Here is a 57,270-nt window from a genome sequence, read left to right as displayed (position 1 = left end):
CGGCCTCCTTCTGGTCCTTCTTCGAGTCCTTGTTGGAGCTGGTGCCCTTGTTCTCGGAGCACCCGGTGAGCGCGAGGGAGCCGGCCGCGAGGGCGACGACTATGGCACGCGCTCTGCGCGAGGTGAGCGACTTCATAGCGGTGAATGCACCTACCTGTCGGTTGTTATCCATGAGTACTGCCTGACGCGGCTGGTAGGCCGTCGCGGGGGCGGCAGTCACCCCCCACCAATGGACGATTAGCGCCCGGACTTGGGGTCGAAGGCATCCCGTACCGAGTCTCCGAGGAGGTTGAAGCACAGGATGAAGATCACCAACGCCACTCCGGGGAAGAACATGAACGCCGGGTCCTGCTCGGCGTACTTGGCGCCGGCGGCGAACAGTCGTCCCCAGTCCGGGGTCGGCTCGACGAAGCCGACACCGGCGAAGGAGAGGAAGGCGATGGTGAGGATGGTGCTCGGGAGCTGGTACGTGAACTGGATCAGGATCGGGGAGACGACGTTCGGCAGGATCTCCTTGCGGACGATCCGCCACGGGGACGCGCCCGCGACCTTGGCCGCCTCCACGAACTCCCTCTCACGCAGCGACAGCACCGTCGAGCGGACGATACGCGCCATGCTCATCCAGCCGAGCAGCCACAGCACGATCAGGATCGCCAGCGCCCGGAAGTACGTGGGGGTCTCCTCCCGGGGGTCCACGAAGAACGCGGTCACGACCGGCATGAAGGCGATGAAGAACAGCTGCTGCGGGAACGAGAGGAAGAAGTCGGTGACCCGGCCCAGCCAGTAGTCGGTGCGGCCACCGAAGTAGCCGCCCACCAGGCCGATGATGATGCCGGTCACCATCAGCAGCGTGGTCACGCCCAGCGCCATGAACAGCGAGGTGCGCATGCCGTACATCAGCATGGCGAACAGGTCACGCCCGTACTGCGGCTCCACACCGAACCAGTGGTCCGCCGAGACACCGCCGAACCAGCCGAGCGGCAGACCGAAGTCGTCCAGCACGGGCCGGTCCGCGAAGGTGGGGTCCTGGCCGTACAGCGTGTACGGATCGGTGCCGCTGATCGACGTCAGCAGCGGGGCCGCGAGCGCGGCGACGAAGTAGAAAATCACTACGCCGGCGCAGATCATCCCTGTACGGTCACGCTTGAAGCGCTGCCACATCAACTGCCCGGGGGAACGACCCTCAAGCTTCTTCGTTCCCTTGGCGACCTCGGAGGTCGCGTCGAGCTCTGGGTCCAAGGCGACCGTGGACCCGGAGCCCTCGGCCTTGGTTGGACTGGTCATGTTGTTCTTCCCCCGGGGGGTTGGAGAGTTGAGCGCAGCACAGATACCGGCAGGTTCTGTGGTTTGGGGGAACTTTCGCCAAGTGCATCAACGCGCGTCAAGGGCGCAAGACACAGGGATCTCCCTCGCGTCCATTTTTTGAGCAAAAATTGCAAAGATTGACACCTGCGCGCGCTTGACAGGTGAGACGGGAAGTCGACGTTTCGGACATAACGGGAGGGATTTTTGTTTACATGTCCGAAACTTGATCGCCAGGGCACCGATATCCGAACAGGGCTTCAAGATTCGCCCACAGCCTCCTGAAAACGCCCAACACGAGGACCCGGCTCCCTCCCTTCACGGAGGGGGCCGGGTCCTGTCAGAGGGCCCTTGAGGGCCCGTCAGCCGTGCTTGGCGCGGCTCGCGGCGCGGGCACGCTCACGCGCGTCCAGGTTGACCTTGCGAATGCGCACGGCCTCCGGGGTCACCTCGACGCACTCGTCGTCGCGGCAGAACTCCAGGGACTGCTCCAGCGACAGCTTGCGCGGCGGGACGATCGACTCGGTCACATCGGCCGTGGAGGACCGCATGTTGGTGAGCTTCTTCTCCTTGGTGATGTTGACGTCCATGTCGTCGGCACGGGAGTTCTCACCGACGATCATGCCCTCGTACACCTCGGTGCCGGGCTCCACGAAGAGCACGCCGCGCTCCTGGAGATTCGTCATCGCGAACGCGGTGACGGCACCCGAGCGGTCGGCGACCAGCGAGCCGTTGTTCCGGGTCTGCAGGGTGCCGAACCACGGCTCGAAGCCCTCGTGGATGGAGTGCCCGATGCCCGTGCCACGGGTCTGCGTGAGGAACTCCGTCCGGAAACCGATCAGACCCCGGGACGGCACGACGAACTCCATGCGGACCCAGCCCGAGCCGTGGTTGGACATGTTGTCCATGCGGCCCTTGCGGACGCCCATGAGCTGCGTGACGGCGCCCATGTGCTCCTCGGGCACGTCGATGGTCATGCGCTCGACCGGCTCGTGCACCTTGCCGTCCACGTCCTTCGTGACGACCTGGGGCTTGCCGATGGTCAGCTCGAAGCCCTCGCGGCGCATCGTCTCGACCAGGATGGCCAGCGCCAGCTCACCACGGCCCTGCACCTCCCAGGCGTCCGGCCGCTCGGTGTCCAGCACCCGGAGGCTGACGTTACCGATCAGCTCGCGGTCGAGACGGTCCTTGACCTGGCGGGCGGTGACCTTGCGGTCCTTGACGGCCGCCTTGTTGTCGGCGCCCTTGCCGGTGGCGCCGCGGCCGACCAGCGGGGAGGTGTTGGTGCCGATGACCATCGAGATCGCGGGCTCGTCGACCGTGATCAGCGGCAGCGCCACCGGGTTCTCCGGGTCGGCCAGGGTCTCGCCGATCATGATGTCCGGGATACCGGCGACGGCGCAGATGTCACCGGGGCCGGCCACCTCCGCCGGCTTGCGGGTGAGCGCCTCGGTCATCATCAGCTCGGAGATGCGCACGTTGCCGACCGACCCGTCGCGCTTCATCCACGCGACCGTCTGCCCCTTGCGCAGCTCGCCCTGCTCGACACGGAGCAGCGCGATACGGCCGAGGAAGTTGTCGGCGTCCAGGTTGGTGACGTGGGCCTGGAGCGGGGCGGCCTCGTCGTACGTCGGCGCCGGGATGTGCTCCAGGATCGCGGAGAAGAACGGCTGGAGGCTGGTGGAGTCGGCCGGGACCGTGCCGTTGTCCGGCTTGGTCAGCGAGGCGATGCCGTCACGGCCGCACGCGTAGACGATCGGGAACTCGATCTGCTCCTCGTCCGCGTCCAGGTCGAGGAAGAGGTCGTAGGTCTCGTTGACGACCTCGTCGATACGGGCGTCGGGCCGGTCCGTCTTGTTGATGCACAGGATGACGGGGAGCCGGGCCTGGAGCGCCTTGCGCAGCACGAAGCGGGTCTGGGGCAGCGGGCCCTCGGAGGCGTCGACCAGCAGCACGACACCGTCGACCATGGACAGGCCGCGCTCGACCTCGCCGCCGAAGTCGGCGTGGCCGGGGGTGTCGATGATGTTGATCGTGATCGGGTCCCCGCCGTCCTTCGGGTGATACTTCACCGCGGTGTTCTTGGCGAGGATCGTGATGCCCTTCTCACGCTCCAGGTCGTTCGAGTCCATCATGCGGTCGTCGACGGAGTCGAGCTGGTGCGCGGCGAAGGCACCGGCCTGCTTGAGCATGGCGTCGACGATGGTCGTCTTGCCGTGGTCGACGTGGGCGACGATGGCGACGTTACGGATGTCGTGGCGCGTGGCCATATTGCGGCGTTCTCCCGGGATGGTGAGGACGGCTACGCGTAGGACTGTGTTACGCGCGCCCTGCCGGGCTTGACACGCCACGGCCTCACCCCATGGTACGGGGCTACCGCGGGTGAGGCTTGCGGGGATACGTCGGCGCAGGTGGGGGGCCGACCGGGAGGGCGGACCACGACGGCTCGGCCCGGCGCCGCGGGGTGTCGCGACGCCGGGCCGAGCAAGGGGGGAGCGATCAGTCAGTTCCCGGTCTTCGCCTTCGCGGGCTGCTTCGGCTTCAGGAAGCCCATGTCCTGATAGACCGGGGTCTCGAAGCCGAAGGAGCCGGTGTTGGCGAGCGTCTTACGGGCGACGGTCAGCTGGGGGCGCTGGTAGAGGGGGATGGAGCCCGCCGCCGCCCAGATGCGGGAGTCCGCCTTGCGGACGAGGTCGCGGGACTCCTCCTCGTCCAGCGTGCCGACGGCCTGGTCGAAGAGCTGGTCGACCTGGTCGGTGCCGACCCGCGTGTAGTTCTGCTCGATGCTCAGGGAGCCGTCGGCGGCCGGTACCGGCTTGGCGTAGATCGGCCGGGCGTCGGTCGCGGGGAACGCGGAGGCCGGCCAGGAGTACAGCGCGAGGTCGTACTCGCCGCTCGCGACGTGGTCCTTGAAGTAGCTCTCGTCGGGGACCTTCGAGGTCTCCGTGGTGATCCCCACCCGCTTCAGCATCCGCGTGATCCGGTCCGCGACCCGGTGCAGCGTGTCGGACCCCGGCCCGGACGGCAGGACGAAGCGCAGCGTGAGCGGCTTGCCGTCCTTGGCGAGCGGCCCGGCGGCCGGCCCGGGAGCCGCGGTGCCCTGGGGCGCGTAGGCGCCCTGCGCCCCGCCCCCCTGCTGGACGTGCTGCTTGCCGTCCTGGGCGAGGTTGCGGGGGTACTCCTGGTGGTCACGCCACTCGGTGTCCTCCCCGGCCTTCCCGTCCTGGTCGGTCTTCCCGTCCCGGTCGGCCTTCCCGTCCTCGCCGACGATGTAGGTGCCGTCGTCCTCCCCGGCCGGCTCCCCGGACTCCGGTGACGCCGACGTGCCCTTCGGCCCCGCCGCCTTCTCCTTCTTCCGCTCCTTCAGCGGCCCGCCGCGCACCCAGCCGGCGTCGGCGAGCAGCGCCTGTGCCTCCTTGGTGTCCTCGCCCCCGAGCGCGCCGCTGTTGTCGGCGTAGGCCTCCTGCCCGGCCAGCGCGAGGTGGCTGCCGACCGGGTCGGTCGGCAGGCCCAGCGGCTTGAGGACGACCTCCGCCAGTTCCCGGCGGTCCAGGGCGCGGGCCACGGCCCGGCGCACCCGTTCGTCGGCGAGCGGCCCCGCGGCGCCGTTGAGGGCGAGCTGCGTGTAGGCCGGTTCCAGCGACTTGCGGACCTCGTAGCGGGCCAGCGCCTGGGTGTCCGCGGGTACGGCCGCCGTGCCGCCCTGGGCCGGCGAGGCGGACCCCTTGGGCTGCCCGGCGACGTCGACGCGCTGCGCGGTCGCCACGTCGACGTCGGCGAGGTCCAGGGTCCCGGCGGCCAGCGCCTCGGCGCGCTTCTCGCGCGGCACGGCACTCAGCACGATCTTGGAGAGCTTGGCCGGCTCGCCCCACCAGCGGGGACTGCGGACGAGGGTGACCTGGTCCTTCTTCTTGTCGACGGTCTGCACCGTGAAGGGCCCGGCGGTGACCTTGAGCTTGGTGCGGGCGCCGTCGTTGAAGGAGTCGGGGGTGCCCATGACCTCCTTCGGGTACAGCGGCGAGAACAGCGACCGCCAGTCGGCGTAGGCCCGGCTGAAGGTGACCTTGACCTCCAGGTTGCTGCCGCCCCGCTCGATCCGCTCGATCCGCTCGTACCCGGCGTTGCGCGCGGTCCAGTAGGCGCTGTCCTTCCCGGACAGGGCCCGCCACTGGGCGGCGAAGTCGGCCGCGCCGAGCTCGCGCCCGTCGCTCCAGACGGCCTGCTGGTTGAGCTTGTAGAGGACCACCTGCCGGGGCTCGGTCTTCACGACCTTCGCCGATTCCAGGTAGTCGGAGTTGATCTCCGGCCGGCCGTTCTCGGTCAGCCGGAACATCGACGGCAGCACGGCCTGGGCGATCTTCGTGGTGGTCGCGTCGGCGTCGGCCTGGAAGGTGTTCAGCGTGTCGGGCACGGCGTCCACGGCCCAGCGCAGGGTCCCGCCGTCGGCGACCTGCGCGCGGGCGGCGGGCGCGATGTCCTGTCCGGCCAGCGGCTTGCCGGCATCGTCGTCCGAGCCGCACCCGGCCAGGGCGGGCACCGCGAGCACTCCCGCGGTGAGGAAGGCGACCGAGCGCATCACCGCGCGCAGTGTGACGCCGTGGTGGGACATCTCTGCTTACCTCCGGGAGCCGCGGGGGTTACGATCACTTTTGGTGGTATATGGAGCTGATCAGATGTTTTCAGCTTTATGCGGCCACTGAAGAGGAAAGGGTTCGGCAACACCGGGCGACACGGCGACGACGGCCGGGAAGCCCACCCGTGCGGCGCAACACACCACGGGACGCACCGGAACGCCTCGGCCAATCGGTGCACGTCCCTTCCCAGCGACAGGTGTGACGCGCAACACTCGCAGGCGCATGACCGTTGCCACCCACGGCCACCGTGCCGACGGAAGTGAGGTCACGTCATGTCCGTGCACGACGAACTGACAACGGTGCAGCGCTGCCTGGACGACCTGTCCCGGTCGCTGGGCCGCCTGGAGCAGCAGCTCGGTACCGGCGGGCTCGACATACGCCGCGTCCGCACCGACTGCGAACACCTGCGCGAAAGTCTCGCGCTGCTCCGCGAGGCGGCCAGCTCTCCGGCCGCGCAGCGGCGCCCGGAGCTCGTCACCATTCCGGACACCCCGTACGACAACAGCCTGTGGGTCGACACGGACGACGAGGGACTCGGCGCCCGCGACCGACGCGCACCCTGACCGGCCCGAGTCCCGACCGACCGGAGTCACACCTTGGCCACTGGTACGGAACCCACAACCACAGATCCCCATCCCTCCGGCGGCGGCGTCCGGTCGGCCTCCCGCGCCGCGATCGCGGCCCCGCATCTGCGGACCGATCGCTGGTGGCTGGCACCGGCCGCCACCGCCGCCGGGCTGTTCGCCTTCATCGTGTACTCGACGTGGCGGGCCTTCGCGAACACCGACTACTACGCGGCCCCCTACGTCTCGCCCTTCTACTCCCCCTGTCTGGCGGAGAACTGCGAGCCGATGAAGGGGGGACCCAACTGGGAGCTCTTCGGCAGTTGGTGGGGCATCTCCCCCGCGATCATCATCCTGATCTTCCCGCTCGGCTTCCGGCTCACCTGCTACTACTACCGCAAGGCCTACTACCGGGGTTTCTGGGCGTCCCCGCCGGCCTGCGCGGTGGCCGAGCCGCACAAGAAGTACTCCGGTGAGACCCGCTTCCCGCTGATCCTGCAGAACGTCCACCGGTACTTCTTCTACGCGGCGATCCTGGTCGCCGGCATCCTGACGTACGACACCGTGCTCGCCTTCCGCGACGAGAACTACGCGTGGGGCCACATGGGCCTCGGCACCCTGGTGTTCCTCGTCAACATCGTGCTGATCTGGGCGTACACGATCTCCTGTCACTCCTGCCGGCACATCGTCGGCGGCAAGCTCAAGCACTTCTCCAAGCACCCGGTGCGCTACCGGATGTGGCAGTGGGTCGGCAAGCTGAATGCCCGTCACATGCTGCTCGCCTGGGCGTCGTTGGTGAGCGTGGCGCTCGCCGACTTCTACGTCTATCTCGTCGCGTCCGGGGTCTTCGACGATCCGCGCTTCTTCTAGATGAGTGGGGCCTTTTGATGTCCGTGGTCGAGCGACAGGAGTGGGACGTCGTCGTGGTCGGCGCGGGCGGCGCGGGACTGCGCGCCGCCATCGAGGCGCGTGAGCGGGGCGCGCGCACGGCCGTGATCTGCAAGTCGCTGTTCGGCAAGGCGCACACGGTGATGGCCGAGGGCGGGATCGCCGCCGCGATGGCCAACGCCAACCCGCACGACAACTGGCAGGTGCACTTCCGTGACACCCTGCGCGGCGGCAAGTTCCTCAACCAGTGGCGGATGGCCGAGCTGCACGCCCAGGAGGCCCCGGAGCGGGTCTGGGAGCTGGAGACCTGGGGCGCGCTGTTCGACCGTACGAAGGACGGCCGGATCTCCCAGCGCAACTTCGGCGGCCACGAGTACCCGCGTCTCGCCCACGTCGGCGACCGCACCGGCCTGGAGCTGATCCGCACCCTCCAGCAGAAGATCGTCTCCCTCCAGCAGGAGGACCACCGCGAGACCGGCGACTACGAGTCCCGTCTCAAGGTCTTCCAGGAATGCACGGTCACCCGCGTCCTCAAGGACGGCTCCCGGGTGAGCGGTGTCTTCGCCTACGAGCGGGAGTCGGGCCGCTTCTTCGTCCTGCAGGCCCCCGCGGTCGTCATCGCGACCGGCGGCATCGGCAAGTCCTTCAAGGTCACGTCGAACTCGTGGGAGTACACGGGCGACGGTCACGCGCTGGCGCTGCTGGCCGGGGCGCCGCTGCTGAACATGGAGTTCGTGCAGTTCCACCCGACCGGCATGGTCTGGCCGCCCTCGGTGAAGGGCATTCTGGTCACGGAGTCCGTCCGCGGCGACGGCGGCGTGCTGCGCAACTCCGACGGCAAGCGGTTCATGTTCGACTACGTCCCCGACGTCTTCAAGGAGAAGTACGCCGAGACCGAGGACGAGGCCGACCGCTGGTACGAGGACCCGGAACGCAACCGGCGTCCCCCCGAGCTGCTCCCCCGCGACGAGGTCGCCCGGGCCATCAACTCCGAGGTCAAGGAGGGCCGCGGCTCCCCGCACGGCGGTGTCTTCCTGGACGTTTCGACGCGGATGCCCGCCGAGGTGATCAAGCGCCGGCTGCCGTCGATGTACCACCAGTTCAAGGAGCTGGCCGACGTCGACATCACCGCCGAGGCGATGGAGGTCGGCCCCACCTGCCACTACGTCATGGGCGGCATCGCCGTCGACTCCGACTCGGCGGCGGCGCGCGGGGTGCCGGGGCTGTACGCGGCCGGTGAGGTGGCCGGCGGGATGCACGGATCCAACCGGCTCGGCGGCAACTCGCTGTCCGACCTGCTGGTGTTCGGCCGCCGGGCGGGACTGCACGCCGCCGAGTACGCGGCGGGCGTGGCGGCGACCCGCCCCCGGGTGGACGACGACCAGGTGGCCTCGGCCGCGGCGGAGGCGCTGCGCCCGTTCTCGGCCGAGGCGGAGACCGAGGAGCCGGCCGGTGGCCCGCCGGAGAACCCCTACAGCCTGCACCAGGAGCTCCAGCAGACGATGAACGACCTGGTCGGCATCATCCGCCGGGAGTCGGAGATGGCACAGGCCCTGAAGAAGCTGGCCGAGCTGCGGGCCCGGGCCCGGCGCGCCGGCGTCGAGGGCCACCGCCAGTTCAACCCGGGCTGGCACCTCGCGCTGGACCTGCGGAACATGCTGCTGGTCAGCGAGTGCGTGGCCAGGGCCGCGCTGGAGCGCAGCGAGTCGCGCGGCGGCCACACCCGCGAGGACCACCCCGCGATGGAGCGCGCGTGGCGCCGCGTCAACCTGCTCTGCCAACTCATCGATCCCACGGACGGGTTGGGGGCGACCGACCCGGTCCGGGGTCAGATCGCCCTCGCCCGTGAGGACACCGAACCCATCCGTTCCGACCTGCTCGCCCTCTTCGACAAAGAGGAGCTGGTCAAGTACCTCGCCGAAGAGGAGCTGTACGAGTGAGCAGCTATGAGGCCCGCTTCAAGGTGTGGCGCGGGGACACGGACGGCGGCGGCCTGGAGGACTTCGAGGTCGAGGTCAACGACGGCGAGGTGGTGCTGGACATCATCCACCGGCTCCAGGCCACCCAGGCCCCCGACCTGGCGGTGCGCTGGAACTGCAAGGCCGGCAAGTGCGGTTCGTGCTCGGCCGAGATCAACGGGCGGCCCCGGCTGCTGTGCATGACCCGGATGTCGGTCTTCGACCGCGCGGAGACGATCACCGTCACCCCGCTGCGCGCCTTCCCGGTCGTACGGGACCTCGTCACGGACGTCGGCTTCAACTACGACAAGGCGCGCGAGGTCCCGGCGTTCGTGCCGCCGGCCGGACTCGGCCCGGGCGAGTACCGCATGATGCAGGAGGACGTCGACCGGTCGCAGGAGTTCCGCAAGTGCATCGAATGCTTCCTGTGCCAGGACACCTGCCATGTGGTCCGTGACCACGAGGAGAACAAGCCCGCCTTCGCGGGCCCCCGCTTCCTGATGCGGATCGCGGAACTGGACATGCACCCGCTGGACGCGGCGGACGAGTCCGGCCTGGACCGCAGGCGCACGGCCCAGGACGAACACGGCCTCGGCTACTGCAACATCACCAAGTGCTGCACGGAGGTCTGCCCCGAAGGCATCAAGATCACCGACAACGCCCTGATCCCGCTGAAGGAACGGGCCGTCGACCGCAAGTACGACCCGCTGGTCTGGCTGGGCGACAAGATCCGCCGACGGCCCGCGTCGTCGTCAGGAGGCTGAGGCGCGCAGATAGCCGGAGTGCGCGACCTGCCCGAGGAAGGTGAACCGGGTGTCGGATGCCATGTGCTTCTCGAAGGCCTCCTTGATGCCCGGCCACTTCGGGTGCCCGAAGTCGTCGAGGACGACGATCCCGCCGGGGGCGACGATCTGCTCGGCCCACTCCAGGTCCTTGGCCACGCCCTCGGCGGAGTGGTCGCCGTCGACGATCACCACGCCGTAGGAGCGGTCGGAGACGGCGGCGCGCACCTCGGGGTCCTCCGAGAAGCCCTGCTGGATCCGGGTCGCGGCACCGGCCGCACCCACCAGCGCCAGATTGCTGCGCACGGCGGCCTCCCGCACCGGCGTGCCCGTCACGTCGCCGCTCATGCTGGTGCCCGGCTGGAGCTGCTGACCGGCCAGCGGGTCGACGATCGTGAGCCGGGGGTCCCGCCCCTCCCGCTCCATCATCCGGATCACGGCCGCGCCGAACATGCCGTAGAGCGTGCCGATCTCCAGGATCTCGTCGTTCGGCGGGTCGAGCAGCGGAACGGCGGCGAGCTTGCCGCAGATGTTCATCGTGCCGCCGGCGATGCGGCCGACGCCCAGCGCCTCCATCGCGATGAGCAGCCGGAACGCCTGCGCGACCGCCCGCTCGGCGCCCTCCCCGTTCCCCGTGACATGGGTCAGCTCGGCGATCGTCCGGTTCAGATGAGGGGTCGAGGGCAGCCGGGACGCACCGCGCCCGGTGCCGTCGAAGAACAGCTCCAGGGGCCGCTGACGGCTGCGTATCTTCTTCAGCTCCTGCTGCACGGCGTCGTGGGAGGTGTTTCCGACGACCCGCCGGACCTCACGCTGGATGCGCTGGTCGATGAGCGCGATGGCGGGCCGCAGGGCACGCCGGGCGACCTTGCTGGTGAGTAGAGCTCGCATGGATCGGTGACCCTCACAAGGATTGGGGGAAGTGCCGTGGAACGTAGGCCGCGCACAGCCACCCCACAACTAACGGAAGCACCCCAAGGGGCAAAGCTCATGTGACGTCTGTCCGACGAATCGGTGACACCGGGTGCGCGGGGCGCCCGGTGCGCTCATGCGAACGGGTGCCGGCGGCGACGCGGCGCGCGCCGGCCCGGGCTTCGCCCTCGCGAGAGGGGGCGGCGCGCGGAGCAGTCGGGCCACACCAGGGGCGCACACCACTCGCGGAGCCGCATTCCTGCTCATACGCTCCGAAATGTGACGCCCTCCTCGATCCGCCGCCGGCCCCGGCGTGCGCCCACGCACATATCCGTGCGGGTCGCGCACACGCTGCTCGGCGGGGTGATCGCGGTGCTGTGGCTGGTGTGGCCCGGACTGACCGCGTCGTCGAGCAGCGACCGCCCGGCCGCGCTCCCGTCCACCGCCCCCACCCCGGGCGCGGCGGCCCAGGAGGAGGGGGAGGAGACCTCCACCGCCGACCTCGTCCTCCCGCTCGTCGCTCTGGGCACGGCGGCGGTCCTGGCCGCGTACACCCACGTCCGCCGGACCCGGCGCGCCCGCACCCGCACCACCCCGGGCGGACCGGCGTCCGCGCCGGACCCCGGCTCCGCGCACTCCCTGGACCGGCTCGACGAGCAGGCGCGGGCTCTGCTGGTCGAGGCCGACGACTGCGTACGCGCCAGCGGCGAGGAACTCGCCGCCGCCGGGGCCACGTCCGCCCCGCAGAAGCTGGAGCACTTCGCGCTGGCGGTGCGGGAGGCGCAGTGGGAGCTGTCGGCCGCGTTCGCGATACGGCAGCGGTACGACGACGGCGTCCCGGCCGAGACCTCGGCACGGCGGCAGGCGCTCGCCGGGATCGTCGGGCGGTGCACGGAGGCCGGGCGGCGGCTGGACGCGGAGGCGCCGGCCTTCGACGCGGTACGCGGCCTGGACCGGGACGTGGGGGCGGCGCTGGAGGCGGCGGAGACCCGGTTCCGCGAGGTGGCCGCCCGGACGTCCACCGCCGGGGCGACCCTCGCGGCGCTCGGCGGGCGTTACGCGGCCACGGCCTGCGCGCCGGTCGTCGGCCACGTCGAACAGGCCAAGGACCGGCTGGTGTTCACCACCTTCCACCTCAACCAGGCGCGTCAGGCCGCCGATCTGGCCGATCCCCGGCGTGCCGCGGCCCATCTGCGCGCCGCCGAGGCCGCCACCGACCAGTCCGCGACCTTCGGGGCCGCCGTCGAGCGCCTCGCCGGGGAGCTGTCGACGGCCGAGAGACTGACGGGTGCCGCCCTCACGGGGGCGGAGGTGGAGATCGCGGGGGCACGGGAGCGGGTGGCGAAGGCGGCGGGCGGTGAGGCGCTCGCCGGGATCCCGGCCGGGGAGCTGACGTCACGCCTCATGCACGCCGACGCCGTACTGGCCGCCGTACGCGAGACGCTGACCGGCGGGCCGTACGACCCCCTGGACGCCCTGCGCCGTGTCGTACGGGCCGTCGCGCCGGTCTCGGTGGAGCGGGCCGGGGTACTGGCGGTGGCCGGCGAGCTGGTCGCCCGGAGCACGACGGCCGGGGCGGCCGACTTCGTGGCGACGCACCGGGGCGCGGTGGGAGCCGAGGCCCGCACGCGCCTCGCGACCGCCCGGCGCCTGCTGACCGAGGACCCCCTCGCGGCCGACGCCCTCGCCCGCACCGCCCTGCACCTCGCAGAACAGGACGTCCGGGTGCACGGCACCCCCGCCTCCGGAACGAGCCCGCACGCCGACGGGGTCGGCGGGGCACTGCTCGGCGGCGTCCTGCTGGGCGGGGACCCCGCTCCCGGGCCGCCCGCAGGCTTCGGCGGCCCCGGCAGCCGGGCGCGCCGTAACTTCCCACTCTCGTAACAAACCTTTCGCCCCCGTCAGACAACGCACGTCCGTTTTATATGATGATCGGATCCAGTTGAGAGTTGATCCGATGACGCGCGGACGAGCGGGGGCGGTTGAGCGTGATCACACCGGAGCAGATCCCACAATTCACGGGTGATCTGGCGCAGTTGGAGCTGGACTACGCGGCGTTGAAGACGGACGCGGGCAACATCCGTGACGCCGGGTCCGACGTCCACTCCCAGTTCCAGGGGTTGTCGGCGTTCTATCAGGCGCCGGAGGCTGAGCAGTTGTTCGCGACGACGAAGCCGGTGAAGGACCGCGCGGACGGCTTCGCGGACGACCTGGAGAAGGTGTCGGGGGCGCTGTCGTCGTATGCGGCGGAGGTGCGGCCGCTGGTGGCGAAGCTGAAGGAGTTGAAGGCGAAGGCGGTCACGTTCGTCGGGTCGGTGAAGGACGACGACGAGTGGGAGTACGACGAGGACAAGGTCGGCGAGCACAATCAGCTGCGTGATGACATCACGGCGACGGTGGCGGCGTTCTGGGCGGCGGAGCGGGCGTGTCACAACCGGATCACCGGTTTGTGGGGCGGCACGCAGATGGTCGCGGGGGACGGTTCGGATCGTAAGGACCAGTACGGGTTCTCCGCGGAGGACATGAAGAACGCGAAGCTTCCCTGGGGTGACCCGGTGGAGGAGAAGCATCACTGGTACGAGGTCGGCCACTGGGTGAAGTCGTTCGTGTGGGACGGCCTGATCGTGGACGGTATCTGGGGCACGATCAAGGGTCTGGGGACGCTGGTCGGGTTCGGCGGCTGGGACGCGATGGGCCAGGCCTGGAAAGGCCTCGCCCAGCTCGCCACCGGCCTCGCGCTGTCCTCGATCCCGGGTGTGGGTGCCCTGTTCTGGACGCTCCCGGACGACAAACTCCCGTCGTGGATCAAGGATTCGCGGACGGCGATGAAGGAGACGGGCAAGGCGCTGGTGGCGTGGGACCAGTGGGGCAAGAACCCCGCCCGCGCGGCCGGGGCGGTCACCTTCAACGTGCTCACCACCGTGTTCACGGGTGGTGCGGGTGGTGCGGTGTCGGGTGCGGGCAAGGCGGGCGCGGTCGCGAAGGTGCTGGGCACCACGGCGAAGGTCATCGACCCGATGACGTACATCGCCAAGGGCGCAGGCGCCGGCCTGTCCAAGATCGGTGACATCAGTGCGGCGCTGAAGGGTGTCGGCAACATCGAGATCCCCCGCCTGCCCGAAGGCGCGATCACGCTGCCCGAGGGCGCGGTGCGCCTGCCCGAGGGTGCGGTGCGTCTGCCGGAGGGTGCGACGATCCCGGCGGGCGGCATCAGGATCCCCGAGGGCGGTGCGGTCACGCTGCCCGAGGGCACCCCGCTCCCGGCGGGCGCGGTCGACCTGGGCAACGGCGCGGTCCGCCTGCCCGAGGGCACCCCCGTCCCGGCGGGCGCGGTCGAGCTGCCCGAGGGCGCGGTCAAGCTCCCCGACAACACGCCCGTGCTGCCTGAGGGCTCGGTCAAGCTGCCCACCGAGGACGGTGCCCCGGCCCGCTACTACGACCCCGAGGGCAACATCCTCGACGAGAGCGGCAACGTCCTCGGCAAGGCCGACGACGGCCCCGCAGACATCGTCGACCAGCCCGGCATGCCCCACGACGGAGCCGACCTCCCCCGCGTCGACAGCCCCGTCCGCGAACCCGCCATGGCCGGCGCCGTCCACGCCGCCGACAACACACCCCAACACCTCCACCTCGGCAGCGACCTCACCGACCTCGGCGACCTCGGCCGCACCCCCGACAACCTCCCCGGCAACACCGCCGACAACCTCCCCGGAGGCCACGCCGACAACCTCCCCGGCGGACGCGCCGACCACCTGCCGACCAACAGCGTCGACAACGTGGCTCCGAGCACCGGGACGGGCAGCAACGTGCCTGGCGGCCCGGTCCATCAGACTCCGGCCAACAGCCTGGACAACGCGGCGCCCGGCGCCGCGGACACCGGGCTGCGCCCTGGTGGCCCCGGTGGTCCGGTCTCGCCGGGCGCGCTGGACGACCTGGCCGCACGTTTCGGCGACGACGCCTTCGGCGACATCGGCGACGCCGGCCGGTTCGGCGACGAGGCAGGCACCCCGGCGAACCAGGCGGACGAGGGCACGGGCGCCGCCGACGACGCGCAGCCGACGCGGACGCCCGAGGAACAGCAGCGGATCATCGACGAGCAGATCCACAAGGCCAACACCGACCCGGACTGGTTCAAGGAGCACTACCGCTCCGACGGCCACCGGCACAGCGTGGACGGGGTGGACGGGAACGGCGACGCCCTGCCGGTCCTCGCCAAGGACTCCAACGGCGACTGGATCGCCCGGGATTCAATGCCCTCCAAGCAGCCGCCACCGCGGCTGACCCCTGATCCCGTCGACATGAACTCCCTGAGCAGGACCCAGGTCGACCATCTCGACAACGTGGCAAGGGACCGCCAGGTCGGTGCGGAACTCACCGCGGCGGAGAAGGCCGCCAAGGCCGATCCGGCAGACCCCGCACTGCAGGACGCCCTCACCGAGGCTCAGAAGGCCTACGACGCGCGGCTGTCCGGCACGCCCAACAACAGCGCCCTCGCCGAACGCCTCGGCGAGGAGGCCGCCAGTGTCCACGTCATCCCGGAGCGGTTCCCGGACTACACGTCCGTCACACTGCCGAAGACGGCGAACGGCGCCAACATGTTCGACCAGCTGTATCGGCGGCCGGACGGCAGCTATCTGATCGTTGAGGCCAAGGCGCCGAAGAGCGACCTGATCTGGCGCCAGGGCGCCGGCCCCGCGAAGGGCTGGATGGTCCGGCAGGGCACCTCGGAGTACGTCCACACGATTCTCGCCGAGATGCTGAGCCGCAAGGCGGTCGACGTCCGCATCGCCCGCGACCTTCTGAGCGCGTGGAAGGATGGCAAGCTGGACTACGTCCTGGTCAAGGCCAACGAGAACACCGGCAGCTATGCCGGGGCCACGTTGGAACAGTTCCCGATCAAGTACAAGATCGACTAGAGGAGAGCGTCAGTGGCCACGACCGTCCCCCGCCACGAGTACCCCACGGACGAGGTGCCGGAGACTCTCGACGCTCTCGCCGAGACCGCGAACTGGATCCTGGACGAGTTCGCAGACTCGCCGGTCCTGCGGCCCCAGGCGCTGAGCACGGGGCTCACGCTGGCGCAGCAGCACTGCGCGGTGGATCCGCGGGCGGTGAAGTTCGAGACCTGGGAGGCATGGGTCACGGCCATGCAGACCGGTTCGGCGCTCTTCGCCGCGGCCACCGCCTCCGAAGGCTCCACCGTCACCTGCCGGATCAAGGAGCAGGAGCGCACGCTCCCGGCGACCGGCCCCGAGTCCCATCTCAACGCGGGCACCTGGGTCACCTGCTTCTACCTGGCGATGATCTGCCGCGACAACGACCGTCTGCGCCGGCTGGCCGAGGTACCGGTCTCCTTGCTGCGGGAGTCGGGCGCGGTCTTCGACGAGTACATCTACTCCTGGGTCGAGGCACTGCAGAGCTTCTGGCTCGGGCGTCAGGACGTGGGCGACAAGCTCGTCGCGGCGGTCGACGGCACCGGTCCGCAGGCACTGCGGTACGCGGACGCGGATCTGATGGCGCAGATCCTCTATCCGCCGCTGATGCTGCTCTACCGCGTCATCCGCCGCGACTCCACGGAGTTCAACAAGGCGCTGGCGGACGCGCTGCGCGCGCACAAGGCGTACTGGACCGCCGACGCGGACCGTGCGGCAAGTGCCGACGGGCTCGTCGCTCTCGGGCCGTTGGCGATGGCCTGTCTCGCGCGTGACCAGGGCATCGCGGTCGAGGTCGAGTCGGAGTACCTGCCCCAGGCACTGCTGGAGTACCGCTGGATCGGCGAGATCGCGTACTGACCTCGCCGGTCCGCCGCCTAGAACAGGCTCAGCAGTGCCTCCGCCGGGTCCATCACGCCGTTCTCGCCGTCCGGCAGCGGTAGTTCGAACCACACCGTCTTGCCGCGGTGGGTCCGGCGTGAGCCCCACGCGGCGGACAGCAGGCCGACGAGTTGCAGGCCGCGGCCGCCCTCGTCGGTGTCGCGGGCGCGGCGGCGGCGGGGCTGGACCAGGCCCGAGTCCCAGACCTCGCACACCAGGGTCCGGTCCAGCAGCAGGCGCAGCCTGATCTCACCCTCGCCGTAGCGCAGCGCGTTCGTCACCAGTTCGCTCACCAGCAACTCGGTCGTGTCGACCAGCGGTTCCATGTCCCAGCTCAGCAGCTGCCCGCGCGCGTACTCACGGGCCCGGCCCACGCTGCGCGGCTCGCGCGGCAGCGTCCAGTCGCCGACCGAGTCGGCGGGCAGGCCCTGGACGCGGGCCATGAGCAGGGCCAGGTCGTCCTCGCCGTGGTGGGTGTCGAGGGTGTTGAGGACCTGGTCGCAGACGTCCTCCAGCGGGCGTGTGGGGTCGGTGAGCGCCCCCACGAACGCCTGGAGCCCCTCGTCCAGCGGATGGTCCCGGGACTCGACCAGTCCATCCGTGTAGAGCGCGAGCAGCGCGCCCTCGGGGAGTTCGACCTCGACCTCCTCGAAGGGTTCCCCGCCGACGCCGAGCGGCAGCCCGGGAGGGACGTCGAGCATCAGCGCCGACTCCCCCGGTTCGACCAGGACCGGCGGCAGATGGCCCGCGTTGGCGAAGGTGCACCGGCGGGTGACGGAGTCGTAGACCGCGTACACGCAGGTCGCCAGGTACACCTCGGAGAGGTCCGCCTCGCGGGGGCGCCGGGCGGCCCGGGTGGCCTGCTGGATGCCGCCGGGGGTGCCGAGGCCGCGGGCGATCTCGTCCAACTGGGAGAGTACTTCGGCCGGTTCGAGGTCGAGCTGGGCCAGGGTGCGCACGGCCGTGCGCAGTTCGCCCATGGCGACCGCGGCGCGCAGGCCCCGGCCCATGACGTCGCCGACCACCAGCGCCGTGCGGTGCCCGGGCAGTTCGATGACGTCGAACCAGTCGCCGCCCACCTCGCTGGGGCGGCCCGTGGAGGCGTTCCCCGGCAGGTAGCGGCAGGCGATGTCGAGGCCGGAGGCGACCGGATCGCCGGGCGGCAGCAGGGACCGTTGCAGTATCAACGCCCGTTCGTGCTCGCGGCGGTAGAGCCGGGCGTTGTCGATGCAGACGGCGGCCCGCGCGGCGAGTTCCACCGCGAGGTCGCGGTCCCGCTCGCCGAACGGCTCGCTGCCCTTGGTCCGCGAGAACTGCGCGAGTCCTACGACGGTGTCGTGGGCGACCATCGGCACGGCCAGCGTGGACTGGACGAGGCCGCCCTCCTCCGCGGGGACGGTCTGCGGGCGGGCCGTGCGGAGGGCGTCGGCGCAGGGCGAGTTGAACGGGTAGTGGTGGACGGCGCCGACGGGGACGGGGCTGCCGGTGCTCTCGAAGGGTCCGTCGGAGACCGCGCTGGCGAAGGCGACGCGGCGCAGTTCGGCGCTGCCGTCGGCGAGGCTCTGCGGGGTCTGGTCGCCGACCAGCAGCCCTTGGTAGAGGTCGACGGTGGCCAGGTCGCAGAAGCCGGGGACGACGACGTCGAGGAGTTCGCGTGCGGTGGTCTCCAGGTCGAGCGAGTTGCCGATGCGGGCGCCGGCCTCGTTGAGGAGGGCGAGATTGCGCCGGGCGGCGGCGGCCTCGCGGGCGGCGGCGCGGCGGGAGGTGATGTCGGTTCCCAGCCAGGCGATGCCGATGGGGCTGCCCGTTCCGCTGTGCACCCGGTAGAGGTTGACCGACCAGTGGCGGCGCTCTTCGGTGCCGGGGCGGAATCCCGTGACGTGCATGTCCGTGATGCTGTCGCCGGTTTCCAGGACCCGGCGCAGGGTCGCGGCGACCCGCTCGGCCTCGCCGCGCGGCAGGTAGTCGTGGACCCCGCGGCCGCGGTGGTCGTCGGGGGTGCCGCCGAACACGGAGGCGAACCGCTGGTTGGCGCGCCGCACCTTCAGGTCGGCGTCGATCAGCAGGAAGCCGAACGGGGATTGGCCGAAAATGGCCTGCGAGGCGGCGAGGTCGGTCTCGATGCGGCGCAGCACACGGACGTCGACGACGATGCAGACGGCGGCCTTCTCGCCGCCCTCGGTGCGGGTCGGCATCACGTAGACCTCGGCGAGGCCGGTGCCGCCTCGTCCGCCGTCGGCCGTGTCCGGCAGCCGGAAGGGCACTACGCCGGTCCACTCGCGCCCGTCGAGGATCTCGGCCATCTTCCGCTGTCCGCGCTCGCGCAGGTCGGGGTCGATGAACGCCGCGATGGGATCCATGCCGACGGCCCGCCCGGCCGGAATGCCGAAGAGGCTCTCGGCCCGCAGGCTCCACTGGTCGACCAGTCCGTCGGGGCCGATGGAGAAGGAGGCGACCTTGATGTAGTCGTAGATCGAGCCGGGCGGACTGCTCTGCCACAGGGCGTCCGTGAGCGGCATCTCGACGGAGGCCCCCATGGCCTCCGTCCTCGCGCCGTCCGACGGGTCCTCGGACTCCGTGGCCTTCGCTGGTATCTCGCTCACGCGAACCGTCCCCTCCAGCTCACCGCGCCCGGTACCGGTCACCGGGGGCGGCTGCCCGCAGTATCCAGCACTACGGCGCCGCACGACACGGTGTTCACGATCACAGCACGGTCCAGGCGGTTTTCGGACCGTGCCGCGACAACACTCCCAGTCTTCTAACCAGGGGACACACCCTCGAATCACACCCGGGGGCAACGGCTTCCGGCCGGATCCCGCTCGTGGACACGAGTACGACCCGTGTAAGCCTCCCGGAGCCGTCCCTCAGCCAGGGACGGCGAGCTCGAACCACACCGTCTTGCCCGACTCCCCGGGCCTCGTACCCCAGCGGCGCGAGGACGACGCCACGAGCTGGAGCCCGCGCCCGCTCTCGTCCTCCAGGCGGGGCGCGCGTTCACGGGGCGGTTCGGGCAGCGGGTCGGAGACCTCGACGAGCAGGACGTCGGGCAGGTCGGCGGGACGCACCAGACGCACCCCGATGGGGCCCGTCGCGTGGCGCAGCGCGTTCGTCACCAGCTCGCTGACCAGCAGTGCCGTGATGTCGCTCACACTGTCGAGCGCCCAGCCGTGCAGCTGACGGCGGACGACCGAACGCGCGGTGCGCACGGCTGTGGGGTCGGCGGGGAAGCTCCACTCGGCGCAGTCGCCATCGGTGTCGATCACGCCGATCACTTCCCAGGACAGTGAGCCCGCCCATGTCCGGTTTCATGGGGTTAATGGGCACATACCCGATATCCCAAGGGCAGTACCCACAGGAACGGCGCGGTGTGGCACCAACGGCGTACGGGGCGAGGGCGAGCGTCAACGCCCGGCCCACGGCGCCGAATCACCCCGCTCGCGCTTCCACACGCCCGCAGATCACACCGGTCACGCCCCCGCGTCGGCGGCGTCCAGCTCCGCCGCCACCTCCCGGACGGCCGGCACGTCCTGCTCCAGCCAGTCGACGCTCCACAGGGTGGCGGGCGTGAGCCAGCGCAGTGCGTCGTGGTCCTGGAGGGCCTTCGGCTCGGCGGAGCCGGCCCGCAGCCGCGCGGTCCACACCTGCAGGACGTACGGCGTCCTCAGCGGCCACTGCCCCGGCACGCGCCGCACGGGCTCCGTCTCGACGCCGAGCTCCTCCCGCAACTCCCTTACCAGCGCGGCCTCGGGCGTCTCGCCGGGCTCGACCTTGCCGCCGGGCAGCTCCCAGCGGCCGGCCAGCTCCGGGGGCGCGCTGCGGCGCGCGGCGAGCAGCCGGCCGCCGTCGAGCAGGGCCGCGCCGACCACCACGATCCGTTCCGTCATGCGCCGGAGCCTACGGGAGCGCCCGGGCGGCATCCCTCACGCCTCGGGGTCGCCCTGCGCGATGCGCTCGACCCAATAGAGCTGCTTGTGCCCCCGGCTGTCGAGGCTGTCCGCGATCTTCTGGGCCTCCGACCGCGTCGCGTACCTGCCCACGCGGTAGCGATTGCCGTTGTCGTCCTGCCGTATGACCAGCCACGGAAGAGTCACCGTGCTGTCGTTCATCGCGCCCCTCCGCTTCCCGCCCTCGGCCCGCGCGCCCCGCCCGCTAAGGAAACCGCAATCCGCATATGCCCGAGCCTACGCCTAACCTTCACGCAGCGAATACGGCTTTTCACAAAGAGGTACGCAACAAGCCAGCACCACGGGGGCGCACGAGGCCGAACGCGCCGTCCGCACACCTCGGCGCATCCGGTCAGCGGCATACCGGGCATGCCTGGGGTCACCTGCGAGAACGTCCGGATTCCACCGGCGCGCGAAGGGGCTCCCGGCACGCCTGTGCCGGGAGCAACTGCCGCACGGTCGTGCGCTACCTCACCGGAAGGTGGTAGGCGACCCGGTAGCGGTCGGCGGGGATCACGACGTCCGACGTCTCGACCGGCCGCCCGGAGGCGTAGAACGTGCGCTGTACGACGAGGACGACATGTCCGGGGACCCCACCGAGTGTGAGCAGCTCCTCGGCCAGCCCGGGGCGGGCGCCGACCTCCTCGGTGACGTTGTCCACGACCACGTCGATGGCCGCCATGCGCTCGACGACCCCCATCCCCCCGAGGGGGCCCTCCTCGGGCAGCATCACCGGCGTACGCCCGGTCACGGCGAGCGGCTCCCAGGAGGTGGACAGCATCATGGGATCGCCGCTGTCCCGGAAGAGGTACTTGGTGCACATCACGCGGTCGCCCGGCCGGATGCCGAGCCGCTCGGCGATGGCGGCGCTCGCCTCGGTCTGCGCGCTGCGGGACTCCCAGGTACCGCGCGCGGCGGCGTCGGCCTGCTCCTGCCGGAAGGGCGTGGCGCCACCCGCCGGGCGGTACCCCGAGCGGGCGATGCTGCGGGGCACCGGCCGCTCCCGCACATAGGTCCCGGAGCCGGAGCGGCCCTCGACCAGGCCCTCCGCCATCAGCACCTTGCGGGCCTCCAGCGCGACCGTGTCCGAGACGCCGTACTCCTCGCGGATTCTCGCCTGTGAGGGCAGGCGGGTATGCGGTGGCAGCTGACCGTCGACGATCTTCTGTCGGAGATCACCCGCGACGCGCAGGTACGCCGGCTGCTCACCGAATGTCACTGGCCGCTCCCATCAGGTTGTACAGACAGCAACAGCGTGGCAACCGTGGGTTGTGCCAGGCAAGCGAAGGCCAGAGAATCACTCGATGTGATGACTTCTGGTGTCGGCAGTCTTTACGCAGGCAGTTTCTCCCCGTTATGGAGCCGATCACACCCCTGGCGACGGGAATGGATCACGGATCGCGGGTGCGCTCAGACCTCCTTTTCCGGAGCCGCCTCCTCGGAGGCAGCGGCGGGCGGAGTGGTGTCCAGGCCCAGAGCTTCGCGCGCGGTGACGGTGGCCTCGCCGTCGTAGAAGCCGTACCCCTCGTCGTAGTGCACGTAGAAGGTGTCCGCGTCCCCGGCGTCCGCGGCCTTCGCCCAGTCCTCCTGGGCCGACGCCAGTTCCTTCACCAGGGCGGCCATCGGCTCCCCGGCACCGGCGGGCCAGGTGCGCGCCTCCAGCGCGGCGCCCTGCTCGGCGAGCACGTCGCGCATGTCCCGCGCCCACTCCTGGTTCACCGCCAGGTCCTCGTCGGGGAATGCCTCGGGCTCCTCGCCCACGACGGCGTCGATCGCGAGCACCGTCTCCAGGTACGCGAGCTGGTCCGGGTCGAGGGTGGAGCCGTCGTTGCGCAGGGAGCCGGTCAGGGTGCCCTGCTCGTCGGTGTTGCCGAACAGACAGGTGATCTCGCGGTCGCCGAAGGCCCAGCTCTCCCGCGTCGGCGTCAGGTAGTACACGTCGACGTCGTCGGGCACGGCCCAGCTGTCCATGGCGTACGCGGGCTCCAGGGCGTAGCACCTGTCGTCGGCGACCTCCGTGACGTGGTCGTCGCCGGGGAAGGCGCCGCCGGGCAGGGTGACGGTGGCGAACACCTCGCCGTCGTGCTCCCCGGAGCAGGGCACCACCTCGACGTCGTACGTCTCCCCCTCCAGCGATCCGGTGGGCGCGTCGAAGCACTCGCCCTTGTCCGGCGAGACGATCGCGCTCTCCCGGGCGCCCTCCTTGAAGCCCTCCCAGAAGTCGGACGCGGCGCCCGTCGAGAAGGTGAGGGTCAACAGGGCCAGGCCGACGGTCGACACCGCGGCCCCTGCGATCGCCATGCCCTTGCCGCGCTCGCCCCTGCGCTTGATCTGGCGGAGCGCGATCAGACCGAGCACCAGCCCGACGGCCGGCAGGAAGCAGAGGATGCCGAGCACGAGGGAGGCGATCGCGGCCCCGTTGACCGGCGGCAGCGCCGGCGGCGGGTACGGCCCCCACGCCCCGTACGGCGGCTGCTGACCGTAGGGCCCCGGAGCGCCGTAGGGCCCCGGTGCGCCATAGGGCCCCTGGACGCCGTACGGGCTCTGGTGCTGCGGAGCCGGGTACCGGCCGTAGGGATCCTGGGGATCCTGTGGCTGCTGGGGGCCGGGGGGCGGCGGTATGGACACGGGTACGGTGCTCCTGGTTCGGGCTGCTGAGCGGTGCGGAACTGCCGTACGGATCGCTGATGCGACGGGTCCGACTGGCGCATGGTAAGCGGGGGACGAGCGGGGGCGGAACGCGGATCACACGTGCCACGGCGCGGGCGGCGAACGGGCTGACGGCCCGCTGGGCCAGGGACGTCACGGACGGTACGGCCTTCTCGGCGGCCGGGGGTGTGGCCGCTGATCGCCTTGCTCGCGGACGGGGCCGGGGACGCGGCGAGGTCGGAACCGGCGGACGCGGTGGGCATGCCCGCGGACCAGGCGGCGGGCGCCGCACGGGAGTTGCTCGCCGTCCTCGCCTCGATGCGCGGCGTGGAGGCGGCCCTCGGCCTGTGGACGAGCCGCACGCTGGAGCTGAAGGAGGCCTGGGAGGCCGGGCTGCCCGCCGCGGCGCACGGGGTGCTCACCGGGGACGCGGCCGCCGACCGGGCGGCGCTGGACGCCTGGGCGGCGAAGCGCACGGGCGGGGTCGTCGACCGTATGCCGGTGGCGCCGACGGACGGGACCCGGATGGTGCCGGCGAGCGCGCTGGGGCTGCGGGCGGACTGGCTGCGCCCCTTCCGGCAAGGGCCGATGGCACCCGGGACGGGACCTTGGCGGGACCGCGTGCTGCTGGGCCTGCGCCGCGAGAGCGTGCTGCTGGACCGGGTCGGCGTGGCGGACACCCCGCACGGCGCGGTCACCGAGCTGAAGGTGCTGGGTGACACCGGCGTCGACGTCCATCTGCTGCTCGGCGAGGAGGGGATGACACCGGGCCAGGTGCTGGGAGCCGGGGTGGGCATCCTCGCCCGCCGGCACCCGGTCGTGCCCGGATCGCTGCTGCCGTACGGCGACGTGGGGCCCGGACTGCGCGTCGAGAAGAGGCGGTGCGCCCGGCCCGCGCCGCCGACGCTCCGCGAGGAGACGGTGGCGTTCCGGACGGCCGCCCGCCCCGATCTGCTCGGCCTGCACGAGGTGTTCGGGCTGACCACGGCTCGGGACACGCGGCACGGCCACTTCCCCGGCGTCAGCGACTCCCCGCCGGCCGTCGGGTCCGCCGGGCAGGCCGTCGTCGCCAGGTTCGGGGCGCTGGGGTTCCGGGCGGCCGCCGTGACGGCGTTCAGCGAGGTGGCAGGGGGAGCCCCCGAGGTGCGTCATGTCACGACCACCGTCACGGCCCGCTTCGACCGCCCCTTCGGCTTCCTCGCCCTGCACCGGCACTCCCGGCTGGTGCTGACCGCGGGGTGGGTGACCGCCCCGGAGCCGTACTGAGTCGTCCGGGGACCTCTGACCGACGTGCCTCGTCCTCGCGGCAGGCGGGGGCTGCGCCCGGAACCGCGAGGACGAGAACGGTCGGAGGAGACGGGTCAGACGTGGTCGGTCAGACGTGGTCGGTCAGGAGTTGTCGGTCAGGAGTGGACCGGCGTCAGAACTGCAGCGCCCAGGCGTCGATCCGCCCGGTGTCGTACCGCGCGTTGTCGCTGACCCTGAGCTTCCACGTGCCGTTGGCGGCCTCGGAGGAGGCGTTGACGGTGTACGTGGCGTCGATGTTGTCCGCACTGCCGCCGGTGCCGTAGCCCTTGAGCGTGTACGCCGTGCCGTCGGGTGCGATCAGCTGCACCTGGAGGTCACCGATGTAGGTGTGGACGATGTGGACCTCGACGGACAGCGCGGCGGGCGCGTTGCCGGACACGCCGGTGACCGTCACCGGGGACTCGGCCGTCGCGTTGTCGGCGATGGCGAAGTCTGCGGTGTTCTCGAAGCGCGGGCCGGGCGGCGTCGGGTTGCCGCCGCCGACGTACAGCAGGCGGTTGGGCGAGCCGGTACCGGGGCTGGTGACGACGTTGGGCGTGGCCGCGGACGTCAGCGCGTTGGACACCTGGGCGGGCGAGGCCGAGGGGTTGTCGGCCAGGTAGAGCGCCACGGCCCCGGCGACGTGCGGGGTCGCCATCGACGTACCGGAGATGGTGTTGGTGGCCGAGTCGCCGGTGTTCCAGGCGGACGTGATGGACGAGCCCGGGGCGAACAGGTCGAGGACGGTGCCGTAGTTGGAGTAGCTCGCCTTGGCGTCGGTGTTGGTGGTGGCGCCGACGGTGATCGCCTCGGTCACGCGCGCGGGTGACCTGGTCGAGGCGTTGGTGGTCTCGTTGCCCGCCGCGACGGCGAAGGTGACACCGGAGGCGATGGCGTTGCGTACGGCGGTGTCGAGGGCCGTGTCGGCGCCGCCGCCGAGGGACATGTTGGCGACGGCCGGCTTGACCGCGTTCTGGGCGACCCAGTCGATACCCGCGACGACCTGGGCGGTCGTGCCGGAACCGGAGTTGTTCAGCACGCGGACGCCGACGACCTTCGCCTTCTTGGCGACACCGTAGGCGTTGCCGGCGACCGTGCCGGCGACGTGGGTGCCGTGGCCGTGGCCGTCCTGGGCGGTGTTGTCGTTGTCGATGGCGTCGTAGCCGTAGGAGGCGCGGCCGCCGAAGTCGCCGTGCGTGATGCGGACGCCGGTGTCGATGACGTACGCCGTGACACCCTCGCCGGCCGAGTCCGGGTAGGTGTACGAGTTGTTCAGCGGGAGGTTGCGCTGGTCGACGCGGTCCAGGCCCCAGGAGGGCGGGCTGGGCTGGGTGCCGTCGATCGTGAAGGTGCGGTTCTGGACGACGGAGGCGACGGCCGGGTCGGCGGCGAGACGTTTCGCCTCGGTCTCGGAGGCCTCGATCGCGTAGCCGTTGAGGGCCTTCTTGTACGTGCGCTCGATGGTGGCGCCGTACTTCGCGGCCAGCGCGCGGCCCTCGGCGGAGCCCGAGCGGGCCCGGTCCGCCTTCAGGGTCACGATGTAGCTGTCGGCGACGGCGTTCGCCGCGCCCTCGTACTGGATGTGGCCTTCGGCCGCACCGGCGGGCAGCGCGGTGAGCAGGCCGGCGCCGAGCACGGCGCTCGTCAGCGCGCCGATCGCGGCCAGTCTTCGCCGGGTGGTGCGGTGGGGAGTACGCATCACTGCCATCTGAGGGGTCCTCCTCAATAGGTGGTGCGTCGGTGTGGGGGCAACGCTTAGGTGGGCAGGAGCATGACAAGATGCGGTGGTGCTCACCTGTGCGTCAGCCGAAAGATTGAGGCTTCCACAGGAATTGCACAAGAGCTGTGCGTGAATGTAACTCGCCTGCCATAAAGCTGACATGACGGACCGTCAAGGCCGGTGTGGAGCCGAATCCGGGCCGGGTGGCGGTCTGCGCGACGGCGACGGTGTCCGGCCTGGCAGGCTGCTCGTATGGCTGATCGAGACGCTGAGTCGCCCGAGTTGTGGACCACCGTGGACGCGTTGTGGAGCTGGCTGGAATCGGATCAGCCGGTCACCGGCCGCGAAGGCCTGTTGCTGCGCATCCTGAAGCTCCAGGAGGAGGTCGGCGAGACGGCCCAGGCAGTGATCGGCGCGACCGGCCAGAACCCCCGCAAGGGCGTGAGCCACACCTGGGAGGACGTCCAGTCCGAACTGTGCGACGTGGTGATCACGGCCCTGGTGGCCCTGCGCTCCCTGACACCGGAGACGGAACGGGTGTTCAGCCGGCATCTGGAGAGGGTGGCGGGGAGATCGCTGGGGGCGGAGGGGCGGGGGCCCGGCGGGGACGGCGAGATCGGGGTCGCGGACGCGGACGCGGAAGGCGTCACGGCCACGGGAGGCGTCACGGGCAGGGGAGGCGTCACGGGCACGGGAGCGGTGACCGACGCGGGAGGCGTCGCAGACGCGCGGCGGTAGTGCCGTCTTGGCCGTGGGGCACGCCTCAGCGCTCGGCACGTTCGAACGGCTGGGAGCCGGGCCCTGGAGGGTCCGGGCGGTGAACGAGCTGCGAGCCGCCGGGGTCCCGGTCAGGGGCGTCGTACCCGGCCAGGACCGGCACCTCCTGCCGACACCGCGGAAACGGCGGGCGGCCCACCTGGCTGCCACGGGGCTCGTCACCTCACGCGCCGGCCTGCGCGACGCGCTGACCGGCCCGTCCGCGTGACACCGGACGGGCCGGCCGAGGCATCGCCTAGTTGCCGGTGCGGTCCGCGGCGCTCACGGAGGCCACGAAACCTGTCACCGCCCGCGCGAAGGCCTCCGGTTCCTCGATGTGGCCGAAGTGGCCGCTGTTCTCCAGGACCAGCAGCCGCGCGTCAGGGATCAGCCGGTGCAACTCCTCGGCCCACCGCACCCCGCAGATGAAGTCGTGGCGGCCCACGACGACAAGGGCAGGCACGGTGAGGGAGCCGAGTTCCGCGCGGTCGTCGACGACGTCCGGGGCCAGGTCCTCGTCGAGCCCGGAGATGTGACTGCCCTGGAGAGAGGCGCGCAGGGGCGCGAGGTGCTGCTCCTGGCCCCAGTAGTCGGCGAAGTAGAGCGGGAAGAGCGTCTTGATGACGGCCGTCATCCGGGCGTCGTCGGAGATGGTGGGGATGTCCTGGAAGGCCTGCAGGATCTCCGGGAGTTCGGGGTGGTCGGCGTGCCGCTCGGCGAAGGCCCGGACCATACGCACGGCCTCGGCCACGTGCTCGGGACCGGTCACCGGCGCACTGTCGTAGAGGATCACGCCGGCGACGCGCTCGGGTCGGTGCAGGGCGTGGTGCTGGACGACGAAGCCGCCGTGCGAGTGGCCCAGGAGGTACACCTCGGGGACGCCGAGGTGGGCGATCAGCGCATCGAGGAACTCGCTGTAGCGGGGGCGGGTGTAGCCGTGGGGGTGGGAGGACAGGCGCCCGGAGGCACCGGTGCCGATCGGCTCCGGGTAGACCATCGTCAGGTGCCGCTCCAGCGCGGGTATGCGCAGGTACTCCCAGAAGATGCCCGGCCCACCGGAGTGCGCGACGCACACCGGCCCGGTGCCGTGCACGTGATAGCGCTGTGCGATGCCGCCGATGTCGACGGTGTGGGCACCGGCGGCGAGGGGGGCGGTCGGGAGCAGGGAGGAGGGGGAGGGGGAGGGGGACGAGGTGTGAGGTGCGTCGGCGGCGCTCATGGGGATCTCCGTGTCCGGCAGATGGTGTCAACGACACCGGCAGGACGGCGGAGACGGAGCGAAGTTCGATGCGACTCGTGTGACAGCAGTCACATGACGGAGAGTGCCTCGATGGCCTGCACCGGCCTCGGGTGACTGAGCCGCAGCCGGTGCGGACGGCCGGCCCCGTCCAGGGTCAGGAGCCAGGCCACCGCGGGCGGGCAGTGCGAGGGGGCGTCCGCAGGGTTGAGGATGTCCATCTCCCAGACGACCACGGAGCGTCCTGCGACGGCGTGGACCAGGCGCTGCCGCACACCGGCCTCCAGATCACCGTCCATGCCACGCACGAGGAGGTCCCGGTCGCCGACGGGGACGCCGCCCCGGAGGAGGGCGACGTCGGGGGACCATCGTTCCGTGAGCAGGGAGCGGAAGTGCCCGCGCTCGGCGGCGGCCAGGGTCTCCCCCGCCTCGACGCGGCTCGCCCGGGTGCGTTCCGCGACATCCGCGTGCGGAGCGTCCGCCGTGGCGGCGAGCGCCGCCGCCAGCTTGGCCCGCCCCTGGCTCAGCCGGCTGCGCACGGTGCCCACGGGGACACCGCAGACCGCCGCTATGCGGTCGTAGGAGGTGACCGTGGCGCTGAAGTGACGGAGGACGAGAGGCAGGCGCAGCACCGGGGACAGTTCCTCGACGGCCTCCCACACCCAGTCGCGCAGCGTGCTCCGGTCCAGCCACTGCTCGGGACCGCCGTCCGGGTCGGGCAGGTGCACATCGTCGACCGGCGTGAGCGGCACGGAGTCCCGCAACAGGGAACGGCCGGCGTTGCGCACGATCATCCGGAGCCAGGGGCCCACCGCCGCGGGGTCCCGCACGTCACCGACCCGCCGCAGCGCGCTCACGGCGGCGTCCTGCATGACGTCGTCGACGTCCGGCCCGGGCCCGAGAATGCTCAGCGCGACGGCCCGCATCCCCGCCCGATGACGCTCCAGCAACACCCCCAGGGCGGCGACCTCACCGCGCTGCGCCGCCCGGGTGAGCACGGCGTCCTCGACCCCCGCAGCATCGCCCGCGCCCCACCCCATACGAAACTCCTCCCACCCGCTCCCACGGTCCGTCCGACGGTACTGCGCCGGCAACGAGCCGGGAGAGCCCGTGTGGCACCCGTCACGCCGACATGGAAACGACGAAGGGTCCGAGCCCGACCTGCGGCGCAGCCCTGTCCAGGGCTCTGCCAGGGACGTCCAGGCAGCGAAATCAATGGCGAACTGGCCGGACCTGCAACGAGACTTCGCGGGTGAGCGACCGCTACCCCTGCCCCTGCTGCGAGGACTGGGAAGAAGCCCAGGCCCGCGCCCCTTGGCCCGACGACCGCTCGGCGCTCTGCTGGTGGCTCCCCACCTTCTGGCATCGGGACCGCCCATGACCACCCACGTCCAGAGACTCATCCACCAGCTCGATGACTCGACCGGCCCGTCCTACGACGCCCGCGCGGCACTGATCGGCATCGGCTCCGACGCCATCCCCGCCCTCATCGACGCTCTGCCCTCCCTCGGCGGCTTCGGACAGCTGACCGTCATCGAGGTCTTCGAAGAGGTGGCGGACCCACGCTGCGGCCCGGCTCTCATCGCCCTCCTGGGAAGTGACGACTCCACCGTCCGGGAATGGGCGGCGATGGCACTGGCGAGCCTAAAGATCGACGGCTCGGTCGAGCCTCTGCGCCACGCCTACCGCGCCTGCCTGGAACGGGCGACACCACCGGACTGGAGCGAGCCCGTCGGCATCCGTTGGGCCCTGACCGAACTCGGCGCGCGCACCCCCGTCGTCCCGCCGCTCACCGCGCGCCTGCGAGCGACCGCTGCGGACGACGCCCCGGGCTGGCCGTCAACCCACTTCACCGAGATCATCAACGACCTGACCGACCACGCCCAGGTGATCCTCTACTCCCCGTTCTGGCGTGTGGACGCCGGCCACACCTACGGCATCTCCGGCACCGGCCTGGACTGGGAACTCGACTGGAGCGCCCCTTGGGAGCACCTGGTCGAGGAGTCCCGCACCTGGTCCCTGCTGGAAGCCTCCGAAGCCCCCACCGGCGACGACATCTTCGTCGCCCCCAGCTGGATCGACCGTACCGACCTGTACCCGGAGACGTGACCGATGGAGCACGCGCGCCAAGGTCAGCGCGCCTCCGGCGTCACGCGGCATGGCAGCCGGACGCACTGTCCGAGGGCGCTGTTACCTTCCGCCCATGACCGCTTCAGAGGCTCTGCTTCGCCGCATCGAGCAAGACTCGTCGCTGGCTGCCGCGCTGGCCTGGCCAGGTGACTTCGACATAGACCGCCGGGACCCCATCGAGGACCTGGTCCTGCCATCCGGCAGGCCGCTGCACCCGATAGCCGGATGCGGCGCCGGCGGTACGTACTTCCTCTGCGGGGAAGCCGGGGCCGAGGACCGGCCTGTCCTCTATGCCGATTCCGAGGGCCAGGCCGCGTTGATCGGCGCCGACCTCGTCGAGGCCGTCACGCTCATCGCCGTCCTGCCTTTCTGGCGCGACCTGGCGCAGGGCTTCGTGATCGGCGAGCTCGGGACGGACCTACGAGCTGACCACCCGGACTTCGACGCCGAGCGCGACCACCTCCTGGACGCTCTCGGGCTTGCCCCCGTCTCCGAGGAGGAGGCTGCCGCTCGGCTGCTGGCCGTGGCCGCACGCACGGCCCCCGACTACGTGCCGCGCGGACCGGACGACGACCACCTGCCGTACGAGCTGCTGTTCCCGAGTCCTGCGTAACGATGCCGACGTCGGACGTCAGTGTGGACCACAAAGGCCGCCCAACCCGCTCCGCCGCAGGTCAGACGGCCTTTCGCCGGACGTGTCAGACGTTGAAGCGGAACTCCACGACGTCCCCGTCCTGCATGACGTAGTCCTTGCCCTCCATGCGGGCCTTGCCCTTGGCGCGGGCCTCGGGGACCGAGCCCGTCTCGACCAGGTCGCCGAAGGAGATGACCTCCGCCTTGATGAAGCCCTTCTGGAAGTCGGTGTGGATGACTCCGGCGGCCTCGGGGGCGGTGGCGCCCTTCTTGATGGTCCAGGCGCGGGACTCCTTGGGGCCGGCCGTGAGGTAGGTCTGCAGGCCGAGGGTGTTGAAGCCGACGTGGGCGAGGGTGGCGAGGCCCGGCTCGTCCTGGCCGACGGACTGGAGGAGCTCCAGGGCCTCGTCCTCGTCCAGCTCGGCGAGGTCCGCCTCCAGCTTGGCGTTGAGGAAGATCGCCTCGGCGGGGGCGACCAGGGCGCGCTGCTCGTTCTTGAAGTCCTCGTCGGTCAGCTCGTCCTCGTCGACGTTGAAGACGTAGAGGAAGGGCTTGGTCGTGAGGAGGTGCAGGTCGTGGAGGAGTTCGTTGCGCTCGGTGCCCTGGACGATGCCGTGCGCGAAGAGCGTGTCGCCCTTCTCCAGGATCTCCTTGGCCTCCTCGACGGCCTTGACCTTGGGGGCCACGTCCTTCTTGATCCGGGACTCCTTCTGGAGGCGCGGCAGGACCTTCTCGATGGTCTGGAGGTCGGCGAGGATCAGCTCGGTGTTGATCGTCTCGATGTCGTCCTTGGGCGAGACCTTGCCGTCGACGTGGACGACGTTCTCGTCCTTGAAGGCGCGGATGACCTGGCAGATCGCGTCGGACTCGCGGATGTTCGCCAGGAACTTGTTGCCCAGGCCCTCGCCCTCGGACGCGCCCCGCACGATGCCCGCGATGTCGACGAAGTCGACCGTGGCCGGCAGCACCCGCTCCGAGGAGAAGATCTCGGCGAGCTTGGTCAGCCGCGGGTCGGGGACGCCGACCACACCGACGTTCGGCTCGATCGTGGCGAACGGGTAGTTGGCCGCCAGCACGTCGTTCTTGGTCAGGGCGTTGAACAGGGTCGACTTGCCGACATTCGGCAGACCGACGATTCCGATCGTGAGCGACACGTTGCGACTTCCCGTACGTGAGAGGGGCGGGGGGCCGGTGGGCCGGGGGCAGGCGCCAGGGGACTGGCTGGCCGATCCACCAGTTTACGGGGTACCGGATACCGGCCGGGCGCCCTGTCGAACGCTTGGCCAAGCTCTGCCCAACGGCGTGTCGGACGGCCTATTTGGCACATTAATCGACCTAAGTTGGCCTAGTGGAGCAACACAGGGCGCGTTCTACTCAGCACGGACCGCGACGCGGCGCCGCGCCGCCGACACCCCTGCCGTCGCAGGCTCGGCGCGGCGGTGGGAACGGCGGCACGGGAGGGGGCGGCGGCGGTTCCTCGCCGCGGCCCGCCAAGCCCGCCGCGGCCAGGAACAGGAGCCGTCCCGCCGGTACGGCGCGGCCCGCGGCGGCGTTACGACGCCCCGCCCCGCCCGTCGTCCAGGCGGTACGGCGGATGCCCAACCCCCGGTTCACCGGGCTCGGCTGCGGGCTGTTCTGCGGGGCGGTGATGCTGGCGCTCGGCTCGCTCGACGCGCTGCTGTTCGGCTCGTCGCTCGTCGTCTACGGGGTGCTGTTCCTGCCGGTGTGCGTGCTGGCCGCGGTGTGGGTGCGCGGGGTGGACCTGGTGACCGTCCCGGTCGTGGTGCCGATCGCCTTCACGCTGGGCCTGGTCCCCGTCGCCGAGAGCGGGGACGGGGTGAGTGACCGCGTCGTGGGCCTGTTCACGGCGCTGGCCACTCAGGCGGGGTGGTTGTACGGGGGGACGCTCGTCGCGGGCTCGATCGTGGGCGTCCGCAAGCTCCGGCACCTGCGCCGACGCGCGGCACGCAACCGCCCGTGAGCAGGGCCCGGCGGGACCCGGGGTCGGTCATCCCCAGGTCCCCGGCCGGCCCGCCCAGGGACTACCCCGCGTCCGCCGCCCGCATCGCCGCCCCGACGATCCCCGCGTTGTTCTGCAGCTCGGCGGGGACGATCTCGGCCTCGATGCCCTCGATGTAGTGCAGGAACTTGTGCGCCTTGCGGCTCACGCCGCCGCCGATGACGAAGAGCTCGGGCGAGAAGAGCATCTCGACGTGCGCGAGGTACTGCTGCACCCGCTGCGCCCAGTGCTCCCACGACATGTCGTGGTCCTCCTTGACCTTGCTGGAGGCCCGCTTCTCGGCGTCGTGCCCGTGCAGTTCCAGATGGCCCAGCTCGCTGTTGGGCACGAGGACGCCGCCGGTGAAGAGCGCGCTGCCGATGCCCGTGCCGAAGGTCAGCATGATGACGGTGCCCTTGCGGTCGCGGCCCGCGCCGAAGGCCATCTCGGCGATGCCCGCCGCGTCGGCGTCGTTCACCACGGTGACCGGGACGCCGCCCAGACGGTCGCCCAGCAGCACGCGGGCGTCCGTGTCGATCCAGCTCCGGTCGACGTTCGCCGCCGTTCGGATGGTGGCGCCGCCCGTGACCACGCCCGGGAACGTCACGCCGATCGGGCCGGTCCACCCGAAGTGCTCGACGACCTCCTTGACGCCGTCGGCCACCGAGTCGGGCGTCGAGGGATGGGGGGTCAGCACCTTGAAACGCTCGTCCGTGAGGGCGCCCCTGTCGAGGTCCACAGGAGCGCCCTTGATCCCGGATCCGCCGATGTCCACACCGAAGATCTGCATGTCACCACGTTACGACGGACCACTGACGGTCACGACGTCGCGAGCGGGGAGAGGGCGGCCCTCCCCCGGCGCCCCCACCGCTCACCGCTCGTCGCCGGCACCCCTCGCGTCCGTGCGCTGCGCGATCAGCTCGGCCGCCTCCTCGCGCAGGTCACGGCGCAGCTCCTTGGGCAGCGAGAAGGTGATGGACTCCTCGGCGGCCTTGACGATCTCGACGTCCTCGAAGCCGCGCGCCGCGAGCCACTCCAGCACCTGCTCGACGAGCACCTCGGGAACGGAGGCCCCGGAGGTGACACCGACCGTGGCGACGCCCTCCAGCCAGGCCTCGTCGATCTCGTCGGCGAAGTCCACGAGGTAGGCCGCGCGCGAGCCGGCGAGCTTGGCGACCTCGACGAGCCGCTTGGAGTTGGAGGAGTTGCGGGAGCCGACGACGATGACGAGTTCGGCCTCGGCGCCCATCTGCTTGACCGCGAGCTGACGGTTCTGGGTGGCGTAGCAGATGTCGTCGCTGGGCGGCGAGATCAGCTGCGGGAACTTGTCCTTCAGGGCGTCGACGGTCTCCATCGTCTCGTCGACGGAGAGCGTGGTCTGGGACAGCCAGACCACCTTGGAGGGGTCACGGACCTCGACCTTCGCCACGTCGCCGGGGCCGTCGACGAGCTGGATGTGCTCGGGGGCCTCACCGGAGGTGCCGATGACCTCCTCGTGTCCCTCGTGACCGATCAGCAGGATGTCGTAGTCCTCGTTCGCGAACCGGACCGCTTCCTTGTGGACCTTGGTGACCAGCGGGCAGGTGGCGTCGATGGTGGCCAGCTTGCCCCGCTCGGCCTCCTCGTGGACGACGGGGGCGACGCCGTGCGCGGAGAACATCACGATGTTCCCCGCGGGGACCTCCTCCGTCTGCTCGACGAAGATGGCGCCCTTCTTCTCCAGGGTCTGGACGACGTACTTGTTGTGGACGATCTCGTGCCGGACATAGATCGGAGCGCCGTACTGCTCCAGGGCTTTCTCGACGGCGATCACGGCGCGGTCCACACCCGCGCAGTAGCCACGGGGGGCGGCGAGCAGGACACGGCGGCCAGGCGAAGCAGTCATGGGACCCATCGTAAGGCCGCGTTCGGGGGGTCAAAGATCGCGCCCTTGTGACGTTCCTGGGGAGACTGGCCTTGAGCCGTGAGGGGTGGGGAAGAGCACCACGTACGCGACGGTCGGAGGCTTGTGATGTCCGAAACCGGCACGGCGCCGCCCCGGGTGGACGAGGACCACGGTCTGCGGCGCACGCTCGGCTTTCGGGACCTGGTCGTCTACGGGTTGCTGTTCATCGCCCCGATGGCCCCGGTAGGCGTCTTCGGCACCCTGGACGCCCGGTCGCACGGGGCGGTCGCCCTGGTGTACCTCGTCGCCACGGTGGCGATGGCGTTCACGGCGTTCAGCTACGCGCAGATGGTGCGGGTGGTCCCCCGGGCGGGATCCGTCTTCGCGTACGCGCGCGTGGGGCTCGGCAAGGAGGCGGGCTTCGTCGCCGGCTGGATGGCGATGCTGGACTACCTGCTGATCCCGGCGGTCGCCTACCTCTTCTCCGGGATCGCGATGGAGGCGCTGGTCCCGCAGGTCTCCCGCTGGGTGTGGACCGCGCTGGCGGTCGTGGTGACGACGCTGCTGAACCTGTGGGGTGTGCGCCCCGCGGCCAAGGTGGGCTTCGTGGTGCTCGCGCTGGAGATCGTGGTCCTGCTGGTCTTCGTGGTGTCGGCGAGCGTGGTCCTCGCGCGCGAGGGGGCCGAGCGCGGGTGGCTGTCGCCTCTGTCGGGGGACGGGACGCAGGGGGCGTTCGCGGTGTCGGCGGTGATCGGGGCCGTGTCGGTCGCCGTGCTGTCGTACCTGGGCTTCGACGCGATCGCCTCGTTCGCGGAGGAGGTGACCGGCGGCTCGCGGCAGGTGGCGCGGGCGGTGCTGTTCTGCCTGGGTCTCGCGGGCGCGCTGTTCGTCGCGCAGACGTACCTGGTGGCCCTGCTGGAGCCGGTGTCGTCCGCGCGGCTGGCCGCCGAGCCCGCCCGGCAGGGCACGGCGTTCTACGACGCCGTGGACACGTCCGTGGGGACCTGGCTGCACGACCTGGTGGCCGCGAGCAAGGCGCTCGGCGCGGCCTTCGCGGCGCTGGCCGGGCAGGCCGCGGCCGGGCGGCTGCTGTTCGCGATGGCACGGGAGCGGCGGCTGCCGCGGGCCCTGGCCCGGACGGACTCGGGGGTCCCGCGCGCGGCCCTGCTGTGCGCCGCGGTGATCACGATGGTCGCGGCGGTGTGGGCGGCCCGGCGGGCCGACGGCCTGGACCATCTGGTGTCGGTGGTCGACGTCGGCGCCCTGACGGCCTTCACCCTGCTGCACGCGAGCGTGGTGGGGTGGTTCGCGGTACGGCGGCGCGGCGGGCCGGTGAGCTGGTGGCGGCATGTGCTGCTGCCGGTGCTGGGAGCGGCGATCACGCTCGCGGTGATCGTGGAGGCGTCGCCCGAGGCGCAGGTGGTGGGGGCGGTGTGGCTGGCGATCGGCGTCGTGGTGCTGGTGGGGCAGGCCCTGCGCAAGGGTCCTTCCGGCGGCTGAGCACGGGCCGGGTCTGTCGGTGCCGCCCACTACGCTCGCGGCATGGCACTCAACACGACCCCGGAAGCCCCCCTGCCCGTCGGTGAGGTGTCGCGGCTGATCGGGAGCTGGATCGACCGGCTCGGGGCGGTCTGGGTGGAGGGGCAGATCACCCAGTTGTCGCGACGGCCGGGCGCGGGAGTGGTGTTCCTGACGCTGCGCGACCCGTCGTACGACATCTCGGTGAGCGTCACCTGCTACCGGCAGGTCTTCGACGCGGTCGCCGACGTCGTGAGCGAGGGCGCCCGGGTCCTCGTCCTGGCGAAGCCGGAGTGGTACGCGCCGCGGGGGCAGCTGTCCCTGCGGGCCGCCGAGATAAGGCCCGTGGGCGTCGGCGAGCTGCTGGCGCGTCTTGAGCAGCTGAAGAAGAAACTCGCGGGCGAGGGGCTGTTCGCGCCGGAGCGCAAGCGGCCGCTGCCGTTCCTGCCGCAGCTGATCGGGCTGGTGTGCGGGCGGGCCTCGGCCGCCGAGCGGGACGTGCTGGAGAACGCCCGGCACCGCTGGCCGGCCGTGCGCTTCGAGGTGCGCAACGTCGCGGTGCAGGGCGTGCACGCGGTGCCGCAGGTCGTGCAGGCGGTCAAGGAGCTCGACGCGATCGAGGACGTCGACGTGATCGTCGTGGCGCGGGGCGGCGGCAGCGTGGAGGATCTGCTGCCGTTCTCCGACGAGCAGCTGGTGCGGGCGGTGGCGGCCTGCCGTACGCCCGTGGTGTCGGCCATCGGCCACGAACCCGACAATCCGCTCCTGGACCACGTCGCGGACCTGCGCGCCTCCACGCCCACCGACGCGGCGAAGAAGGTCGTACCGGACGTGGGCGAGGAGTTCGAGCGGGTGCGGCAGCTGCGGGACCGGGCGCGGCGGTGCGTGGCGGCGTTCGTCGAGCGGGAGGAGCGGGGGCTCGCGCACGCGCTGGCGCGGCCCTCGATGGAGGATCCGCACCGGATGATCGACGAGCGGGCCGAGCAGGTGGCGGCGCTGGTCGAGCGCGGACGGCGGTGTCTCGGGCACCACCTGGACCGGGCCGAGTCGGAGCTGACGCACACGCACGCGCGCGTGGTGGCCCTCTCGCCGGCGGCGACCCTGCGGCGGGGGTACGCGGTGCTGCAGAGGGCCGACGGCCATGTGGTCCGCGCGCCGGACGAGGTGACGGCCGACGAGCCCCTGCGGGCGCGGGTGGCCGAGGGTGAGTTCTCCGTACGAGTCGATGCTTAGGGTGGGCGGATGAGCGGCAAGGTGGACGAGGCGCTGGGCTACGAGCAGGCGCGCGACGAGCTGATCGAGGTCGTACGGCGGCTGGAGGCGGGCGGTACGACGCTGGAGGAGTCCCTCGCGCTGTGGGAGCGCGGCGAGGAGCTGGCCAAGGTGTGCCGGCGGTGGCTGGAGGGCGCGCGGGCCCGGCTGGACGCGGCGCTGGCCGAGGAGGCGGCGGAGTCCGGGACCGAGGCGGGGGCCGAGCAGGAGTGAGCGGCGCGGCACGGGCCTGACCTGCGGCGGATCGGTGTGAAGCCGATCACCACGGCCTCGATTTTGTTGAACTTTGAACTTCTTCTGACGTACCGTCGGTCCCGTCAGCGACTCCATGTACGGTACATGGATTCGACGCAGCACCGAGAAAGTTCACGCATGTCTCTCGTTCTTGACCCCGCCGCCCAGGACCTGCTCTTCCGCGAGGCCCGCACCGCGAACGCCTTCACCGACGAGCCGGTGACCGACGAGCAGGTGCAGGCGATCTACGACCTGGTCAAGTACGGCCCGACCGCCTTCAACCAGTCACCCCTGCGCATCACCCTGGTCCGCTCCCCCGAGGCCCGTGAACGCCTGGTCCAGCACCTGTCCGAGGGCAACCGGGCCAAGACGGCCGCCGCGCCGCTGGTGGCGATCCTCGCCGCGGACAACGAGTTCCACGAGGAGCTGCCGCAGCTCTTCCCGCACGCCCCGCAGGTCAAGGACGCGTTCTTCGCCGAGCGCCCGGTCCGCGAGCGCGCGGCCGGCCTGAACGCCGCCCTCCAGGCCGCCTACTTCATCGTCGGCGTGCGCGCCGCCGGCCTGGCCGCGGGCCCGATGACCGGCCTGGACGCCGAGGGCGTGCGCAAGGAGTTCCTGGACGACGACCACACCCCACTGATGGTCGTGAACATCGGCCGTCCGGGCCCGGACGCGTGGTACGCGCGTTCGCCGCGGCTGGCGTACGAGGACGTCGTCACCACGGTGTGACCCACCCCGCCACGCGAAGGGCCCCCGGCATCGGATGCCGGGGGCCCTTCGCGTCGTCGCGACCAGGGGTCATGGCGGGGTCAGGACGTCCTCAGCGCCTTCACCATCGTGGTCAGCTGCTCGAACGGGCCGGTGCCGGCCACCACCGTCGTCGCGCCCTTGGCGTCGTCGTCCTCGGCCAGGACCAGTGCGTCGTAGCGGCCGCCGGTCCAGCGGACCCATGTCCGGCCGTCGATCTCCTCGGTGACCTTCGTCTCCTGCGCGCCCTGGGTGGCGTCCTCGATGAACGGGATCCGCTTGTCCATGGACTGCTTCAGCGTGACGTACTCCCCGTCGGGGGCGTGGAAGCCGAGGTGCCAGGCGTCCTGCTTCTGACCGTCGAAGCGGACCGACGTCGGCTTCCAGGTCTGCGGCAGGCCCTGCGGCGCGGCCACCGGATACGCGGCCGCGCGGCGGGCCGTCAGCAGCTCGACCCGGTAGTCGACCCGTTTGACGTCCGGTTCCTGGTCGCTGTCGTGCGGGACGAAGAGGTACATGACCAACCCCGCCAGCACGATCAGGCCCAGGGAGAAAACCATGTCCCGGACCGTCTTCTGCTTGCCGTTCGCGCCTGCCACGCCCCCTATCGTCGCAGGTGCCCCGTCCGCTCATCCGTGGGGGGCCCTGCTCATTCTGTCGATCTGACGATAGAGTCGTCGCCGAACCCTCATCCGGCCGTCGTCGTATCAGAAAGGTGCGTTCCGATGACCGAGCATCACTTGCCGTCCGAACTCGATGTGCCCTCCGAGGCCCCCGACCGCAACCTCGCCCTCGAACTGGTCCGGGTGACCGAAGCCGCGGCGATGGCCGCGGGTCGCTGGGTGGGCCGCGGGGACAAGAACGGCGCCGACGGTGCCGCGGTGCGCGCCATGCGCGCCCTCGTCTCCACCGTCTCCATGAACGGCGTAGTCGTCATCGGGGAGGGTGAGAAGGACGAGGCGCCGATGCTCTACAACGGGGAGCGGGTCGGCGACGGGACCGGGCCCGAGTGCGACATCGCCGTCGATCCGATCGACGGCACGACCCTGACTGCCAAGGGCATGACGAACGCCATCGCGGTGCTCGCGGCGGCGGAGCGGGGGTCGATGTTCGACCCGTCGGCCGTCTTCTACATGGACAAGCTGGTCACCGGGCCCGAGGCGGCGGACTTCGTCGACATCGACGCGCCGGTGTCGGTGAACATTCGGCGGGTCGCCAAGGCGAAGCGCTCCGCGCCCGAGGACGTGACCGTCGTCATCCTCGACCGGCCGCGGCACGAGCGGCTCATCGAGGAGGTCCGCGAGACGGGTGCGCGGATCAAGCTGATCTCCGACGGTGACGTGGCCGGGTCGATCCTGGCGCTGCGTGAGGGCACGGGCGTGGACCTGCTGCTCGGTGTCGGCGGGACGCCGGAGGGGATCATCTCGGCCTGCGCCGTGAAGTGCCTCGGCGGGACCATCCAGGGCAAGCTGTGGCCCAAGGACGACGAGGAGCGGCAGCGGGCGATCGACGCGGGGCACGATCTGGACCGGGTGCTGACGACCGAGGACCTGGTGACCGGGGAGAACGTGTTCTTCGTGGCGACCGGGATCACCGATGGGGAGCTGCTGCGGGGGGTTCGTTACCGGTCGGAGACGGCCACGACGGACTCGATCGTGATGCGGTCCAAGTCGGGGACGGTGCGGAGGATCGACTCCGAGCATCGGTTGAGCAAGCTGCGGGCGTACAGCGCGATCGATTTCGAGCGGGCGAAGTAGGGGGGCGGCGGGGCTGGGCTTCGGGGGTGGTGGCCGGGGGCGGCGAGTGCGGGTGCGGCGTGGCTTGTCGCGCAGTTCCCCGCGCCCGTGAAAGCGCCCTGCCGCTGGGGGCTGACGCTGTCGTGGCGCTGCGGGTGCGGCGTGGCTTGTCGCGCAGTTCCCCGCGCCCCTGAGGACGCCCTGCCCATCGGGGGCGAAAGGTCTCCGGGCGGGTGCGGGTGGGGGGCCTGTCGCGCAGTTCCCCGCGCCCCTGAGAGCGCCCTGCCGCCGGGGGCTGACGCTGTCGTGGCGCTGCGGGTGCGGCGTGGTTCTTCGCGCAGTTCCCCGCGCCCCTGAAGGCGCCCTGCCGCCGGGGGCTGACGCTGTATTGGCGCTGCGGGTGCGTCGTGGTTTGTCGTGCAGTTCGCCGCGCCCCTGAGAGCGCCGGCTCGCCGCTGCCTCCGAGAAGGCCCGCGAATTGAGAGCGCGTTGGTGGCTGTGGCCAAGGCGCCCCCTGTGCGGAGGGGGCGCCTTTCGGGGGTCAGCCGGCGGCAGCTATGCGGCTGTCGGTGCGGGCCGCCTTCTTCAGTTCCAGTTCGCGGCGGCGGCGCCGGGCCAGGACCACGCGGCGCTCGGCGGCGGTGAGGCCGCCCCAGACGCCGTAGGGCTCGGGCTGGAGGAGGGCGTGTTCGCGGCACTCGACCATGACGGGGCAGCGGGCGCAGACGCGCTTGGCCGCCTCCTCGCGGGAGAGCCGGGCGGCGGTGGGCTCCTTGGAGGGCGCGAAGAACAGGCCGGCCTCGTCGCGCCGGCACACTGCCTCCGTGTGCCATGGGGCGTCTTGGTCCCTGTCTCGCGCTGGCACCCGCTGGGCCGGAACGGCAGCTACCTGCAGGGACGAATGCGGCGGTTGCAGCACGGTCTACTCCTGACGACGGCTTCGCGAGCGAGAGACGATGCAGCAAGGTCTACCCGCTGTACGCGCGCCTATGCAGGGAGTCCCCAACGACCGGAATCAGGGGATACGGATGCACTGCCCGGGGGACGACAGGACCTAGTGGTCGAGGTGCTTGCGCAGGTGTTTGTCGACCTTGCGGTGCACCCGGTCGAGGATGTCCGCCACCAGCTTCCCGCGCTTGGGGCGCGCCTCGATGTTGCCGAGCACGGCCCAGCCCTCCACGAAGACGATGGGGGCGTCGGGGTCCGTGGCGTCCTGGTTGTCGACCTCGAAGTTGCCGAGGACGCCACCGCCGGAGCCGCGCAGCGAGACGTTCTCCGGTACGCGGACCTCGACGTTCCCGAAGACGGACCAGGCCTTGATCACGACCTGCTGGTACTCGAAGACCGCCTCGCTGAGGTCGATCTCGACACTGCCGAAGACCGAGTACGCGTGGATGCGGCGGCCCGCCCGCCAACGCCCCTTGCGCACCGCGGCGCTGAACACCGCGACCACGTTCTCGTCCGGCTCCGCCGGTATCGCGCCGGCCGAGGGCCGCTGGGGAGCGGAGATGTACGTGGGGGCCGGGCGGGCGTGGTGGTGCGCGCCGGGCAGGTCCCGCACGTACGGCTCCAGCTCACCGACGGTCTTCGCGGTGTAGACACCCTCCACCCGCTCGGCGTGCTCCTCGGCCGTGAGGCGGCCCTCGGCCAGGGCCTCACGCAGGATGTCCGCGAAACGGTCGCGGTCGGCGTCGGAGGCACGGAGTTCGGAGCCGGGCGCGGTGTGCTTCTGAAGGTCCACAGCAGCAGCGTACCCAAACACGATAGATCGCGACACCCCGGCGGGCGGGCCGGGCACGGCGGTTCGAACTGAGCCTTACCTCACAAGCTCGCCGCCGATGCCACGTCCTACGCTGGTGGACGCTGCCAACGGATGCCAGCGCTGTCTGCCGTGAGTGAGGAATGGGCGCGATGCCTGAGTTCGAGTACACCGATCTGCTCCCCATGGGGGAGGACACCACCCCGTACCGGCTGGTGACCTCCGAGGGTGTCTCCACCTTCGAGGCCGACGGGCGGACGTTCCTCAAGGTCGAGCCGGAGGCGCTGCGCAAGCTCGCCGAGGAGGCCATCCACGACATCCAGCACTATCTGCGCCCGGCCCACCTGGCCCAGCTGCGCCGGATCATCGACGACCCGGAGGCGTCCGGCAACGACAAGTTCGTCGCCCTGGACCTGCTGAAGAACGCCAACATCGCGGCCGCCGGCGTGCTCCCCATGTGCCAGGACACCGGCACCGCGATCGTCATGGGCAAACGCGGACAGAACGTGCTCACCGAGGGCGGCGACGAGGCGGCCCTGTCCCGGGGCGTCTACGACGCCTACAAGAACCTCAACCTCCGCTACTCCCAGATGGCCCCGCTGACCATGTGGGAGGAGAAGAACACCGGCTCCAACCTCCCCGCGCAGATCGAGCTGTACGCGACCGACGGCGGCGCCTACAAGTTCCTCGTCATGGCCAAGGGCGGCGGCAGCGCCAACAAGTCGTTCCTCTACCAGGAGACGAAGGCCGTCCTGAACGAGGCCTCCATGATGAAGTTCCTGGAGGAGAAGATCCGTTCGCTGGGCACGGCCGCCTGCCCGCCGTACCACCTGGCCATCGTGGTCGGCGGCACGAGCGCCGAGTACGCGCTGAAGACCGCGAAGTACGCCTCCGCGCACTACCTGGACGAGATCCCCGCCGAGGGCTCGCCGCTCGGGCACGGCTTCCGCGACAAGGAGCTGGAGGAGAAGGTCTTCGAGCTGACGCAGAAGATCGGCATCGGCGCCCAGTTCGGCGGCAAGTACTTCTGCCACGACGTACGGGTCGTCCGCCTCCCCCGGCACGGCGCGTCCTGCCCGGTCGCCATCGCCGTCTCCTGCTCGGCCGACCGGCAGGCGCTCGCGAAGATCACCGCCGAGGGCGTCTTCCTGGAGCAGCTGGAGACCGACCCGGCACGCTTCCTCCCCGACACCACGGACGAGCACCTCGACGAGGCCGGCGACGTCGTCAGGATCGACCTCAACCAGCCGATGGACGACATCCTCGCCGAGCTGACCAAGTACCCGGTCAAGACGCGCCTCTCCCTCACCGGCCCCCTGGTCGTGGCCCGCGACATCGCGCACGCCAAGATCAAGGAGCGGCTGGACGCGGGCGAGGAGATGCCGCAGTACCTGAAGGACCACCCGGTGTACTACGCCGGCCCCGCGAAGACCCCCGAGGGCTACGCGTCCGGCTCCTTCGGCCCGACGACGGCCGGCCGCATGGACTCCTACGTCGAGCAGTTCCAGGCGGCGGGCGGCTCCAAGGTGATGCTGGCCAAGGGCAACCGCAGCCAGCAGGTCACCGACGCCTGCGGCACGCACGGCGGCTTCTACCTCGGCTCCATCGGCGGCCCCGCCGCCCGCCTCGCCCAGGACTGCATCAAGAAGGTCGAGGTCGTCGAGTACGAGGAGCTCGGCATGGAGGCCGTCTGGAAGATCGAGGTCGAGGACTTCCCGGCGTTCGTCGTGGTCGACGACAAGGGCAACGACTTCTTCAAAGACCCCGCTCCCGCCCCGACGTTCACGTCGATTCCGGTACGGGGCCCCGGGCTGGCCTGACCCGCCGCACCGCACCGCACGCTCCCGCGAGGCCCCGCCCAACCGATCCGGTGCGCGGGGCCTCGTCCGTGGCGGCGCGCGCGAGGCGACCGCCGCCATGAGGAGGATCACGCGATCCTGGGAGGGGAATACGCCCCCGCGGACCACGCGCTTCCCTCCTGGAGGTACGAAAACGATGACGAAGACGACGAACACCGAAGACGGCGACCGGAAGTACCGCGTCGAGCACGACTCGATGGGCGAGGTGCGGGTGCCGGCCGACGCCAAGTGGCGGGCCCAGACGCAGCGGGCCGTGGAGAACTTCCCGGTCTCCGGGCAGCGGCTGGAGCGCGCGCACATCGAGGCGCTGGCGCGGATCAAGGCCGCCGCCGCGGCCGTCAACGCCAAGCTCGGCGTCCTCGACAAGGACATCGCCGAGGCCGTCCAGGAGGCGGCGCGGGAGGTCGCGGAGGGACGCTGGGACGCCCATTTCCCGGTCGACGTGTTCCAGACGGGCTCGGGCACCTCGTCCAACATGAACACCAACGAGGTCATCGCGACCCTCGCGAGCGAGCGCCTCGGCCGGGACGTCCACCCCAACGACCACGTCAACGCGTCCCAGTCGTCCAACGACGTCTTCCCCTCGTCCCTGCACATCGCCGCCACCGCCGCCGTGCTGCGCGACCTGATCCCGGCGCTGCGGCACCTGGCCGAGTCCCTGGAGCGCAAGGCCGAGGAGTTCGCCGACGTGGTGAAGTCGGGGCGGACCCACCTGATGGACGCCACGCCCGTGACGCTGGGCCAGGAGTTCGGCGGCTACGCGGCCCAGGTGCGCTACGGCATCGAGCGGCTGGAGGCCTCCCTCCCCCGGCTCGCCGAACTGCCGCTCGGCGGTACGGCGGTCGGCACCGGCATCAACACCCCGCCCGGTTTCCCGGCGGCCGTGATCGCGGAGGTGGCCCGCGCGACCGGCCTGCCGCTCACCGAGGCGCGCAACCACTTCGAGGCGCAGGGCGCCCGGGACGGGATCGTCGAGACCAGCGGGCAGCTGCGCACCGTCGCCGTCGGACTGACGAAGATCGCCAACGATCTGCGCTGGATGGCGTCCGGACCGCGCACCGGGCTCGCCGAGATCAACCTGCCCGACCTCCAGCCCGGTTCGTCGATCATGCCGGGCAAGGTCAACCCGGTCGTCCCGGAGGCCGTGCTCATGGTCTGCGCCCAGGTCGTCGGCAACGACACCACGGTCGCCACGGCGGGCGCCTCCGGCAACTTCGAGCTGAACGTGATGCTCCCGGTCATCGCGAAGAACGTGCTGGAGTCCGTCCGGCTGCTCGCGGCCGTCTCCCGGCTGCTCGCCGACCGCACCGTCGACGGCATCACCGCCAACCGGGAACGCGCCCGTGAGTACGCCGAGTCGTCGCCCTCCGTGGTGACCCCGCTGAACAAGTACATCGGCTACGAGGAGGCCGCCAAGGTCGCCAAGAAGTCGCTGGCCGAGCGCAAGACGATCCGTCAGGTCGTCCTGGAGGGCGGCTACGTGGAGCGCGGCGACCTCACCGTGCAGCAGCTCGACGAGGCGCTGGACGTCCTGCGGATGACGCGTCCGTGACCGGCGTGCCGGTCCGTGTGACCGGTGGGTGAACCGTGACACGCGTCGCGGCGTCGTATGCCGGTGACACCTAATATCTGTGCATGACGGACGACGGAGCGGTGAGACGCGTGGAAGCGGGCGGAGCCACGGCCTTCTGGGCCTTGGGCAGTCACATCCTGTGGCGCTACCGGGAGAACGCGGGCGACCGCTTCCACATCGCGCGCCCCGTCACCGTCGTGCGCGACGACGCCGACCTGCTCGCCGTGTGGATGGCGCCGGGCACGGAGTGCGTCAAGCCGGTGCTGGCCGACGGGACGCCGGTGCACCTGGAGCCGCTTCGCACGCGCTACACGAGGCCGCGGACCGTGCAGCGCGGCCACTGGTTCGGCACCGGTGTGCTGAAGCTGGCCCGGCCCCGCGAGCCCTGGTCGGTGTGGCTGTTCTGGGACCCGGGCTGGCGGTTCAAGAACTGGTACGTCAACCTGGAGGAGCCGCTGGCGCGTTGGAGCGGCGGCGTGGACTCCGAGGACCACTTCCTCGACATCACCGTGGAGCCGGACCGCAGTTGGCAGTGGCGGGACGAGGACGAGTTCGCCCAGGCCCAGCGGGACGGTCTGATGGACGCCGCGCAGGCCGAACGGGTCCGGGACGCGGGCCGGGCCGCGGTGGAGGTGATCCGCGCCTGGGGGCCGCCGTTCGCCGACGGATGGCAGCACTGGCGGCCGGATCCGGCCTGGGCCGTACCCTCACTTCCGGAGGACTGGGATCGTATGCCTGCGCGTGTGTCCTCGTGAGACCCTTGCTGCGCCCCCGGGCGGGAAACGTAGGATCGTCCTCCGCAAGGGGCGCGCGAGGGCAACTCGTGGGACGCGCAGTGAGCTTGACCGGATGTCACCGAGGGGCGGCAGGACGTGAGCGAGGGACACGAGGGCAACACCCGTGCGGGCCGCGGCCGGTCCGCCGGTGGCACAGGAACAGCCTCTGACCACGCGGGAATCCCGTTCCTGGGGCATGTATTCCGGGTATCGGGACTTCGGCGGGACGAACTGCACGCGCGATGCAAGGCGCGCACGGCCCCGGACGGACGGATTCGACACGCGTGACGGAGCAGCCGACCTCTTTCGAGCGCCCCCAGGCGGGCGTGGACCCCGTGGATCCCCGCGGGGCGCTCCTGCGTACCCCGGCGGCCCCGCTGACGCCCGGTGCCGCCGCTTTACCCGCTCAGGCCCGGGGCACCGGTGAGACGCCCTCGGGCACCTCGGTGACGCCCGGCGGCGCCGCGGGTCCCGAGCACTCCCAGCCGGCCGCGGCCGAGCCCGACACCCACCGCCCGCGTCCCGCGCCGGAGGCCATCCCGGCGCAGCCCGGCACCGACCCGGAGCGTTCGGGCCCCGGCGGTCAGGAGCGCCGTACCGGCCAGTCGGCCCCGCTCGGCAGGCCGACGCCGATGCGCCGGGACGGCGACCGGCTGCGCTTCGTGGGTGCCGCGACCCGGCGGATCGCCCGTGGCATCGACCTCGACGAGATCGTCATGGGGCTGTGCCGGGCCACCGTGCCAACGTTTTCCGACGCGATCCTCGTGTATCTGCGCGATCCGCTGCCGGTCGGTGACGAGCGGCCCACGGGCCCCGTCGTGCTGCGGCTGCGGCGTACCGACCGGATCCCGGAGGAGCGGGACACCGAGAACGGTTTCCTGCCGGTGCTCCAGCCGGAGCCCTCGGAGCTGTCGACGCTGACCGCCGAGTTGTGCGAGGTCCGGCCGGGCGGCGCGCTGGCCGAGGTCCTGCGCGGGGTGCGTCCGGTGTTCGCCGACGCGCCTGCCGCCCGTGCCGCGCTGCCCGAGCTGCTCGGTGAGAACGGCGAGGCGGTCATCCCCGCCGGCCAGCGGGCCATCCTGGCCCCGCTGCGCGGCCGCCGGCGTGTGATCGGCGCCGCGGTCTTCCTGCGCCGCCCGGAGCGGCTGGCCTTCGAGGCGGACGACCTGCTGATCGCGGCCCAGCTCGCCACGCACAGCGCGCTCGGCATCGACAAGGCCGTGCTGTACGGCCGTGAGGCGTACATCGCCGACGAGTTGCAGCGCACGATGCTGCCGGAGACCCTGCCGCAGCCGACGGGTGTCCGGCTGGCCTCGCGCTACCTCCCGGCCGCCGAGACGGCACGGGTCGGCGGCGACTGGTACGACGCCATCCCGCTGCCCGGCAGCCGGGTCGCGCTCGTCGTCGGCGACGTGATGGGGCACTCCATGACGTCCGCCGCGATCATGGGCCAGCTGCGCACGACGGCGCAGACGCTCGCCGGGCTGGACCTGCCGCCGCAGGAGGTGCTGCACCACCTCGACGAGCAGGCCCAGCGGCTGGGCACCGACCGCATGGCGACCTGCCTGTACGCGGTCTACGACCCGGTGTCGCACCGGATCACCATCGCCAACGCCGGGCATCCGCCGCCGGTGCTGCTGCACCTGGGCGGGCGGGCCGAGGTGCTGCGCGTCCCGGCGGGCGCGCCGATCGGTGTGGGCGGTGTCGACTTCGAGGCGGTGGAGCTGGACGCCCCGGCCGGGGCGACGCTGCTGCTGTACACGGACGGGCTGGTGGAGTCCCGGTTGCGGGACGTGTGGACCGGCATAGAGCAGCTGCGCGAGAAGCTGGCCGCGACCGCCCAGCTCACCGGGCCGGATCATCCGCCGCCGCTGGAAGCGCTGTGCGACGAGGTGCTGGACATGCTCGGTCCGGGCGACCGGGACGACGACATCGCGCTGCTCGCCGCCCGGTTCGACGGGATCGCGCCGAGCGATGTCGCGTACTGGTACCTGGACCCGGAGGAGATGGCGCCGGGCAAGGCCCGGAGGCTGGCGCGCAGCGCGCTGTCCCGGTGGGGCATGGAGGAGCTGACGGACTCCGTCGAGCTGCTCATCAGCGAGGTCGTGACGAATGCCGTGCGCTACGCGTCGCGGCCGGTGACGTTGCGGCTGCTGCGGACGGACGTGCTGCGCTGCGAGGTCGGCGACGACGTGCCGCAGTTGCCCCGGCTGCGGCAGGCCCGCGCCACCGACGAGGGCGGGCGCGGGCTGTATCTGGTGAACCGGCTGGCCCGGCGGTGGGGGGCTACCCGGCTCAGCACCGGGAAGGTCGTCTGGTTCGAGCTGAATCGCGGGTGAGGCGCGCCTCACCCCGACGGCGTCGAGGGCGCCCGGCGTGTCGCCGGGCGCCCTCTCCGGTCTATCGCTCGTCGTCCGGGAGGAACGGGTTCTCCGGGGCCGTGGGTTCGGTCGGCACGGACGGCGGGGGCTGCGTCGTGGGAGTCTGCGACGGCGGCGACTGACTGGGTGTCTGGCTCGGCGACTGACTCGGCGTCCTGGTCGGGGACTCGGACGTCGGGGGTGCCGACGTCGGCGGCTCGGACGTGGGCGCCTCGGTGGTCGGCTCGTCGCTCGGGGTCGGGGTGTACGTCGGCTTCACCGCGGCGCCCTGGTCGGTGTCCAGGTCGAACCTGCTGACCTGGTCCATCACGCCGAAGGTGTACGCCGCCCAGATCTGTGCCGGGAAGCCGCCGCCGTTGACGCGGCCCTTGCCCGGCAGGGTGCCGGTGGCGCCCGCCATGTTCACCTGCTTGCCGGTCTTGGCGTCCTGGCCGAACAGGCCGACGGAGGTCACCAGGTTCGGGGTGTAGCCGGTGAACCAGGCGGACCTGCCGTAGTCGGAGGTACCGGTCTTGCCGGCCACCTGCTGCCCGTCCCGCTCCGGGTTGTCGCGCACCGAGGTGCGGGCCGTGCCGTCGTCGACCACGCCGGTGAGCACCGAGGTGACCGTGTCGGCGGCCTCGCGGCTGATGACCTGGTCCCCGACCGGGTCCGGCAGGTCCACCACGATGTCCTTGTGCTCCACGGCGGCCAGCACCGTGGGCGTGACCTTCTTGCCGTGGTTGTCGAGGGTGGCGTAGATGCCCGCCATCTCCATCGGGCTCGCGCCCATGGAGCCGAGCGTCTGGGCCGGCACCGCCTGCATGCCGTCGGTGTCCATGCCGAGTTCGCCGGCGACCTTCATGACCTCGTCCATGCCGACGTCGACGCCCATCTGCGCGAAGACGGCGTTGACGGACTTGTTCATCGCGGTCTGCACGGTGACGTCGCCGTAGTCGACGTCGTCCTCGTTCGGCGGGGCGAAGCCGACCTTGGTCCCGTTGTCCGTGACCGGGTGCCTGCTGTCACCGTCGTAGACGGTGTTCGCGTTGATCGGCTCGCCGTCCTGGGTCTCGGCGGCCTCCTCCACGGCGGCGGCCAGGATGACCGGCTTGAAGGTGGAGGCCGGCTGGTAGTCGCGGCGGGTCGCGTTGTTCGTGTAGTGCTTGACGTAGTCGATGCCGCCGTACATCGCGACGACCTTGCCGGTCTTCGGGTCGACGGACACGGCGCCGGGCTGGATGTTCCCGTCGACCTTGCGCTTCTTCGGGTCGAGCTTGCTCGCGAGCTGGTCCTCGGCGGCCTTCTCCAGCCGGGCCTGCTTCTTCTTGTCGACGTTCAGCGTCAGGTTCCAGCCGCCGCGCTTGACCATGGCGAGGGCCTGGTCCTGGTCCTGGGCCGTCCCCTGGGCCACCAGGCGCCGGGCCAGTTCGGCGTTGGCCGCGTCGACCCAGTAGCCGGTCTGGCCCTCCATCCCGGGATTGCCCTGGGGCTCCTTGGGCACGGGGAACTTCATCTCCTGGCGTTCGGAGGCGCTCAGCCAGCGCTCCTCGACCATGTTGTCCAGGACGTAGTTCCAGCGGTTCTTCACGAGGCGCTTGCTGGTGTCCGAGGCGACGGCCCAGTCGTACTGGCTGGGTGCCTGGAGCAACGCGGCGAGGTAGGCGCCCTGCTCGACGGTGAGGTCGTCGGCGTCGACGCGGTAGTAGGCCTGCGCGGCGGCCTGGATGCCGTAGGCGTTGCGCCCGTAGTAGCTGGTGTTGATGTAGCCCGCGAGGATGTCGTCCTTGGACATCTGTCGGTCCACCTTGAGCGAGATCACCAGCTCCTTGAGCTTGCGGGTGACCGTCTGCTCCTGGCTCAGGTAGTAGTTCTTGACGTACTGCTGGGTGATCGTCGAGCCGCCCTGCGCGCCCTTGCCGCTGAGGGTGTTGACCAGGCCTCGGGTCGTGCCCTTCAGGTCGACGCCGTTGTCCTGGTAGAACGATTTGTTCTCGGCGGCCACGAAGGTCCGCTGGACGGCCTTGGGCACCCGTGCCAGGTCGACGACCTCGCGGTTGACCTCGCCGTCGCGGACCAGGACGGTGCCGTCGCTGTACTTGTAGACGTTGCTCTGCAGCTTCGCCGCCGCGTTGCCCTCGGGGACGGACACCAGCAGGTACAGCAGGACGAATCCGCCGATGCCGAGCAGGCACAGGCCGAGGAAGGTGCCCAGTATCTTCCGCCAGGTGAAGAGCCTGCGTATGCCGCTCTTCCCGGCAGCGCGCGACGAACGGCGGTTCCTCGGCGCCGCGCGGTGGCCACCTCGCTGCCGCGCTCGTCTGTCTTCCGCTCGTCCCATGGGTCCGTTCGCTCCGCTCCGCTCTCGGGTGTCACTTCGGTGCCGTGGCTCAGGTCAGCTCAGAAAGCTAACACCGCTCTCTATGACAAAGTCCGACTCTTTCGGCCTTTTACGGACGTGACAATCAGCACGCCTTCCTACGGAACCGACGCCCGACGAGGGGTAAGGGTTGCCGTGGCGGGGTAAAGTGATATCACTTAGCTAGGAAAGAGCTAAGCGATGCGAAGCTGGACGACGAGATACGGGGGACCCCTATGTCCACACACGACACGCCGGCCGTCGCCGACGTCCCGGAGATGCCCGCACCACGCGTCCGGGAGTTCCCGGCGCACAGCATCGGCGGCGGACTCGCCCTGCTCCTGGGCCTGATCGGCCTGCTGGGCGGCGTCGCCATGATCGTCAGCGCCACGGCCGTCACGGGGACCGGCCTCAAGGCCACACTGATCGTCCTCGGCATCCTGGTCACCCTGTCCGCGTTCATCGCGATGTGCGGCCTGAACATGGTGGCGCCGGGCGAGGCCCGCGTCGTCCAGCTCTTCGGGCGCTACCGGGGCACGATCCGCCAGGACGGCCTGCGCTGGGTGAACCCGCTCACCTCACGCACCAAGATCTCCACCCGCGTGCGCAACCACGAGACCGCGGTCCTGAAGGTCAACGACGCCTACGGCAACCCGATCGAGCTCGCGGCCGTCGTGGTGTGGCGGGTCGAGGACACCGCGCAGGCCACCTTCGAGGTCGACGACTACATCGAGTTCGTCTCCACGCAGACCGAGGCGGCCGTGCGGCACATCGCCATCGAGTACCCCTACGACTCCCACGAGGAGGACGGCCTCTCGCTGCGCGAGAACGCCGAGGAGATCACCGAGAAGCTCGCCGTCGAACTGCACGCGCGGGTGGAGGCGGCCGGCGTGCAGATCATCGAGTCGCGCTTCACGCACCTCGCCTACGCGCCCGAGATCGCCTCGGCGATGCTCCAGCGCCAGCAGGCCGGCGCGGTCGTCGCCGCCCGCCGGCAGATCGTGGACGGCGCGGTCGGCATGGTCGAGATGGCGCTGGCCCGGCTGACCGAGCGGGACATCGTGGAGCTGGACTCCGAGCGGAAGGCGGCGATGGTGTCCAACCTCATGGTGGTGCTGTGCGGGGACCGGGCCGCCCAGCCGGTCGTCAACACCGGGACGCTCTACCAGTGACGGATTTCTCCGAGGCCTCCTCGAAGCGGCGGCCGCCGCAGCAGCGCAAGCAGGTGCTGCTGCGGCTGGACCCGTCGGTCTACGAGTCGCTCGCCCGCTGGGCGTCGGACGAGCTGCGGTCGGCCAACGCGCAGATCGAGTTCCTGCTCCGCAAGGCCCTCAAGGACGCGGGCCGGCTGCCCGGCGACGCCGGCCCCCTGCCCCGCCGGGGCCGGCCGCCCGGCGGCCCTCCGCCGCAGTAGCGGAACCGTGACAATCCCCTCCCACCTGCGCGGACGCACCCCTCCCCATGATCTACACACTGTGCGTATACACACGACGTATACCCGGTATGTAGAGTGCTCGGCATGTCCATCGGTCACACCCTCCTCGGGCTCCTGGAGTCCGGCCCCCGCCACGGCTACGACCTGAAGCGGGCCTTCGACGAGAAGTTCGGTCAGGACCGGCCCCTGCACTACGGCCAGGTCTACTCGACGATGTCCCGGCTGCTGAAGAACGGCCTCGTCGAGGTCGACGGCATCGAGCCGGGCGGCGGGCCGGAGCGCAAGCGCTACGCCATCACCGACGCCGGCATCACCGACGTGGAGCGGTGGCTCGCGACGCCGGAGAAGCCGGAGCCGTACCTCCAGTCGACCCTGTACACCAAGGTCGTCCTCGCCCTGCTCACCCGGCGCGACGCCGCCGACATCCTCGACACCCAGCGCTCCGAGCACCTGCGCCTGATGCGGATCCTCACCGACCGCAAGCGCAAGGGTGACCTCGCGGACCAGCTGATCTGCGACCACGCGCTGTTCCACCTGGAGGCCGACCTGCGGTGGCTCGAACTGACCGCCGCCCGCCTCGACAGGCTCGCGGAGGTGGTGACGAAGTGACTCCCACCGGCGCCCTGCTCGTCGCCGAGGGCCTGCGCAAGACGTACGGCCCCACCACCGCCCTGGACGGCGCGGACTTCTCCATCCACCCCGGCGAGGTCGTCGCCGTGATGGGCCCCTCCGGCTCCGGCAAGTCCACCCTGCTGCACTGCCTCGCCGGCATCGTCCCGCCCGAGGAGGGCTCGATCCGCTACGACGGCCGGGAGATGGCCACGATGAACGACGCCCAGCGCAGCGCGCTGCGGCGCTCGGAGTTCGGGTTCGTCTTCCAGTTCGGCCAGCTCGTGCCCGAACTCACCTGCGTCGAGAACGTGGCCCTGCCGCTGCGCCTGAACGGCGCCTCCCGCAAGGCCGCCGAGCGCACCGCCCTGTCCTGGATGGAGCGCCTGGAGGTCGACGGCATAGGCGGCAAGCGGCCCGGCGAGGTCTCCGGCGGCCAGGGCCAGCGCGTCGCCGTGGCCCGCTCCCTGGTCACCGGCCCGCGGGTGCTGTTCGCCGACGAACCGACCGGCGCGCTGGACTCCCTCAACGGCGAGCGCGTGATGGAGCTGCTGACGGACGCGGCCCGCTCCACCAACGCCGCCGTCGTCCTCGTCACGCACGAGGCACGGGTCGCCGCATACTCGGACCGCGAGATCGTCGTACGGGACGGCAGGTCCCGGGACATGGAGCGGGTCGTATGAAGGTCCGTCAGTCGATGCGGGACCTGGCCATGGGCTTCGGGTTCGCGTTCACCGGCCGGGGCGGCTGGGTGCGCGCGGTGCTCACCGCGGTCGGCGTCGGACTCGGGGTCGCGCTGCTGCTGCTGACGGCCGCGATCCCGAGCGCGCTGGACGCCCGGCACGAGCGCGAACAGGCCCGCACGGACTACACGTTCGACCCGACCGAGCGGCCGAAGTCGGACTCCACCCTGCTGGTCGCCCTCGTCGGCACCACCTTCCGCGACGTGGACGTCCGCGGCCGGGCGCTGGAGCCCGAGGGCCCGAAGGCGCCGCTGCCGCCCGGCGTCGACGCGATGCCCGGGGTCGGCGAGATGGTCGTCTCGCCCCGGCTGAAGGAGCTGCTGGAGTCGCCCGACGGGAAGCTGCTGCGCGAGCGGCTGCCGGAGCGGATCGTGGGCACGATCGGTGAGCCCGGCCTGGTCGGCTCCGCCGAACTCGCCTTCTACCGCGGTGCCGAAGGGCTCTCCGCCCACCTGGGCCAGGGTCCGGTCCACCGGATCGAGCGGTTCGGTGAGCCGATCACGGGCACCTCCGATCCCTGGGACCCGGTCCTGCTGCTGCTGGTCCTCGTGGTCTTCGTGGTCCTGCTGATGCCGGTCGGCGTCTTCGTCGCCGCGGCCGTACGGTTCGGCGGCGAGGGACGCGACCGGCGGCTCGCGGCGCTGCGGCTGGTCGGCTCCGACAGCGGGATGACCCGCCGGGTGGCGGCCGGCGAGGCACTGGCCGGTTCGCTGCTGGGCCTGGTCTTCGGCACCGGCTTCTTCCTCGCCGGACGCCAGCTCGCCGGACAGGCCGAGGTGTTCGACGTCAGCGTCTTCCCGAGCTACCTCAACCCCTCCCCCGCCCTCGCCGCGCTGGTCGCGGTCCTGGTCCCGACGGCGGCCGTGCTGGTCACCCTCCTCGCGCTGCGCGGCGTGGTCATCGAACCGCTCGGCGTGGTGCGCACGGCCAAGCCGAGCCGCCGCAGGCTCTGGTGGCGGCTGCTGCTGCCGCTGGCGGGCCTCGGCATGCTCGTCCCGATGATCGGCCAGGGCAGCGACCAGGGGAACTTCAACCAGTACCTGGTCGTCGGCGGCGTGATGCTGCTGCTCATCGGCGTCACCGCGCTGCTGCCGTGGATCGTCGAGACGGTCGTCGCGCGGCTCGGTGCGGGTTCGGTCTCCTGGCAGCTGGCCGTCCGCCGCCTCCAGTTGAGCAGCGGCACCGCGGCGCGCACCGTCAACGGCATCGCCGTGGCGGTGGCCGGGGCGATCGCCCTGCAGATGCTGTTCGCCGGGGTGGAGAGCGACTTCACCCGGCAGACCGGCTACGACCTCGACAGGGCGCAGATGCAGGTGCGGCTGTCGCAGGGCGTTCCCCTGGCCGCGGCCGCCGAGGAGTTCCGGCGGACCGACGGCGTGCGCAAGGTCTACGCCTTCTCGGAGGGCTACCTCGGCGAACGGCGCACGGACCCCGAGCAGGGCGCCCAGGTGACGGTCGGCGGCTGCGCCGAGCTCCGGGTCCTGGCGAAGCTGCCCTCGTGCCGGGACGGAGACGTGTTCGCGCTGAACGGCGCCGAGTGGGACACCGACATCGCCGGGCTGGCGAAGCCGGGCCGGACGCTCTACTTCGACCCGACCCACGAAGGCGGCCCCAAGGGCGCGGAGGCGGCGTGGAAGGTGCCGGCCGTGCGCGAGGTGACCGCCCTGCCGGGCCTGACGGGTGAGCCACGGGGCGGGTTCCTGGCCACGCCCGGGGCCCTGCCGCAGGCAGCCCTGGGAACGACGACCAGCGAGGTGTACCTCAAGATCGACGACACCAGGCCGGAGGTGCGCGACCTGGTCCGCAACACCTCGGCGGCGCTCGACCCGCTCTCGGACCCCATGGTGTGGGCCTCCACCGAGCGCGCCGACCGCTACGACTCCATCCGCACCGGCCTGTTCGTCGGCGCGGCCTGCGTCCTGGCCCTGATCGGCGCGAGCCTGCTCGTCTCCCAGCTGGAGCAGTTGCGCGAACGCAGGAAGCTGCTGTCGGCCCTGGTGGCCTTCGGCACCCGGCGTCGCACGCTGAGCCTGTCCGTGCTGTGGCAGACGGCGATCCCGATCGTGCTCGGACTGACCCTGGCCTCGGTGGTGGGGCTCACCCTGGGCGCCGTCCTGCTGAAGATGACGGCGACGGCGCTGAGCGTGGACTGGACGAGCGTGCTGGCCATGATCGGCATCGGCGCGGGAGTCGTCCTGGTCGTCACGCTGCTCAGCCTGCCGCCGCTGCTGCGGATGATGCGGCCGGAGGGCCTGCGCACCGAGTGAGCCAGGGCCTGCGTGCTACCGGAGTGCCGGGCCCTGAGAGTGCGTGCACGGCGTCGTCCGGCAGACGGGAATTGTCGGACAGGCCCTGGTCGGCGCCGTGCAGCACGCGCACGGGAAGCGGCCGCAGTGCCTCGCGCAGTGCGGCCGCCAACTCCGTGCTGGCACCGCCATCAGCGCGCGCCCCCCGATCGTGCTGCGTGAGCTGGAGCCGGAGGCCAGGGCGGCGCTGTCGCCGGAGGCGTACGCGGCCGCCAAGTCCGCCGAGGCGATCATGGCGATGAACAACGTCTTCTACCGCACCCGGCACCTGCTGTCCGACCACGAGTACGGCACCCTGCGCGCGGGGCTGCGGATGAAGGTCATCGGCAACCCCGGTGTGGACAAGGCCGACTTCGAGCTGTGGTCCTGCGCGAGGCCGGCGTCGACCGCGAGGTCGTTCGTCCAGGCGGTCGCGGTCACCCTGGACGCAGAGGCGGCACTCGCCGAGCAGCCCTCGCGGGTGTCAGCCGGCCGGGGCGGGCGGGTCGGTCGGCGCGGCCGGGGAGGCGTCGGACGCTGTGGCGCCGTGCGGGCGCGGGGACTGCCGCAGGACGCGTTCCTGGGAGTACGCGCGCAGATAGCCGACGACGGTGTTGGTGACCGCCACCAGCGGCACCGCTACCACCGCTCCGCCGATGCCCGCCACCATGCCGCCCGCCGCGACCGACAGCACCACCGCGAGCGGATGCACCCGCACCGCCCGCCCGAGGATGAACGGCTGCAGGATGTGGCCCTCGATCTGCTGCACCGCGAGCACCACGAGCAGCGTCATCACGGCCGTGAACACGCCCTGGGTGACCAGCGCGACCACCACCGCCAGCGCGCCGGAGATCACCGCGCCCACCAGCGGGATGAACGCCCCGAGGAAGATGAACACGGCCAGCGGCACCGC

Annotated in this window: 48 protein-coding genes and 2 pseudogenes (2 of these 50 running past the window's edge); 28 read left to right on the top strand and 22 right to left on the bottom strand. The window is 71.2% G+C overall.

Annotated elements, in window-relative coordinates; genetic code table 11:
• The 4 genes from ACIP2X_RS16005 to ACIP2X_RS15990 all read right to left on the bottom strand — a co-directional run.
• Window positions 1-136, bottom strand: the beginning of a protein-coding gene (locus ACIP2X_RS16005) for an ABC transporter substrate-binding protein (RefSeq protein ID WP_401672864.1). The gene continues 1,658 nt to the left of window position 1, outside the view; only the first 136 of its 1,794 coding nucleotides appear in the window; it begins with the start codon at window positions 134-136; the stop codon falls past the left edge of the window.
• Window positions 137-237: 101 nt separating this feature from the next.
• Entirely contained in the window at window positions 238-1,284 is a 1,047-nt protein-coding gene (locus tag ACIP2X_RS16000; RefSeq protein WP_401672862.1) for an ABC transporter permease, read from the bottom strand.
• A 380-nt stretch (window positions 1,285-1,664) separates the two neighbouring features.
• Window positions 1,665-3,572, bottom strand: coding sequence for a translational GTPase TypA (gene typA, locus ACIP2X_RS15995; protein ID WP_401672859.1), 1,908 nt, complete (start codon window positions 3,570-3,572; stop codon window positions 1,665-1,667).
• 233 nt (window positions 3,573-3,805) lie between these two features.
• Window positions 3,806-5,911, bottom strand: coding sequence for an ABC transporter family substrate-binding protein (locus ACIP2X_RS15990; RefSeq protein ID WP_401672857.1), 2,106 nt, complete (start codon window positions 5,909-5,911; stop codon window positions 3,806-3,808).
• A gap of 297 nt (window positions 5,912-6,208) precedes the next feature.
• Here ACIP2X_RS15990 and ACIP2X_RS15985 point away from each other — a divergent pair, with 297 nt between their 5' ends.
• From ACIP2X_RS15985 to ACIP2X_RS15970, 4 genes are read left to right on the top strand one after another with little or no spacing between them, the layout of a single operon-like run.
• Entirely contained in the window at window positions 6,209-6,499 is a 291-nt protein-coding gene (locus tag ACIP2X_RS15985) for a hypothetical protein (protein ID WP_401672855.1), read from the top strand.
• A gap of 33 nt (window positions 6,500-6,532) precedes the next feature.
• Window positions 6,533-7,369, top strand: coding sequence for a hypothetical protein (locus ACIP2X_RS15980; RefSeq protein ID WP_401672853.1), 837 nt, complete (start codon window positions 6,533-6,535; stop codon window positions 7,367-7,369).
• A gap of 17 nt (window positions 7,370-7,386) precedes the next feature.
• Window positions 7,387-9,327, top strand: coding sequence for a fumarate reductase/succinate dehydrogenase flavoprotein subunit (locus ACIP2X_RS15975; protein WP_401672850.1), 1,941 nt, complete (start codon window positions 7,387-7,389; stop codon window positions 9,325-9,327).
• Window positions 9,324-10,109 carry a succinate dehydrogenase/fumarate reductase iron-sulfur subunit gene (locus ACIP2X_RS15970; protein WP_401672847.1) on the top strand — a complete coding sequence of 262 codons (786 nt, stop codon included), beginning with the start codon at window positions 9,324-9,326 and terminating at the stop codon, window positions 10,107-10,109. Before ACIP2X_RS15975 ends, ACIP2X_RS15970 begins: the two co-directional genes overlap by 4 nt.
• Here ACIP2X_RS15970 and ACIP2X_RS15965 read toward each other — a convergent pair.
• Entirely contained in the window at window positions 10,098-11,018 is a 921-nt protein-coding gene (locus ACIP2X_RS15965) for a class I SAM-dependent methyltransferase (protein WP_401672845.1), read from the bottom strand. The genes ACIP2X_RS15970 and ACIP2X_RS15965 overlap by 12 nt on opposite strands.
• 300 nt (window positions 11,019-11,318) lie before the next feature.
• On the opposite strand from ACIP2X_RS15965, the gene ACIP2X_RS15960 reads away from it, so the two are divergent.
• The 3 genes from ACIP2X_RS15960 to ACIP2X_RS15950 all read left to right on the top strand — a co-directional run bounded on the left by ACIP2X_RS15960 (window position 11,319) and on the right by ACIP2X_RS15950 (window position 16,831).
• The gene (locus tag ACIP2X_RS15960) at window positions 11,319-12,923 is read left to right on the top strand and encodes a hypothetical protein (RefSeq protein ID WP_401672842.1); all 1,605 of its coding nucleotides are present in this window, start codon (window positions 11,319-11,321) and stop codon (window positions 12,921-12,923) included.
• Window positions 12,924-13,027: 104 nt separating this feature from the next.
• A complete protein-coding gene (locus tag ACIP2X_RS15955; protein WP_401674454.1) occupies window positions 13,028-15,955 on the top strand; it encodes a hypothetical protein in 2,928 nt (975 codons plus the stop codon).
• Between the two features lie 12 nt (window positions 15,956-15,967).
• The gene (locus ACIP2X_RS15950; RefSeq protein ID WP_401672839.1) at window positions 15,968-16,831 is read left to right on the top strand and encodes an immunity 49 family protein; all 864 of its coding nucleotides are present in this window, start codon (window positions 15,968-15,970) and stop codon (window positions 16,829-16,831) included.
• A gap of 17 nt (window positions 16,832-16,848) precedes the next feature.
• On the opposite strand, the gene ACIP2X_RS15945 is transcribed toward ACIP2X_RS15950, so the two are convergent.
• The 6 genes from ACIP2X_RS15945 to ACIP2X_RS15920 all read right to left on the bottom strand — a co-directional run bounded on the left by ACIP2X_RS15945 (window position 16,849) and on the right by ACIP2X_RS15920 (window position 23,424).
• Entirely contained in the window at window positions 16,849-19,455 is a 2,607-nt protein-coding gene (locus ACIP2X_RS15945) for a SpoIIE family protein phosphatase (RefSeq protein WP_401672836.1), read from the bottom strand.
• Between the two features lie 261 nt (window positions 19,456-19,716).
• On the bottom strand, window positions 19,717-20,124 hold the full coding sequence (locus ACIP2X_RS15940) for an ATP-binding protein (RefSeq protein ID WP_401672833.1): 408 nt from the start codon (window positions 20,122-20,124) through the stop codon (window positions 19,717-19,719).
• Window positions 20,125-20,319: 195 nt separating this feature from the next.
• On the bottom strand, window positions 20,320-20,736 hold the full coding sequence (locus ACIP2X_RS15935) for a (deoxy)nucleoside triphosphate pyrophosphohydrolase (RefSeq protein ID WP_401672830.1): 417 nt from the start codon (window positions 20,734-20,736) through the stop codon (window positions 20,320-20,322).
• Between the two features lie 36 nt (window positions 20,737-20,772).
• Complete coding sequence (locus tag ACIP2X_RS15930) at window positions 20,773-20,958, bottom strand: SPOR domain-containing protein (RefSeq protein ID WP_401672827.1); 186 nt, start codon at window positions 20,956-20,958, stop codon at window positions 20,773-20,775.
• A 304-nt stretch (window positions 20,959-21,262) separates the two neighbouring features.
• Entirely contained in the window at window positions 21,263-22,015 is a 753-nt protein-coding gene (locus ACIP2X_RS15925) for a GntR family transcriptional regulator (RefSeq protein WP_401672825.1), read from the bottom strand.
• Between the two features lie 191 nt (window positions 22,016-22,206).
• Window positions 22,207-23,424 (bottom strand): DUF4190 domain-containing protein, encoded by a 1,218-nt coding sequence (locus ACIP2X_RS15920; RefSeq protein WP_401672823.1) that lies wholly within the window; start codon window positions 23,422-23,424, stop codon window positions 22,207-22,209.
• A gap of 282 nt (window positions 23,425-23,706) precedes the next feature.
• Between ACIP2X_RS15920 and ACIP2X_RS15915 the strand changes: the two genes are divergently transcribed.
• Window positions 23,707-24,711: a proteinase inhibitor I4 serpin gene (locus ACIP2X_RS15915; protein WP_401672820.1), complete on the top strand. Its 1,005-nt coding sequence runs from the start codon at window positions 23,707-23,709 to the stop codon at window positions 24,709-24,711.
• A gap of 154 nt (window positions 24,712-24,865) precedes the next feature.
• Here ACIP2X_RS15915 and ACIP2X_RS15910 read toward each other — a convergent pair whose 3' ends face one another.
• On the bottom strand, window positions 24,866-26,440 hold the full coding sequence (locus tag ACIP2X_RS15910) for a S8 family peptidase (protein WP_401672818.1): 1,575 nt from the start codon (window positions 26,438-26,440) through the stop codon (window positions 24,866-24,868).
• A gap of 264 nt (window positions 26,441-26,704) precedes the next feature.
• Here ACIP2X_RS15910 and ACIP2X_RS15905 point away from each other — a divergent pair.
• Window positions 26,705-27,034: pseudogene (locus ACIP2X_RS15905) on the top strand (MazG-like family protein); the annotation flags it as partial.
• 235 nt (window positions 27,035-27,269) lie between these two features.
• The gene (locus ACIP2X_RS15900) at window positions 27,270-27,437 is read left to right on the top strand and encodes a hypothetical protein (RefSeq protein WP_401672815.1); all 168 of its coding nucleotides are present in this window, start codon (window positions 27,270-27,272) and stop codon (window positions 27,435-27,437) included.
• A 27-nt stretch (window positions 27,438-27,464) separates the two neighbouring features.
• Here the strand turns inward: ACIP2X_RS15900 and ACIP2X_RS15895 are convergent, their stop codons facing one another.
• Together ACIP2X_RS15895 and ACIP2X_RS15890 are read right to left on the bottom strand one after the other, a co-directional pair.
• Window positions 27,465-28,427 carry an alpha/beta fold hydrolase gene (locus ACIP2X_RS15895; protein WP_401672813.1) on the bottom strand — a complete coding sequence of 321 codons (963 nt, stop codon included), beginning with the start codon at window positions 28,425-28,427 and terminating at the stop codon, window positions 27,465-27,467.
• Between the two features lie 89 nt (window positions 28,428-28,516).
• Window positions 28,517-29,485, bottom strand: coding sequence for an RNA polymerase sigma factor (locus tag ACIP2X_RS15890; protein ID WP_401672810.1), 969 nt, complete (start codon window positions 29,483-29,485; stop codon window positions 28,517-28,519).
• 337 nt (window positions 29,486-29,822) lie between these two features.
• Here ACIP2X_RS15890 and ACIP2X_RS15885 point away from each other — a divergent pair, with 337 nt between their 5' ends.
• Both ACIP2X_RS15885 and ACIP2X_RS15880 read left to right on the top strand, forming a co-directional pair.
• Window positions 29,823-30,554 carry a HEAT repeat domain-containing protein gene (locus ACIP2X_RS15885; protein ID WP_401672808.1) on the top strand — a complete coding sequence of 244 codons (732 nt, stop codon included), beginning with the start codon at window positions 29,823-29,825 and terminating at the stop codon, window positions 30,552-30,554.
• A 94-nt stretch (window positions 30,555-30,648) separates the two neighbouring features.
• The gene (locus tag ACIP2X_RS15880; RefSeq protein WP_401672806.1) at window positions 30,649-31,188 is read left to right on the top strand and encodes a hypothetical protein; all 540 of its coding nucleotides are present in this window, start codon (window positions 30,649-30,651) and stop codon (window positions 31,186-31,188) included.
• A gap of 85 nt (window positions 31,189-31,273) precedes the next feature.
• Here the strand turns inward: ACIP2X_RS15880 and ychF are convergent, their stop codons facing one another.
• Window positions 31,274-32,362: a redox-regulated ATPase YchF gene (ychF, locus tag ACIP2X_RS15875; RefSeq protein ID WP_401672804.1), complete on the bottom strand. Its 1,089-nt coding sequence runs from the start codon at window positions 32,360-32,362 to the stop codon at window positions 31,274-31,276.
• A gap of 440 nt (window positions 32,363-32,802) precedes the next feature.
• Here ychF and ACIP2X_RS15870 point away from each other — a divergent pair, with 440 nt between their 5' ends.
• Window positions 32,803-33,189 carry a DUF6542 domain-containing protein gene (locus ACIP2X_RS15870; RefSeq protein WP_401672802.1) on the top strand — a complete coding sequence of 129 codons (387 nt, stop codon included), beginning with the start codon at window positions 32,803-32,805 and terminating at the stop codon, window positions 33,187-33,189.
• A 61-nt stretch (window positions 33,190-33,250) separates the two neighbouring features.
• Here ACIP2X_RS15870 and ppgK read toward each other — a convergent pair whose 3' ends face one another.
• Entirely contained in the window at window positions 33,251-33,997 is a 747-nt protein-coding gene (gene ppgK, locus ACIP2X_RS15865; protein ID WP_401672799.1) for a polyphosphate--glucose phosphotransferase, read from the bottom strand.
• Between the two features lie 81 nt (window positions 33,998-34,078).
• The gene (locus tag ACIP2X_RS15860; RefSeq protein ID WP_401672797.1) at window positions 34,079-35,101 is read right to left on the bottom strand and encodes a 4-hydroxy-3-methylbut-2-enyl diphosphate reductase; all 1,023 of its coding nucleotides are present in this window, start codon (window positions 35,099-35,101) and stop codon (window positions 34,079-34,081) included.
• Window positions 35,102-35,218: 117 nt separating this feature from the next.
• Here ACIP2X_RS15860 and ACIP2X_RS15855 point away from each other — a divergent pair, with 117 nt between their 5' ends.
• The 4 genes from ACIP2X_RS15855 (at window position 35,219) to ACIP2X_RS15840 (ending at window position 38,845) form a co-directional block, all read left to right on the top strand.
• Complete coding sequence (locus ACIP2X_RS15855; protein ID WP_401672794.1) at window positions 35,219-36,592, top strand: APC family permease; 1,374 nt, start codon at window positions 35,219-35,221, stop codon at window positions 36,590-36,592.
• 42 nt (window positions 36,593-36,634) lie between these two features.
• A complete protein-coding gene (gene xseA, locus ACIP2X_RS15850) occupies window positions 36,635-37,843 on the top strand; it encodes an exodeoxyribonuclease VII large subunit (RefSeq protein ID WP_401672792.1) in 1,209 nt (402 codons plus the stop codon).
• A 9-nt stretch (window positions 37,844-37,852) separates the two neighbouring features.
• Window positions 37,853-38,095, top strand: a complete 243-nt coding sequence (locus tag ACIP2X_RS15845) for an exodeoxyribonuclease VII small subunit (protein WP_401672790.1) — start codon at window positions 37,853-37,855, stop codon at window positions 38,093-38,095.
• Between the two features lie 159 nt (window positions 38,096-38,254).
• A complete protein-coding gene (locus tag ACIP2X_RS15840) occupies window positions 38,255-38,845 on the top strand; it encodes a malonic semialdehyde reductase (RefSeq protein WP_401672787.1) in 591 nt (196 codons plus the stop codon).
• Between the two features lie 80 nt (window positions 38,846-38,925).
• Here ACIP2X_RS15840 and ACIP2X_RS15835 read toward each other — a convergent pair whose 3' ends face one another.
• Window positions 38,926-39,462 carry a DUF4245 domain-containing protein gene (locus ACIP2X_RS15835; RefSeq protein ID WP_401672784.1) on the bottom strand — a complete coding sequence of 179 codons (537 nt, stop codon included), beginning with the start codon at window positions 39,460-39,462 and terminating at the stop codon, window positions 38,926-38,928.
• Window positions 39,463-39,588: 126 nt separating this feature from the next.
• On the opposite strand from ACIP2X_RS15835, the gene glpX reads away from it, so the two are divergent.
• Entirely contained in the window at window positions 39,589-40,620 is a 1,032-nt protein-coding gene (gene glpX, locus ACIP2X_RS15830; protein WP_365450980.1) for a class II fructose-bisphosphatase, read from the top strand.
• Window positions 40,621-41,140: 520 nt separating this feature from the next.
• Here glpX and ACIP2X_RS15825 read toward each other — a convergent pair.
• Both ACIP2X_RS15825 and ACIP2X_RS15820 read right to left on the bottom strand, forming a co-directional pair.
• Window positions 41,141-41,518 carry a WhiB family transcriptional regulator gene (locus ACIP2X_RS15825; protein ID WP_401672781.1) on the bottom strand — a complete coding sequence of 126 codons (378 nt, stop codon included), beginning with the start codon at window positions 41,516-41,518 and terminating at the stop codon, window positions 41,141-41,143.
• A 135-nt stretch (window positions 41,519-41,653) separates the two neighbouring features.
• Complete coding sequence (locus ACIP2X_RS15820) at window positions 41,654-42,340, bottom strand: DUF1707 domain-containing protein (protein ID WP_401672778.1); 687 nt, start codon at window positions 42,338-42,340, stop codon at window positions 41,654-41,656.
• 170 nt (window positions 42,341-42,510) lie between these two features.
• On the opposite strand from ACIP2X_RS15820, the gene ACIP2X_RS15815 reads away from it, so the two are divergent.
• The 4 genes from ACIP2X_RS15815 (at window position 42,511) to ACIP2X_RS15800 (ending at window position 48,905) form a co-directional block, all read left to right on the top strand.
• Entirely contained in the window at window positions 42,511-44,178 is a 1,668-nt protein-coding gene (locus ACIP2X_RS15815; protein WP_401672776.1) for a fumarate hydratase, read from the top strand.
• Window positions 44,179-44,353: 175 nt separating this feature from the next.
• Window positions 44,354-45,769 (top strand): class II fumarate hydratase, encoded by a 1,416-nt coding sequence (locus ACIP2X_RS15810; RefSeq protein WP_401672774.1) that lies wholly within the window; start codon window positions 44,354-44,356, stop codon window positions 45,767-45,769.
• Window positions 45,770-45,852: 83 nt separating this feature from the next.
• Window positions 45,853-46,545, top strand: a complete 693-nt coding sequence (locus ACIP2X_RS15805) for a DUF402 domain-containing protein (RefSeq protein ID WP_401672772.1) — start codon at window positions 45,853-45,855, stop codon at window positions 46,543-46,545.
• 305 nt (window positions 46,546-46,850) lie between these two features.
• The gene (locus ACIP2X_RS15800; RefSeq protein ID WP_401672769.1) at window positions 46,851-48,905 is read left to right on the top strand and encodes a SpoIIE family protein phosphatase; all 2,055 of its coding nucleotides are present in this window, start codon (window positions 46,851-46,853) and stop codon (window positions 48,903-48,905) included.
• Window positions 48,906-48,966: 61 nt separating this feature from the next.
• Here the strand turns inward: ACIP2X_RS15800 and ACIP2X_RS15795 are convergent, their stop codons facing one another.
• On the bottom strand, window positions 48,967-51,267 hold the full coding sequence (locus tag ACIP2X_RS15795; protein ID WP_401672766.1) for a transglycosylase domain-containing protein: 2,301 nt from the start codon (window positions 51,265-51,267) through the stop codon (window positions 48,967-48,969).
• Between the two features lie 254 nt (window positions 51,268-51,521).
• Here ACIP2X_RS15795 and ACIP2X_RS15790 point away from each other — a divergent pair, with 254 nt between their 5' ends.
• The 6 genes and pseudogenes from ACIP2X_RS15790 to ACIP2X_RS15765 form a co-directional block, all read left to right on the top strand.
• Window positions 51,522-52,457 carry an SPFH domain-containing protein gene (locus tag ACIP2X_RS15790; protein WP_401672764.1) on the top strand — a complete coding sequence of 312 codons (936 nt, stop codon included), beginning with the start codon at window positions 51,522-51,524 and terminating at the stop codon, window positions 52,455-52,457.
• Window positions 52,454-52,699, top strand: a complete 246-nt coding sequence (locus ACIP2X_RS15785) for a hypothetical protein (protein WP_401672762.1) — start codon at window positions 52,454-52,456, stop codon at window positions 52,697-52,699. The genes ACIP2X_RS15790 and ACIP2X_RS15785 overlap by 4 nt, the downstream gene beginning before the upstream one ends.
• 105 nt (window positions 52,700-52,804) lie before the next feature.
• Window positions 52,805-53,329 (top strand): PadR family transcriptional regulator, encoded by a 525-nt coding sequence (locus ACIP2X_RS15780; RefSeq protein WP_401672760.1) that lies wholly within the window; start codon window positions 52,805-52,807, stop codon window positions 53,327-53,329.
• Entirely contained in the window at window positions 53,326-54,012 is a 687-nt protein-coding gene (locus ACIP2X_RS15775) for an ABC transporter ATP-binding protein (RefSeq protein WP_401672757.1), read from the top strand. The genes ACIP2X_RS15780 and ACIP2X_RS15775 overlap by 4 nt, the downstream gene beginning before the upstream one ends.
• Window positions 54,009-56,339 carry an FtsX-like permease family protein gene (locus ACIP2X_RS15770; RefSeq protein ID WP_401672754.1) on the top strand — a complete coding sequence of 777 codons (2,331 nt, stop codon included), beginning with the start codon at window positions 54,009-54,011 and terminating at the stop codon, window positions 56,337-56,339. The genes ACIP2X_RS15775 and ACIP2X_RS15770 overlap by 4 nt, the downstream gene beginning before the upstream one ends.
• A gap of 163 nt (window positions 56,340-56,502) precedes the next feature.
• A pseudogene (locus tag ACIP2X_RS15765) lies at window positions 56,503-56,742 on the top strand (alkyl hydroperoxide reductase); the annotation flags it as partial.
• Between the two features lie 99 nt (window positions 56,743-56,841).
• On the opposite strand, the gene ACIP2X_RS15760 reads toward ACIP2X_RS15765, so the two are convergent.
• Window positions 56,842-57,270: the 3' portion of an AI-2E family transporter gene (locus tag ACIP2X_RS15760; protein WP_401672752.1), read on the bottom strand. The gene runs 897 nt beyond the window's last position; 429 of the gene's 1,326 nt are visible here — the last part of the coding sequence; its start codon lies beyond the right edge, outside the window — the gene reads right to left on this strand; the stop codon is at window positions 56,842-56,844.

It is taken from the genome of Streptomyces sp. NPDC089424 (assembly GCF_044749345.1).
Taxonomy (GTDB): Bacteria; Actinomycetota; Actinomycetes; order Streptomycetales; family Streptomycetaceae; genus Streptomyces.
The sequence above is the reverse complement of the archived record's forward strand: the minus strand, read 5'-3'. Positions and strand labels throughout refer to the sequence as shown.

Excerpts from the sequence above, each read along its gene's own strand:
- ACIP2X_RS16000 (WP_401672862.1), bottom strand. The coding sequence starts at position 1,284 with ATGACCAGTCCAACCAAGGCCGAGGGCTCCGGGTCCACGGTCGCCTTG.
- typA (WP_401672859.1), bottom strand. The coding sequence starts at position 3,572 with ATGGCCACGCGCCACGACATCCGTAACGTCGCCATCGTCGCCCACGTC.
- ACIP2X_RS15990 (WP_401672857.1), bottom strand. The coding sequence starts at position 5,911 with ATGTCCCACCACGGCGTCACACTGCGCGCGGTGATGCGCTCGGTCGCC.
- ACIP2X_RS15985 (WP_401672855.1), top strand. The coding sequence starts at position 6,209 with ATGTCCGTGCACGACGAACTGACAACGGTGCAGCGCTGCCTGGACGAC.
- ACIP2X_RS15975 (WP_401672850.1), top strand. The coding sequence starts at position 7,387 with ATGTCCGTGGTCGAGCGACAGGAGTGGGACGTCGTCGTGGTCGGCGCG.
- ACIP2X_RS15965 (WP_401672845.1), bottom strand. The coding sequence starts at position 11,018 with ATGCGAGCTCTACTCACCAGCAAGGTCGCCCGGCGTGCCCTGCGGCCC.
- ACIP2X_RS15935 (WP_401672830.1), bottom strand. The coding sequence starts at position 20,736 with ATGACGGAACGGATCGTGGTGGTCGGCGCGGCCCTGCTCGACGGCGGC.
- ACIP2X_RS15930 (WP_401672827.1), bottom strand. The coding sequence starts at position 20,958 with ATGAACGACAGCACGGTGACTCTTCCGTGGCTGGTCATACGGCAGGAC.
- ACIP2X_RS15915 (WP_401672820.1), top strand. The coding sequence starts at position 23,707 with ATGCCCGCGGACCAGGCGGCGGGCGCCGCACGGGAGTTGCTCGCCGTC.
- ACIP2X_RS15910 (WP_401672818.1), bottom strand. The coding sequence starts at position 26,440 with ATGGCAGTGATGCGTACTCCCCACCGCACCACCCGGCGAAGACTGGCC.
- ACIP2X_RS15895 (WP_401672813.1), bottom strand. The coding sequence starts at position 28,427 with ATGAGCGCCGCCGACGCACCTCACACCTCGTCCCCCTCCCCCTCCCCC.
- ACIP2X_RS15890 (WP_401672810.1), bottom strand. The coding sequence starts at position 29,485 with ATGGGGTGGGGCGCGGGCGATGCTGCGGGGGTCGAGGACGCCGTGCTC.
- ACIP2X_RS15885 (WP_401672808.1), top strand. The coding sequence starts at position 29,823 with ATGACCACCCACGTCCAGAGACTCATCCACCAGCTCGATGACTCGACC.
- ACIP2X_RS15880 (WP_401672806.1), top strand. The coding sequence starts at position 30,649 with ATGACCGCTTCAGAGGCTCTGCTTCGCCGCATCGAGCAAGACTCGTCG.
- ACIP2X_RS15870 (WP_401672802.1), top strand. The coding sequence starts at position 32,803 with ATGCCCAACCCCCGGTTCACCGGGCTCGGCTGCGGGCTGTTCTGCGGG.
- ppgK (WP_401672799.1), bottom strand. The coding sequence starts at position 33,997 with ATGCAGATCTTCGGTGTGGACATCGGCGGATCCGGGATCAAGGGCGCT.
- ACIP2X_RS15860 (WP_401672797.1), bottom strand. The coding sequence starts at position 35,101 with ATGGGTCCCATGACTGCTTCGCCTGGCCGCCGTGTCCTGCTCGCCGCC.
- ACIP2X_RS15855 (WP_401672794.1), top strand. The coding sequence starts at position 35,219 with ATGTCCGAAACCGGCACGGCGCCGCCCCGGGTGGACGAGGACCACGGT.
- xseA (WP_401672792.1), top strand. The coding sequence starts at position 36,635 with ATGGCACTCAACACGACCCCGGAAGCCCCCCTGCCCGTCGGTGAGGTG.
- ACIP2X_RS15845 (WP_401672790.1), top strand. The coding sequence starts at position 37,853 with ATGAGCGGCAAGGTGGACGAGGCGCTGGGCTACGAGCAGGCGCGCGAC.
- ACIP2X_RS15840 (WP_401672787.1), top strand. The coding sequence starts at position 38,255 with ATGTCTCTCGTTCTTGACCCCGCCGCCCAGGACCTGCTCTTCCGCGAG.
- glpX (WP_365450980.1), top strand. The coding sequence starts at position 39,589 with ATGACCGAGCATCACTTGCCGTCCGAACTCGATGTGCCCTCCGAGGCC.
- ACIP2X_RS15815 (WP_401672776.1), top strand. The coding sequence starts at position 42,511 with ATGCCTGAGTTCGAGTACACCGATCTGCTCCCCATGGGGGAGGACACC.
- ACIP2X_RS15810 (WP_401672774.1), top strand. The coding sequence starts at position 44,354 with ATGACGAAGACGACGAACACCGAAGACGGCGACCGGAAGTACCGCGTC.
- ACIP2X_RS15805 (WP_401672772.1), top strand. The coding sequence starts at position 45,853 with ATGACGGACGACGGAGCGGTGAGACGCGTGGAAGCGGGCGGAGCCACG.
- ACIP2X_RS15795 (WP_401672766.1), bottom strand. The coding sequence starts at position 51,267 with ATGGGACGAGCGGAAGACAGACGAGCGCGGCAGCGAGGTGGCCACCGC.
- ACIP2X_RS15790 (WP_401672764.1), top strand. The coding sequence starts at position 51,522 with ATGTCCACACACGACACGCCGGCCGTCGCCGACGTCCCGGAGATGCCC.
- ACIP2X_RS15780 (WP_401672760.1), top strand. The coding sequence starts at position 52,805 with ATGTCCATCGGTCACACCCTCCTCGGGCTCCTGGAGTCCGGCCCCCGC.
- ACIP2X_RS15770 (WP_401672754.1), top strand. The coding sequence starts at position 54,009 with ATGAAGGTCCGTCAGTCGATGCGGGACCTGGCCATGGGCTTCGGGTTC.